Raw genomic sequence first — 55431 nt, 5'->3', positions numbered from 1 at the left:
TCCAGCATTTTTGAGCCGCCGGTTTTGGAACCTCCCGCCGACCGGTGATAGATTGGCAGCGTCTCGGCGAGGGCCTTCTGGGGCCGTTATCGACGCGATTGCGATTCACATGGTTTTCAGCCTGCGATGACTCGACGAGGACACGTTCATTTCCTTGCACCAGAGTCGGTCGCGGGCCTTTGTTCTTTCAGGGGCGCGGCCGCACCAATTACAGGAGCACCACATGGCCAAGTACCCCACCCTGACCGCTACCGCCCGTGAAGAGTTCGGCAAGGGCTTCGCCCGCCGCCTGCGTCGTGACGGCCGCATCCCCGGCGTCATCTACTCCGGCGCCACCGAGAACGTCCACTTCTCCGTGGACCGTCTCGAGTTCACCGCTGTCGTGCGTAACGACGGCGCGAACGCCATCGTCGAGTTCGACATCGACGGCGAGAAGCACCTCACGATGGTCAAGCACGTCGACCAGAACGTCCTCACCTTCGACATCGACCACGTCGACATGCTCGCCATCAAGCGCGGCGAGCGCGTCGAGGTCGAGGTCCCGGTCGAGGTCGAGGGCGAGCCGGAGCCGGGCCTGATGTACGTCCAGGATGCCGACGTCATCCTCGTCGAGGCTGACGTCCTGGAGATCCCGGACTCCTTCACCGTCTCTGTCGAGGACCTGGGTCTGGAAGACAAGATCTACGCCGAGAACGTCACCCTCCCGGAGGGTGTCACCCTGGTCGCCGATCCGGAGACCCTCATCGTCTCCATCACCGTCCCGGAGGAGGAGCCGGAGGAGACCGACGCCACCGAGGAAGGCGCCGGCAAGGAAGAGATCGCCGGCGAGGAGGGCTCCGAGTCCGCACCGGAGACCACCGGCGAGGGCGAGGAGTAGACCACTCCCCGCTTCCTGGTCCGACCCCCGTCCGAGCTGCCCCGCGCAGCCCGGACGGGGGTCGTCCCGTTGATGTGCGACAATCATGCCCGTGACTGACTCTCCGCTCCTCATCGTCGGCCTGGGCAATCCGGGCGCCCAGTATGCCGCCACCCGCCACAACGTGGGGGTCATGGTGCTCGAGGAACTGGCGTCGCGGACCTCGCCGATGCCGGCCAGCTTCTCCGTGCACAAGCGCTCCAACACGGAGATCGCCGAGACCCGCCTGGGTGGCCGCCGGGTGGTGCTGGCCCGGACCAGGTCGTACATGAATCTCTCGGGCGGCCCGGTCAAGGCGCTGGCGACGTTCTTCAAGGTGACGCCGGCTGAGGTGGTGGTCATCCATGACGAGCTGGAGCTTGACTTCGGTCAGGTGCGGCTGCGGCTCGGGGGCGGGGATCACGGGCACAACGGCCTGCGGTCGGTGACGCAGTCATTGGGGACGAAGGAGTACCAGCGCCTGGCGGTGGGGATCGGGCGGCCGCCGGGGCGGATGGATCCGGCGGCGTTCGTGCTCAAGCCGTTCTCCAAGCAGGAGGCGGCGGAGCTGCCGTTCCTGTGTTCGGACGCGGCGGATGAGCTGGAGCGCAGTCTGTAGGAACGGCGAACCGCCGGTGCCCACGCGGGGTACCGGCGGCGTCGATAAGCGGGAGTCTAGACGGTGATCTGCTCCTCGTCCTTGCCGTCGCGCAGGCGGGCGATCTTGTGGAGGTTGTACTCCCACTCCTTCAGCTCGGCGGGGAGCTCGCCCTTGGCCGGGTCCTGCAGGTACTCGCGGCGCTCGGCGTCGTAGTCCCACAGCCAGTCGACGTAGGGGAACCAGCTGGCGCGGCCGGCCTGGCGGAAGGTCTCGTTGCGGATGAGGCGGGACAGGCCGTCGACGTGCCACAGCTCGCCCCAGAAACGGCCGGTGGTCTGGATGCGGGCGCAACGCGGTGCGCGCTCGCCGGAGACCTCGCGGAGCACGTCACCCCAGACCAGCTCGCCGTCAGAGGCGGCCTGGGAGGCGTAGAGGGCGAGGCACTCGGCGTCCTCCATGGCCATGACCGCGCCGGAGGCCAGGTACTGCAGCGGCGGGTGGGCGGCATCGCCCATGACGATGACACGGTCGGAGACGACCCAGTCCATGAGCGGCTCGCGGTCGGCCATCTGCCACCAGGTGTCCAGCCACATGTGGTGCAGGCGGCCCTGGAGGAACTCGTGGGTGTGGCCGTAGGCCTGGCGGAACTCGTCGTTGTTTCCCCAGTCCTCCGGGACCTCGGTGCCGTTGGTCAGCGCCTCGAGGTAGCGCGGCGACTGGAACACAGCGACCTGGTTGAGCAGCTGTCCGTGACGCAGCGGGTACTGGATGAAGTGGCAGCGCGGGCCGATGTAGCCCACGACGTCCTTGAGGTCCTTCATCTCCGGATCACTCGGCAGGTCGGAGGTGCCGCGGTAGGCGACGTAGGCCGACGGGACCGGCTCGTCCTGGACCAGTTCCTTGCGGAAGACGGAGTGGATGCCGTCGAAGGCGAGCATGAGGTCGGCCTCGACCTGTTCGGCGCGGCCGTCGGCACGGTGCTCGAGGCGGACGGTGACGCCGTCGTCCTTCGTGTCCGCCCCCAGGACCTGGACGCCGTTGACCAGCTCGGCACCGGCCTCCTTGGCTGCCTCGACGAGGATGGACAGCAGGTCGGAGCGGTGGATGACCAGGTAGCGGCCGCCGTAGTGCTGCTGGAACTCCTCGCCGAAGTCCATGGTGAGGATCGGCTCGGTGGTGATCGCGTCGCGGAACTGCATGCGCTCGGGCAGGTAGCCGGCCTCGAAGACCTTGTCCTTGAGGCCCCACTTCTCCAGCATCTTCACGCCGTGCGGGCCGATCTGCAGGCCGGCTCCGACCTCCTTGAACTCGGGGGCACGCTCGTAGAGGGTGACGTCGGCGCCACGCAGGGACAGTGCCAGGGCGCCGGAGGCACCGCCGATACCTCCGCCGGCGATGACGATCTTCTGGCCCGTGAGCTCATCGGTGATGGTGAGAGACATGATGATTGGTTCCTTTCAGGTGCGGGTGATGTCAGCGCGGGTCGGAGGTGGAGGAGATGACGGTCGTCGTCGGGTTGGGCATGCGCTTGTGGATGAAGAACAGCACGACCAGCGACAGGGAGGACAGCAGGGCGGAGACCGCGAACAGCAGGTAGTTGGAGCCGACACCGAGGTTCCAGTTGAGCAGCAGGCCGGCCAGCTGCGGGGCGACGACGGCACCGATGCGGCCGACGCCGAGGGCCCAGCCGAGGGCGGTGCCGCGCAGGTTGTGCGGGTAGAAGCCGGCGACGGCGGCGATGATGAGGATCTGGGTGCCGTGGGTGCCCACGCCGGCGAGGACGAGGATGACGTAGACGGCGAGGATCGGCGGCTCCGTGAGCAGGAGCAGCAGGGCGCAGCCGGCGACACCGGCGGCGACGGCGCCGGACTTCAGCGGCCCGAAGCGGTCGCCGGCCCAGGCGGTGACCACGGAGCCGAGGATGGCGCCGAGGTTGAGGGCGAGGGTGAAGTTGAGGGCGGCGCCGAAGTCGTAGCCCGCGGTCTGCATGAGGCGAGGCAGCCAGGTGCCCAGGCCGTACCAGGCCAGCAGGGTGACGAAGGTGGCGATGGCGAACCAGATGGAGATGGCCATGTACTTGCCGGTGAGCAGGTCCTTGAACCCGGCCTCCTCGTCGGTGCCCTCGCGGCGGGCGTGGTCGGCGCGGATGGCGTCGTCGGAGGGGATGACCTTCATGGCGATGGGCAGGCCCACGACGAGCGGGACCAGCGCGAGCAGGAACATGAAGCGCCAGCCCCAGTCCTCGTGGGAGGGGACGATGAACTGGGCGAGGACGGCGGCGATGGAGCCGCCGAGCGGGACGCCGGACATCATGACGGTCGCCCAGGCGGACATGGTCTTGCGCGGCACCAGGTCGGAGGTCATCGCGTTGACGGACGGGACGAGGCCGCCGAGGCCGATGCCGGCGAGCAGGCGGAACGCGCCGAACATCCACGGGTTGAGGGCGAAGGCACAGAGGAGGGTGAACACGGACAGCACGATGACGGAGCCGATGACGGCGAACTTGCGGCCGCGGCGGTCGGACAGCCGGCCGACCCAGACCGCGCCGATGACCATGCCGAGGAACGCGGTGGAGCCGATGGTGCCGGCCTGGGCTGAGTTCAGGCCCCACTCCTCCATCAGCTCCGACTGAACGGTGCCGTAGACGATGAGGTCGTAGCCGTCGAAGACGACGAAGAACCAGCCGATGAGAACGGCTGCCAGCCGGCGGCCACTGATGCCGAGGATGGTCAGCCCGTTGCTGCCACCCATACCGGGGGCAGCGGAGTCCGCGGCCGCTCCGGCGGCGGTGGACCCCGTGTGGGGTGTATCGGAGATGGGAGCCATACGCACATCATCGGGGTGATGGGGGTTACAATCAAAGAGATTCCATATAGCGGAAGGTATGACGATGACGAGCCTCGGTCCCACCCACGGCCCACCCCCGCGCGAGTTCCTGCAGTCGGTCGACCTGTCCCTGACCCTCATCCTCATGCTCCGGGATCTGGGATCGCTCACCATAACGGGGGCGGCGGAGGAACTGGAGGTGAGTGCCTCGACGGTGCACCGCTCCATGGCCATGCTGGTCTACCGCGGCTTCGCCACCCGCAGCGAATCGCGTACCTACCTCCCCGGCCCGGCCCTGAGCTCGTCGAGCCTGCAGCCCGGGGTGGGCAGCGAACTCATCGCCGCCTGCGCCTCCCACATGGCGGCCATCGGCGCCGAGACCGGGGAGACGACGAATCTGCTGGTCCTGGTGGGCAACAAATGCCACTTCCTCCACACGGTCGAGGGAACGCTCCCGGTCCGGGTGGGCTCCCGTCGCGGCCAGGTGATGCCGGCCGACCAGAACTCCGGCGGCCTGGCCATGCTGGCGGAACGCTCCGCTGCGGAGCTGCGCGCCCTCTACCCCTCCCTCCCCGACGCGGAGTTCGACGCCCTCCGGCGGAAACTCCACCGCACACGCACCCGGGGCTTCGCCATCAACAACGGCCTCTACGAACATGACGTCTCAGCCGTGGGCGCGTGCCTGCTCAACGACCTCGGCGACATCCTCGGAGGGGTCACCGTCTCCGTCCCCACCGGCCGCTTCCGGGGCGTGCACCGCCGTTGCGCGGAATCGCTGACCAAGCACACCCGGGACCTCAACCGGAAGCTGGAGGGAGCGCGGTTCACGGCACCGTCCCTCAAGGGGTGAGAGCGGGTGAGATGCCCGGGAACGCGCGGGCACCCGGTGCGCACGGGGAGGCTACGAGGACTCTATGGGGGGACGTCGCGGGGGAGGTTACGCCACCCCCGCCCATTGATTCCGGAGAACGGAAAACCTTTGAGTCACATGCGCGGCTGCCATATGTTCGAGGTCACAACCACCCATGCGCGCACCCAGCGCGCCTCCCATCAGGAGGTTCACCCACATGAGCAACGACTCCGACTACTCCAAGAAGCACGTGGAATTTGTGGTCCCCGAGCCGACGCCTGAGGAGCAGGCCGAGCTCAACGACATGTACGCCAAGATGGACGATCTCCACATGAAGCCCCTGTGGAACCAGATCGGCGGCCTCATGCCCAACGAGCCGGACCCGCAGGCGATCGCCCACCGCTGGGACTGGTCCGAGCTGATCAAGCTGGCCCGCCGCTCCGGCGAACTCGTCCCCGTCGGCCGGGGCGGCGAGCGTCGCGCCATCGGCCTGGCCAACCCGGGTCTCGGCGGCCCGACCTACATCGCCCCCACCCTGTGGGCCGCGATCCAGTACCTGGCCCCGGGCGAGAACGCCCCGGAGCACCGCCACTCCCAGAACGCCTTCCGTTTCGTCATCGAGGGCGAGGGTGTGTGGACCGTGGTCAACGGTGACGCCGTCCCGATGCGCCGCGGCGACTTCCTGCTCACCCCGGGCTGGAACTTCCACGGCCACCACAACATCGCCACCGAGCCGATGGCCTGGCTCGACGGCCTGGACATCCCGTTCGCGTACCAGATGGACACCGGCTTCTTCGAGTACGGCTCCGAGAAGCTCACCGACGAGTCCACCCCGGACTACTCCCGTTCCGAGCGGCTCTGGGCCCACCCCGGCCTGCGCCCCCTGGCGTTCCCGGGCAAGACGAGCTCGTCGACGATCGGCCGCTACGCCTGGGAGCACACCGACGCCGCCCTCAACGACCAGCTCGCCCTCGAGGACGCCGGTTTCCCCGGTGTCGTCGGGCCGGGTCACGCCGCCATCCGCTACACCAACCCGACCACCGGTGGCGACGTCATGTCGACCATCCGGGCCGAGTTCCACCGCCTGCGCCCCGGCGCCGCCACCACCCCGATCAAGGAGGTGGGCAACCGGGTGTTCCAGGTCTTCGAGGGTTCCGCCACCATCAAGGTGGGTGAGGAGACCTTCGAGATGAACCACGGCGACGTCGTCAATGTCCCGTCCTGGAAGCTCTGGTCCATCGAGGCCGGCACCGACGGTGTCGATCTCTTCGGTTTCTCCGATCACCCGATCTTTGAGAAGCTGGATCTTGCTCGTACCTACACTCCGGAAGGAATCTAGAAAACCATGCGTCTTGCTACCATCCGCTCCGCTCAGGGCACCTTCGCCGCCCGCGTCGAGTCCGACACCACCGCCGTGAAGATCGACGGTTACGCCAACGTCGGCGACCTGCTGCAGGAGGACAACTGGCGCGAGGTTGCCGAGCAGGCTTCCGGCGACGAGGTCTCCTTCGAGCAGTCCGACCTCGAGGCCGTCGTCCCGGCCCCGAAGAAGATCGTCTGTGTCGGCCTCAACTACGCAAACCACATCAAGGAGATGGGCCGCGACCTGCCGGAGGTCCCCACCCTCTTCGTCAAGTACCCGGATGCCCTCACCGGCCCGTTCGATGACGTTCTCGTCCCCGACTACGCCAACTCCGAGCTGGACTGGGAGGGTGAGCTGGCCGTGGTCATCGGCAAGCGTGCCCGCCGCGTCAAGGAGGCCGACGCCGCCGACTACATCGCCGGCTACGCCGTGATGAACGACTACACCATGCGCGACTACCAGTACCGCACCCTCCAGTGGCACCAGGGCAAGTCCTTCGAGAAGTCCGCCGGCTTCGGCCCGTGGATGACCACCCCGGACGCCTTCGAGTTCGGCGGCGAGCTGGCCACCTACCTCGGCGACGAGAAGATGCAGACCACCCCGACCAACGACCTGGTCTTCAACCCGGCCAAGCTCATCGAGTACATCTCGCACATCTACCCGCTGGACGCCGGCGACGTCATCGTCACCGGCACCCCGGGTGGCGTCGGCCACGCCCGCAACCCGAAGCGCTACATCGGCGACGGCGACGTGGTCAAGGTCGAGATCGACGGCCTGGGCTACGTGGCCAACAAGACGGTGTTCGAGTAATGAGCGCCTCGTTCCACGACCTCCCCGTCGAGGAGCGTCTGAGCCTGACCCGTCGTGGCACCGCCCACTACTCCGGTCAGCTCGCGCTCATCGACAACGAGGACTTCGGCCGCGACACCCTCCTCGAGGGGTGGACCGTCGCGCACCTGGCCGCCCATGTGGCGTACAACGCCGCCGCGCTGTGCAACCTCATGCACTGGGCGGAGACCGGTGAGGAGACCCCGATGTACTCCTCCCCGGAGACCCGCGGTGAGGAGATCGCCTACGGCGCGACCCTCATTCCGGACGCGATCCGTAACCTCCACGACCACACCCTCGTGCGTCTCGACGTCGCCTGGCGCGACGCCACCGACGAGGCGTGGCAGGCCGAGGTCAAGACCGCCCAGGGCCGCACGGTCCCGGCGTCGGAGACCCTGTGGATGCGCACCCGCGAGGTGTGGATCCACGCCGTGGACCTGGGTGTCCGCGCCGGTTTCGAGGACATCCCCACCGTGATCCTGTCCACCCTCGTGCCGGAGATCGCCGGCAAGTGGCGCGCTGCCGGCGCCGGCGAGGGCCTGGTCATGGTCAACACCGACAACGGTGAACGCATCGAGGTCTCCCCCGGTTCAGAGACCGTCGAGGTGCAGGGTTCTCTGCCCGGCCTGGCCCGCTGGGCCGCCGGCCGTGGTTCCCAGGGCGTCACCCTGGCCGGCGGTGGCGAGGTTCCCGCCCCGCCGCGCTGGCTCTAGTCCGACGCGTATCGACGCCGCGCCCTCCCCACCGTGGGAGGGCGCGGCGTCTCGGCGAGTGCTGCGGCTGCTACTTCAGCTCGGTGGACTCCAGGCGGCGCGGGTAGATCTGCGGGCGGGCGCCGGCGACCTCCTCGACGATGCGGATGACCTGGTTGGAGTAACCGAACTCGTTGTCGTACCAGACGTAGACCACGAGGTGGTTGCCGGAGGCGATGGTGGCCAGGCCGTCGACGATGCCGGCGTGGGTGGTGCCGACGAAGTCGGTGGAGACGACCTCCGGGGAGTGGATGTAGCTGATCTGCTGGCGCAGGTTGGAGTGGAGGGAGACCTTGCGCAGGAAGTTGTTCACCTCGTCGCGGTCGACCTCGGTGTCCAGGGTGAGGTTGAGCACGGCCATGGAGACGTCCGGGGTGGGGACGCGGATGGCGTTGCCGGTGAGCTTGCCCTCGAACTCGGGCAGGGCCTTAGAGACTGCCTTGGCGGCACCGGTCTCGGTGAGGACCATGTTGAGGCCGGCGGCGCGGCCGCGTCGGGAGCCCTTGTGGAAGTTGTCGATGAGGTTCTGGTCGTTGGTGAACGAGTGGACAGTCTCCACGTGGCCGTGCTGGACACCGTAACGGTCATTGAGGACCTTGAGCACCGGGGTGATGCCGTTGGTGGTGCAGGAGGCGGCGGTGATGATCTTCTCGTCGTCGGTGATCTTGTCGTGGTTGATGCCGTAGACCACGTTGAGCAGGTCACCCTTGCCCGGCGCGGTGAGCACGACACGGGCGACACCCTTCGACTCGAGGTGCTGGGACAGGCCCTCGCGGTCACGCCAGCGGCCGGTGTTGTCCACGACGACGGCGTCGTTGATGCCGTAGGCGGTGTAGTCGACCTCGGCCGGGGAGTTGGAGTAGATCACCTGGATCTTGGTGCCGTTGGCCCAGATCACGTCGTTGTCCTTGTCCACGGTGATGGTGCCGTCGAAGGCGCCGTGGACGGAGTCGCGGCGCAGGAGGGAGGCCCGCTTGACCAGGTCGTCCTCGCCGTTCTTGCGGACCACGACGGCCCGCAGGCGGACACCGCCGTAGGTGGCCTCACGCTTGATGAGGATCCGCGCCAGCAGGCGGCCGATGCGGCCGAAGCCGTAGAGGACGACGTCGGTGGGGTAGGTCTCCGAGTGGGTGCCCACGACCTCGGCGAGCTCCTCCTCGAGGTAGGCGCGCAGGTCGGTGCCGCCGGACTTCTCGAAACCGGTGGCCAGTCGGCCCACGTCGATGGAGGCGGTGCCGAGGTTCATCTCCCCCAGCTCTTTGAGCACGGGCAGGGTCTGGGCCAGCGGCATCTCCCGGTCCGCCACGCGGCGGGCGTAGCGGTGGGCCTTGATGATGTCGATGTCGGTCGCACCGACGAGCAGTCGGCCGAAGATGGAGACGACGACGTCGTTGTTGCGGTGGAGCCTGCCGATCAGCGGCAGCATCTCCTGCGCCAGGGCGATCTTCTCGTTCCAGTCATTCTGGTTGTTCTGCTCAGTCTGCGCGTTCGCGGTCACTGGGATCCTTCCTCACTTACGGGTGGGTGTACCTCCCAGCCATCTTAGCCAACGCTTAGTGCTGGTGAGGGGCCAATGTTCGCAGAATGGACGCCGCCGATCCGCCCCGCAGCTTCTCGACGCCCGTCCCCACCAGACAGTAGGCATGACCTGCTGGATCGCCCTGCCGCAGCGGCGCCAACAACGGCGCAAGATAGGGGTACGTCGGGGGTATGTCCGGGTGGTCGCGGGTGAACTCGGTGGCCAGGCCGCGGGCCACCCGACCGGAGAAGGCACGGCTGGCCACCGACTCCCCACCGGCCCGAAGCAGCTCCCGGTTGAACCCGGAGGTCCCGGCCTCATCGGCGAGCAGGAAGGCCGAGCCGCAGGAGACCGCCACCACGCCGGGCAGCGCGAGAGTGGCCTCGACGTCCGCGGCGTCCCGGATCCCGCCGGCGGCGACGAGCGGGAGGGCGACCCCGACCTCACCGATCGCGCGGACCAGCTCCGGCAGCAGCCGCTCGTCGGGTTCCTCCTCCACCGACCACGTCGAACGGTGTCCACCGGCGTCCGGCCCCTGCACCACGAGCGCGTCGGCCCCGAGAGCAGCGGCGGTCACGGCGTCCTCCGGGGTGGTGACGGTGATCCAGGCGTCGATTCCCCGCTCATGCAGCGCGTCGATCTCCTCGCGGGTGAACGGGCCGAAGGTGGCGGAGACGACCAGCGGCGGATGCTCCGTCTCGAGGACCGCCGCGAACTTCGCGTCGAAGTCGTAGCTCAGGTCCACGTCGGGGACGGGCTCGCCGGGGGCGAGCTCGGCGGTGACCCGGGCGACGTCGTCAAGCGAGGCGAAGGGACGCTGCCGGGTGAACAGATTGACGGCGTACGGGCCGTCCACCTCCGACAACCACCCGCGGAGGGTGGACGCGGGCGCGGGGCCGGGGGCGAGAAACCCGAGCGAACCGGCGCGGGCGGCCGCGTTGACCAGCTCGGGTGTGGACGGGCCTCCCGCCATGGGAGCGACGATGACAGGTGGGATCCTCATGAGGAACAGGGTATGTGAGACACTGCCAGGCGTGTTCGAGTTCCTGAAGAGATTCCGCCGACACCCCGACGCCGACCATCGCATGCTCGCCGCCGACTGGATCGTGGTCGGCCTGGGCAACCCTGGCGCGACGTACGCCGCCACCCGCCACAACGTCGGGTACATGGCCGTCGACGACCTCCTCGCCGACCTCGGTGAGGTCCTCGAGGCGGTCCCCGGCGTCCCTGCCCACGCCACCCAGCTGCGGATCGCCGACCAGGATGTCCTGGTCCTCCGGTCGGCGACCTTCATGAACCTCTCCGGTGAGGCCGTCGCCCCGCTCGCCGAGCGTCTCGGAGTTCCGGCGGAACGGATCATCGTCATCCACGACGAACTCGACCTGCCCGCCGGCACCGTCCGCGTCAAACAGGGCGGCAACGAGAACGGCCACAACGGCCTCAAGTCCACCAGCGCGAAGCTGGGCACCCGCGACTACCTGCGCGTGCGGATCGGGATCTCCCGCCCGCCGAAGGGCATGCCCGTCCCCGACTACGTCCTCGGCCCCGTCGACGACGGCGCCGAACTCGACCGGGCAATCGCCACCGCGGCCGACGCAGTCGAGCTCATCGTCGAGCAGGGCCTGGCGAAGGCCCAGAACGTCATCCACGCCCGCTGAACCTTCAGTTCATGAGAGCTTCCTCATGGCGACTTCATTCCCGATTCATACGCCCTGACCAGCGCGTTTCGCCTTTCTGTTCGGGAAAGAAAGCTCTTGCCGAGGTCGATGTCCGGTGTTGTACTCCAGGTGTGCCCGCACAAGGCACGGCACCACCACCTCACATCCGCCAGGCACCACCTCAACCACGCAAAGGAGCACCACATGAGCATCGCAGCCATCATCGCCTCCATCATGGCGATGGTCACCTCCCTGGTCGGCGGCGTCGTCCCCGCCGGCTCGTCCATCCCCAACTTCCCCATCATCTCCGACTGGGACGACTGGGACGACTGGGACGACGACTGGGACGACTGGGACGACGACTGGGATGACTGGGACGACGACTGGGACGACTAGTCCCCGAGTCTGATCCCCGAGTCTGACCAGCACCAGAGCAACCGAGAGGGCCCCGGGTCGCAGATGTTCCTCACATCTGCGGCCCGGGGCCCTCAGCCGTTGCTAGCGTTGCATCCTCCGCCACTGGGTCCGCCACTGCCTCCGCCGCCAGGTTCGCGCATCTTGCTCACCAGCGTCCTGGCGACCTGCAGAAATGCACGCACGTCAAAGAAAGATGCGCAAGCCTGGCAGCGGCCCGACAGGACCGCAGACCGGTTACTTCGCCAGCTGGGCGATGAGCCCCTCGAGATCACCGAGCATCGTCTCGAGTTCACCAGCGCGGCGCTCCTGCGGGGCGAAGCCGTTGTCATCGACGTCGTTGAAGATGGACAGGGAGACCTGGTTGCGGACGTCGTACTGCTGGAAGTTGCCCACGATCTGGCGCCACTGCTCGACGGCGCGGACACCCTCGGCGGCGCCGTAGGAGACGAAGGCGACGGGCTTGCCGTGCCACTCCATGCCGAGGGCGTCGTAGGCGTTCTTCATGGCACCGGGCACACCGTGGTTGTATTCGGGGGTGATGAAGACGAAGCCGTCGCAGGCGTCGACGGCCCGGGACCAGCGGGTGATGTTCTCGTCGTCGTACTGCTTGTTGGCGGCGCCGGGGACGGTGGCGGAGGTGAGCAGCGGGACGTTGAACTCCTTGAGGTCGAGGACCTCGTAGGTGGCGCCTTCGCGTTGCCGGGCGGCTCCGGCGACCCACGTGCCGACGCCTTCGCCGAAGCGTCCGTCGCGGATGGATCCGATGATGATGCCGATCTTCATGCTTGTCTCCTGAGCTCAGATATTGTTGACGTGAACCCAAACTAGTGTACGCCTCCTCCCCCGGTTTCGCACGCAGTAGCCTGACGGGCATGACCACGTCACAGACCATCGTCATCACCGGCGCCTCCGACGGCATCGGCGCCGCGGCCGCCCGCCGCATCCGGGCCACCCTGCCCGACACCGACCTCGTCCTCGTCGGCCGTAACCCGGCCAAGACGCAAGCGGTCGCCACCGAGGTCGATGCGCCCTTCCATGTCGCCGACTTCTCCCGTCTCGATGAGGTCCGGAACCTCGCCGCCGAGCTGCTCACCCTCCCGCGTATCGACGTCCTCGCGAACAACGCCGGCGGCATCTTCGACGGGCCCTCCCGCACCGTCGACGGCTTCGAGCTGACCTGGCAGGTCAACTACCTCGCCCCGTATCTGCTCACGAACCTGCTGCGCCAGACCCTCCTGGATTCCCGCGCCTCGGTGGTCGGAACGTCGTCGATCGCGTCGGTCCTGTTCTCCAGGTTCGACCCGACCGATCCGGAGACGTTCGACGCCTTCTCCCCCAACCGTGCGTACGGCAACGCCAAACTCGCCACGAACTGGTTCGCCAAGGCCCTCCACGACCGGTTCCACGATCGGGGCCTGAGCACCGTCGCCTTCCACCCCGGTGTCATCGCCACGAACTTCGGAGCCGAATCCTCCGGGATCCTCCACCACGCCTACAACCTCGCCGGTGACCGGATGTTCACCCCGGCAGAACAGGGCGGGATGAACCTGGCCTACTTCCTCACCGGTGTCCCCGGGATCCACTGGGAGTCGGGTGAGTACTACAACGACAAACGCCGCCCGGGTATCCAGCGCCGGGCGGCTCGCGACCGCGACCTCATCGACTCGGTGTTCACCGAGACGGCCGAGGTACTCGGAGTTCAGTGGTGACAACCACACCGACTACGCTGGTCAACCATGAGCACCACCGCCAGCACCACCGCCGAGGCCTCACGCCGCCGCACGTTCGCCGTCATCGCCCACCCGGATGCGGGTAAGTCCACGCTGACGGAGGCGTTGGCGCTGCACGCGCACATCATCAACGAGGCCGGTGCCGTCCACGGCAAGGGTGGCCGGAAGTCGACGGTGTCGGACTGGATGGACATGGAGAAGGACCGCGGCATCTCCATCGCGTCGTCGGCGCTGCAGTTCGAGTATGCACCGGAGGGGCATGAGGGCGAGCCGTACATGATCAACCTGGTGGACACGCCGGGTCACTCGGACTTCTCGGAGGACACCTACCGCGTGCTCACCGCCGTTGATGCGGCTGTCATGCTCATTGACGCTGCGAAGGGCCTCGAGCCGCAGACGCTCAAGCTGTTCCGGGTGTGTAAGGCGCGGGGCCTGCCGATCGTCACGGTGATCAACAAGTGGGACCGGGTGGGCCGGGAGCCGCTGGAGCTGGTGGATGAGATCGTCGACGAGATCGGCCTGCAGCCGACGCCGTTGTTCTGGCCGGTCGGTATCGCGGGTGATTTCCGGGGGCTGGCCAGGGTCGGTGAGGAGGGTGAGGTCGAGGAGTACATCCACTTCACCCGTACCGCCGGTGGTTCGACGATCGCGCCGGAGGAGATCTACTCCCCTGACCAGGCGCTGGCCAAGGAGGAGGACAACTGGGAGACGGCCGTGGAGGAGGCGGAGCTGCTCGCCGCGGACGGTGCCCTGCACGACCAGGAGCTGTTCGAGCAGTGCGTGACCTCCCCGCTGATCTTCGCCTCGGCGATGCTCAACTTCGGTGTCCACCAGATCCTGGACACCCTGTGTGCGATCGCGCCCTCCCCGCGTGAGCGGGAGAGCGACCCGAAGGTCGTGGCGGCCTCGACCACCGCGATCGACGAGGTCCGGGAGATCGACGATCCCTTCTCCGGGGTGGTGTTCAAGGTGCAGGCGGGCATGGACCGCAACCACCGGGACACCCTGGCGTTCATGCGGGTGGTCTCCGGCGAGTTCGACCGTGGCATGCAGGTCACGCATGCGCAGTCGGGGCGGTCCTTCTCCACGAAGTACGCGCTGACGGTGTTCGGCCGGACGCGGGAGACGGTGGAGTCGGCGTTCCCGGGTGACATCGTCGGTCTGGTCAACGCCGGTTCCCTGGCCCCGGGCGACACGATCTACGCGGGCCGGAAGGTGCAGTTCCCGCCGATGCCGCAGTTCGCGCCGGAGCATTTTCGCACGTTGCGGGCGAAGTCGCTGGGCAAGTACAAGCAGTTCCGCAAGGCGCTGGAGCAGCTCGATTCCGAGGGCGTGGTGCAGATCCTGCGCAATGATGCCCGCGGCGAGGCCAACCCGGTGATGGCGGCGGTCGGCCCCATGCAGTTCGAGGTCATGCAGGCCCGCATGGAGAACGAGTACAACGTGGAGACCATCACCGAGCCGGTCCCCTACTCCGTGGCCCGCAAGACCGATGCCGCCTCCGCGCAGGCCCTCGGACACCAGCGTGGCGTGGAGGTGTTCACCCGCACCGACGGTGAGCTCATCGCTCTGTTCGGCGACAAGTGGAAGCTGGCGTTCGTGGAGAAGGAGCACCCGGAGCTGACGATGGAACCGCTGGTGGCGGACTAGAATGTTCGGGTTCGGCCGCAAGGAGCTGGTGGACGTCCCCGAGGACGTCACGGCCGTCACCGTCGGTTCGCTGGCGGTGCACACGGCGGAGCAGCTGGTCATCGTCACCGTGGATGCGGCGTCCGCCCCGCTGCTTATCGACGCCGCCGTCTCCCGCCGCCCGCACTCCCTCACCGCCGGTGACTCGATCATCTTCCTCATCCCGGTCAAGGACGCCCGGCTGGTGCCCGCCTACGATCCGAAGCTCGGGTGGATCATCCCGCTGACACCGGCGGTGGCCGGGAACCTGGCGGCCCAGCTCGCCGCGGGCCCGGGCGGGTACGAGATCGAGGGGATCAACCTCGCGTTCGTCATGGAGTGAGGGTTCACCCTGCAGCCCGGGGTCGGTCTTAGTATCGTCAACGGAATGAAGATTGCGATTCTCGGCGGCGACGGTTTCTGTGGCTGGCCCGCTTCCCTGCACCTGTCGGATCTCGGGCACGATGTGGTCATCGTGGACAATCTCTCCCGACGGGCCATCGACACGGAACTCGGTGCCGAATCCCTCACCCCGATCCGCAGCATCACCGAACGCATTGATGCGTGGGCCGAGGTCTCGGGCCGGACCATCGGTTTCCACCACATCGACATCGCGCAGGACTATGACGCCCTGCTGGATCTGCTCACCTACGGGGAGATCGACGCGGTCGTCCATTTCGCGGAGCAGCGGGCCGCCCCGTACTCGATGAAGAACTCGCGCAACAAGCGTTACACGGTGGACAACAACATCAACGCCACCCACAACCTGCTGGCCGCGATCGTGGAGAGTGGCCGGGACATCCACGTCGCGCATCTGGGCACCATGGGTGCGTACGGCTACGGCACCGCGGGCATGAAGATCCCGGAGGGTTACCTCGACATCGAGGTGCCCACCGATTCCGGTGAGCGCGTCGGCCAGGAGATCCTCTACCCCTCCAACCCGGGGTCGATCTACCACATGACCAAGGTGCTGGATCAGCATCTGTTCGCCTACTACGCCAAGAACGACTCCCTGCGGATCACCGATCTGCACCAGGGCATCATCTGGGGCACGAACACGGAGCAGACGGCCCGCGATGAGCGGCTGATCAACCGTTTCGACTACGACGGCGACTACGGCACCGTGCTCAACCGGTTCCTCATGCAGTCGGCGGTGGGTTACCCGCTCACCGTTCACGGCACCGGTGGGCAGACCCGCGCGTTCATCCACATCACCGACATGGTCCGTTGCATCCAGCTCGCCCTGGAGAACCCGCCGGCCGCGGGTGACCGGGTGAAGATCTTCAACCAGATGACCGAGACCCACCGGGTCCGTGACCTGGCCCGTCTCATCGCCGAGGTCTCCGGCGCCACCGTCGAGATGGTGCCCAACCCGCGTAAGGAGTCCGCGGAGAACGAGCTCCACGTGGTCAACGACGCCTTCCTTGATCTGGGTCTGGAGCCGACCACCCTGTCTGAGGGGCTGCTGCACGAGGTCGAGGACATCGCGCGCCGCTACGCCGACCGGGCGGACCTGTCGAAGATCCCCGCCACCTCGCTGTGGACGAAGGAGCAGGCCGCGGGCGCACCCCTGACCGTCGGCTGATGCGGATCACCCTGTTCACCGAGGTCTTCCTCCCGAAGATCGACGGGGTGGTCACCCGCGTGACCCGAACCCTCGACCAGCTCGCCGAGCTGGGCCACGAGGTGCAGGTCATCGCCCCGCGCTACGGTGCGGATGACCCCGACAGCTACGCCGGGTCCGACGTCATCCGGGTCCCCTCGCTGGCGTTTCCCGCCTACCCGGAGGTGCGCTACGGTTTCGGCCACCGCGGCGTCGATAAGCAGGTGCGTGCCTTCGCCCCCGACGTCATCCACGCCGTCAACCCGGTGTGGCTCGCCGGGTACGGCGTCCTCGCTTCTCGACGCCTCCGCGTCCCCCTCGTCGCCAGCTTCCACACGAACGTGCCGGAGTACACCACCGAACTCGGCATCGGGTGGCTGCGGGCGCCGGCGCAACGGGCGATCTCCTTCCTCCACTCCCGCGCCGCGGTCAACCTGTGCACCTCCGGCCCGATGGTGGACAAGGCCCGTGGGCTGGGCATGCCGAACGTGCGGCTGTGGCCGAAGGCGGTGGACACCGTCAGCTACCATCCCTCGCGACGCACCACCCGGATGCGGGAACTACTGAGCGACGGCGATCCGGCCGCCCCGCTCGTGGTCTACATCGGGCGGATCAGCCCGGAGAAGAACCTCGCCCTGCTCGGTGAGGTGATGCCGGTGCTGCGTGAGCGGGTGCCCGGCGCGCGTCTGGCTCTCGTCGGTTCCGGTCCGGGCGTCGATGACCTGCGGTCACGCCTCGACCCGGCATGGTCGACCTTCACCGGTTACCTCTCGGGCGCTGACCTGGCGGCCGCCTTCGCCAGTGGGGACGTGTTCGTCTTCCCCTCCCACACCGAGACCCTCGGCCTGGTGGCGCTGGAGTCGATGGCCTCCGGGGTGCCGGTGGTGGGTGCCCGGGCGGGTGGTATCCCCTTCGTCATCGACGATCACGAGACCGGGATCCTCGTCGACGCGGACGCTTCCCCCGGTGACTGGGCCGGGCGGTTGGCCGAGGTGCTCACCGACCCGTCCCTGCGAGAGCGGTTGTCGACGGCGGGACGGGCGGAGGCCGAACGTCACTCCTGGCGGGAATCCACCCTCGGCCTGGTCCGGGCGTATGAGGACGCGATCATGATGCACCCGTAGGGAAATTTTGCACGGGGTGTGCACACTTGCCTAGACTGTGCAGCGTTTGCTGTCCACCCCTTCCCACCTAAGGATCCCGCCCACCCATGGCCTCATTCCTCTACCGTCTCGGCAGCCTCGCCTACCGCAAGAAATGGCCCTTCCTCGCGGTCTGGCTCGTGCTGCTCATCGGCGTCGGCGCGCTCGCGGGCGCCTTCGCCAAGGCCCCGTCCACCACGTTCACCATCCCCGGCCTCGACTCCGTCACCACCATGGAGAAGATGCAGGAGCGCTTCCCCGACGCCGAGGACGCCACCAACGCCCCCACCGGCAACATCGTCGTCCAGGCCCCCGACGGCCGGACGCTGACCGACCCGGAGGTGCAGGCCGAGGTCAACGAGATGCTCGATGAGGTCCGCAGCGCCGGTGTCCTGGAGAACCCGGAGACCGTCGTCGACCCGGTCCTCGCCGCCCAGGGCATGCAGGCCCAGATGGTGCCCGAGCTCGAGGCCCAGGGCACCCCGCCGGAGAAGATCGCCGCCGACATCGCCGCGGTCAGCCCGCTCAGCGAGGACGAGACCACCGGCGTCATCGGCGTCACCTTCGACGCCGAATCCGTCATGGACATCTCCAGCGAGGACATGGCCGCCGTCACCGGCGTCCTCGACCGCTACAACGACGGTGACCTCACCGTCGTCTACAACGGCAACGCCTTCGGCGCCGCCGCCACCGAGATCAGCTTCACCTCCGAGGCCATCGGCCTGGCCGTCGCCGCGATCGTCCTGCTCATCACCTTCGGCTCCTTCGTCGCCGCCGGCATGCCGCTGATCTCCGCGATCATCGGCGTGGGCATCGGCATCCTCGGTGTCCAGCTGGCCACCGCGTTCTCCGACGACATCAACGAGATGACCCCGGTCCTGGCCTCGATGATCGGTCTGGCGGTGGGCATCGACTACGCGCTGTTCATCGTCTCCCGCTTCCGCAACGAGCTGGTCCAGGCCGCGGGCGGCAATGATCTCGAACCGAAGGATCTCGCCGAGCGCCTCCGCGGCATGTCCGTGGCCACCCGCGCCCACGCCATGGGCATGGCCGTGGGCACCGCCGGCTCCGCCGTCATCTTCGCCGGCCTCACCGTGCTCATCGCACTCGCCGCGCTGTCCATCATCAACATCCCCTTCCTCACCGCCATGGCGCTGGCGGCCGCCGCCACCGTCGCCATCGCCGTCCTCGTGGCCCTGTCCTTCCTGCCCGCACTGGTGGGCCTGCTGGGCACCAGGGTCTTCGCCGCCCGCGTCCCGGGTGTCACGGCCCCGGACCCGGAGGACGAGACCCCGACCATGGGCCTGCGCTGGGTCCGCCGGATCCGTCAGCGCCCCGTCGCCCACCTCGTCGTCGGCGTCGTGCTGCTGGCCCTGCTGGCCATCCCGGCCGTCAACATGCGCCTGGCCATGCCCACCGACGGCACCGCCACCCCGGGAACCCCACCGCGCATCGCGCACGAGATCACCGAGGACGCCTTCGGCCCGGGCCGTAACGCCCCGATGATCGCGCTTGTCGACACCGCCGAACTCCCCGCCGAACAACGCCCCGCCGCCGTGGGCACCGCCGTCGAGCAGTTCCTGGCCACCGACGGCATCACCAACGCCCAGATCGTGGCCACCACCGAGGACCTCGACACCGCCCAGGTGCTCCTCACCCCGGACTTCGGTGCCACCAACCCGCGCACCTCCGAGACCCTGGAGACCCTGCGTGCGGATGAGGCCGACTACGCCGAGCAGACCGGGGCCACCTACGGCATCACCGGCGTCACCCCGATCTTCGACGACATCTCCGACCGGCTCCAGGATGTCCTCCTGCCCTACATCGCGATCGTCCTGGTCCTCGCGTTCCTCGTCCTGCTGCTGGTGTTCCGCTCCATCTGGGTCCCGCTCATCGCCGCCCTCGGCTTCGGCCTGTCCGTCGCCGCGACCTTCGGTGTCACCGTCGCCCTGTTCCAGGAGGGCTGGTTCGGCATCATCGGTGACCCGCAGCCGCTGCTGAGCTTCCTGCCCATCATGCTCATCGGCCTCGTCTTCGGCCTGGCCATGGACTACCAGGTCTTCCTGGTCACCCGCATGCGTGAGGGCTGGTCGCGCGGCAAGACCGCCGGCAACGCCGCCGCCAACGGCTTCAAGCACGGCGCCCGCGTGGTCACCGCCGCAGCACTGATCATGATCTCCGTGTTCGCCGCGTTCATGCTCCAGGACATGGTCTTCATCAAGACCATGGGCTTCGCCCTGGCCGCCGCCGTGTTCTTCGACGCCTTCATCGTCCGCATGATGATCATCCCCGCGACGATGTTCCTCCTCGACGAGCGCGCCTGGTGGCTGCCCGGCTGGCTCGACCGGATCCTGCCGAAGGTCGACGTCGAGGGTGAGGGCATCCGGGAGTACACCGCCGACGACTCCGAGGTCCGGGCCGCCGCAGCCGCCCAGTCCGGCTCCACCGCCGTCTCCGCCCGCTAGGCAGCAGGCACATGTCCGGACTGAGAGAGACCAAGAAAGCCGCGACCCGGACGACCATGTCCCGGGCCGCGGCGCGGCTGGCCCTGGCCGGCGGCGCCGAGAGCCTCACGGTCGCCGCGGTCTCCGACGCCGCCGGCGTGTCCCCGCGCACGTTCCACAACTACTTCACCTCGATGGAACAGGCGCTGCTCGAGTTCATCGTCGACCGGTCGACCACCCTGGCCCGCCTACTCAACGACGTCCCAGCCGAGGTCGGGCTCTTCGACGCGGTGGAACAGGTCGCCATCGACCAGCTCCGCACCTCCGGAGATGACGGGGACGTCGATTCCCTGGCGGCCCTGTTCCGCCTGGGGGACGTGCTCCAGACCATCACCGGATCGGCGGGCCGCCCGGAGTACCCGGAGCACATGGACCCCATCGTCGAGACGGTGCTCCCCCGCTTCGCCGGGGCCGACCGCTTCACCTCACAGGTGGCGATCAACACCGCCGTCACCGTCGCCCGCACCGCCCTGGAGACGTACTACGCGCTACCCGAGCCACGTGACCCCGAGGACGGGGTGACGCTGCTGCACCGGGCGTTCAGCGTGGTGCGCCTGGAGTAGGAGCCTGGGCCGCATCCGCGCATCTGCTGACGTCCGACGTCTACGACCTGGGGTTTCGCCAGGGACGCAGAGAAGGATGCGCGGATCCGGTCAGGGTCAGTCCGCCGGAGCCTCGACCGGGGATTCGGTAACGACGATGCCGTCCGAATCGGCGTAGAGGATGTGGCCGGGCACGAAGTCGACGCCACCGAAGGAGACGGTGACGTCCTTCTCCCCCGCCCCGTCCTTGGCGGACTTCCGCGGGTTGGTGCCCAGGGCCTTGGTGCCGAAGTTCATCGTCGCCACGACCGCCGAGTCACGGATCGCACCCCGGATGACCACCCCGGACCAGCCGTTCTCGACACCGGCCGCGGCGATGAGATCACCCATGAGGGCGGTGTGGACGGACTCGTCACCGTCGACGACGAGCACGCCTCCGTTGCCCGGGGAGTTGAGCGTCTTCTTCACCAGGCCGTTGTCCTGGAAACACCGGATCGTGGTGATGGGCCCGCAGAACTCGGTGACCCCGCCGAAATCACCGAACTGGGTGTCGCAGGAACGGACATCCTCGCCGATGATGTCGACGAGGTCGGCGGTGGGGATGAAGGTGATGGTCATGGGGTCAGCCTTTCGGTGTGGGGAGGTGCGGTGCGGGGATGGGAGGGGCGTCGATAAGCGAGAAGCGGCGTGCGCCGTGATTGCTCACGATGCACGCCGCTTACCGGTGGTGACGGTCTGTTCCTAGTGGAACTGGCCTTCCTCGGTGGAGCCCTTGAGGGCGGTGGTGGAGGAGGTCGGGTCAACGGTGGTGGCGATGGTGTCGAAGTAGCCGGCACCGACCTCACGCTGGTGCTTGACGGCGGTGAAGCCGCGCTCCTCGGCAGCCTTGAACTCGCGGTTCTGCAGGTCGACGAAGGCGGTCATACCCTCGCGGGCGTAGCCGTAGGCCAGGTCGAACATGCCGTAGTTGAGGGCGTGGAAGCCGGCCAGGGTGATGAACTGGAAGGTGAAGCCCATCGCTCCGAGCTCCTTCTGGAACTTGGCGATCTCGTCGGCGTCCAGGTGAGCAGACCAGTTGAAGGACGGGGAGCAGTTGTAGGACAGCAGCTGGTCCGGGAACTCCTCGTGCACGCCGTCGGCGAACTTCTTGGCCAGCTCGAGGTCCGGGGTACCGGTCTCCATCCAGATCATGTCGGCGTACGGAGCGTAGGACTTCGCACGGGCGATGCAGGGCTCGAGGCCGTTCTTGACGTGGTAGTAACCCTCGGCGGTGCGCTCACCGGTGACGAACGGCTTGTCGCGATCATCCACATCGGAGGTGATGAGGGTCGCGGCCTCGGCGTCGGTGCGGGCGATGACGACGGTCGGGGTGTTGGACACGTCGGCTGCCAGGCGGGCGGAGGTCAGGGTACGGATGTGCTGCTGGGTCGGGATGAGGACCTTGCCGCCGAGGTGGCCGCACTTCTTCTCCGAAGCGAGCTGATCCTCCCAGTGGGTGCCGGCGGCGCCGGCGGCGATCATGGCCTTCTGCAGCTCGTAGACGTTGAGGGCGCCACCGAAGCCGGCCTCGCCGTCAGCGACGATCGGGACGAGCCAGTTGTCGACGGAGTCATCGCCCTCGACGCGGGCGATCTCGTCGGCGCGCAGCAGGGCGTTGTTGATGCGGCGGACGACGTTCGGCACGGAGTTGGCCGGGTACAGGGACTGGTCCGGGTAGGTGTGGCCGGAGAGGTTGGCGTCACCGGCGACCTGCCAGCCGGAGAGGTAGACAGCCTGCAGACCGGCGCGGACCTGCTGGACCGCCATGTTGCCGGTGAGGGCGCCGAGGGAGTTGATGTAGGAACCGTCGCGCTTGGAGACCTTGTCCCAGAGGATCTCGGCACCACGGCGGGCGAGGGTGTGCTCCTCGATGACGGTGCCCTGGAGCTCTGCCACCTGCTCGGCGGTGTAGTCGCGGGTGATGCCTTCCCAGCGGGGGTTCTCGTCCCAATCCTTCTGGATCTCAGCTGCGGTGCGTGCCTGGCCGGTAGTGGTCATGTCGAGGACTCACTTTCCTGTCTTCGGTCGCCGGACGCGGTTGCCTCCGGCGGGGGTTTGGAGGAGGTTCCACCTGCGAACGTCGTGATCGTGATCCGGTGTCGTTTTCGGTGGCGTGGTTCACAGCGTGCTGCATAAAGTGCGCCCCGTCAATGGGTTCCACAGTCCAAATTGTGTGCGGGGGTAACGGGTGATTTTGCTAACTTTGTAAATGCCACAAGCGAAGAAGTCGGAATGTCCGTTTGCCCGCAAGCACTCCAACCTGCATGAACCACGCAAAATCAAAACCGCAGGTACAGCCCGTCTCAGGCGCCTCTTAGCTCGAAGTCCCCACTGAGACCCCAGTCACCGCAGGGGTAGAGGATGGCTAAATCCGCGAAACCGTTTACGTCGTGACTGGAATCACTTAGTCTGAACCCGTCGCACGAACGCGACCGAACCAGCTTTTCTCTCTCCCAAGGAGCTTCAGATGACTCAGACTGAGCCGAAGGACACCACCGCGCGCACCGAGGTCGCCGGCCTCCAGGTGGCCACCGTCCTCCACGACTTCCTCGCCGACGACGTGCTGCCGACCGTGGGCGTCGACGCCGACGAGTTCTGGAACGGCTTCGCCGAGATCGTCCGGGACTTCACCCCGCGCAACAAGGAGCTGCTGGCCCGGCGCGACGAACTGCAGGCCACACTCGACGAGCACTTCAAGGCCAACCCCGGCCAGCCGGACCCGGCCGAGCACGAGACCTTCCTCCGCGAGATCGGCTACCTCGTCGACGCACCGGAGGACGGCGAGATCCGCACCCGTGGCATCGACGACGAGATCGCCACCATGGCCGGCCCGCAGCTGGTCGTCCCGATCCTCAACGCCCGCTTCGCCCTCAATGCCGCGAACGCCCGCTGGGGTTCCCTCTACGATGCCCTCTACGGCACCAACGCCATCTCCGAGGAGGACGGGGCCGAGAAGGGCAGGGGCTACAACCCGGTCCGTGGCCAGAAGGTCATCGCCTGGGGCCGTAACTTCCTCGACCAGGCCGTCCCGCTCGAGGGCGCCTCCCACGCCGACGTCGACCGCTACTCCGTCATCGACGGCTACCTCGCCGCCCACGTCGGCGGGCAGGAGCACCGCCTTCAGGACAAGGCCGCCTACCGCGGTTTCTCCGGCAACATCGAGGACCCCGCCTCCATCCTGCTGCGCAACAACGGTCTGCACATCGAGATCCAGATCGACCCCTCCACCCCGGTGGGCAAGGACGACAAGGCCGGCGTCAAGGACATCGTCCTCGAGGCCGCCGTCTCCACGATCATGGACTTCGAGGACTCCATCGCCGCCGTCGACGGCGAGGACAAGACCCTCGGCTACCGCAACTGGTTCGGCCTCAACACCGGCGACCTGCAGGAAGAAGTCCAGAAGGGTGACAAGACCATCACCCGCCGCCTCAACGAGGACCGCAAGTTCATCGGCCGCAACGGCACCGACATCCGCCTTCACGGCCGCTCCCTGCTCTTCGTCCGCAACGTCGGACACCTCATGCAGAACCCGGCGATCCTCGTCGACGGCGAGGAGATCTTCGAGGGCATCATGGACGCGGTCATCACCACCGTCTCCGCCATCCCGGGCCTGGACGTGCGCAACCCGCTGCGCAACTCGCGCACCGGCTCGATCTACATCGTCAAGCCGAAGCAGCACGGCCCCGACGAGGTCGCCTTCACCAACGACCTCTTCGCCCGCGTCGAGGACCTCCTCGGCCTGCCGCGTTACACCCTCAAGGTCGGCGTCATGGACGAGGAGCGTCGCACCTCCGTCAACCTCGACGCCTGCATCATGAACGTCGCCGACCGACTGGCGTTCATCAACACCGGCTTCCTCGACCGCACCGGCGACGAGATCCACACCTCCATGCAGGCCGGCGCGATGGTCCGCAAGGCCGACATGCAGAAGGCACCGTGGAAGCAGTCCTACGAGGACGCCAACGTCGACACCGGCCTCGCCCGTGGACTGTCCGGCAAGTCCCAGATCGGCAAGGGCATGTGGGCCATGACCGAGCTCATGGCAGAGATGCTCGAGACCAAGATCGGCCAGCCCCGTGAGGGCGCGAACACCGCCTGGGTCCCCTCCCCGACCGGTGCCGTCCTCCACGCCACGCACTACCACCAGGTCGACGTCTTCGCCGTCCAGGAGGAGCTCAAGGCCGCCGGCCGACGCGAGACCTTCGCCGGCCTGCTCACCGTCCCGGTCTCCCCGTCCACCGACTGGTCGGCCGAGGAGCTCAAGGAGGAGCTGGACAACAACTGCCAGTCCATCCTCGGTTACGTCGTCCGCTGGGTCGAGCAGGGTGTCGGCTGCTCCAAGGTCCCGGACATCCACGACATCGACCTCATGGAGGACCGCGCGACCCTGCGCATCTCCTCCCAGCTGCTATGCAACTGGCTGGTCCACGGTGTGGTCACCGAGGAGCAGATCGTCGAGTCCCTGGAGCGCATGGCCGTCGTCGTCGACCGCCAGAATGAGGGCGACCCGAACTACCTGCCGATGGCGAAGGACTACGACTACTCCATCGCCTTCCAGGCGGCCAAGGATCTCATCCTCAAGGGCACCGAGTCCCCGTCCGGTTACACCGAGCCGATCCTGCACGCCAAGCGCCGCGAGTTCAAGCAGCGTGAGGGCATCAAGCAGGCGTGAAGTAAGGACATCCTGCGTTCACGATCAGGTCCCGCTCAGGACCCCAACATGAGACGCTAAACTGCAGGTCAGGCCCGGTCACCCGGATGGGTGGGCGGGCCTTTTCCGTGCTTGCAAAACCCCGGCCCGTCGGTAATCTGTACAACCGTCCGAGCCGAGCACCACGCCGAGGTGCCCGCCCGTCCCGTCCACCGTCAGGTGGCCCACCCGGAGGCCCTCACCCCATGTCCCCCCGATTCACCCGCCGCACCCTGCGCACCGCCACGGCGGCCACCCTCGCCGCATCCCTGCTCGGCATCACCCCGGCGCTGGCCCAGGACACCGACACCGACACAACCGCGGGCGGGTCGAGCTCCTCGTCCGGCAAGTCCGGGGCCACCGGTTCCCCCGGGCTGGACTCCTTCCTCCGTTCACTGGTGGTCAACTCCTCCCAGTCGTCCGTGGCCACCAGCGGAAGCTCACTGGAGGCACTCCTGTCCTCCCTGCGGCTGGCCGGCTCCTCCGAGTTCCGCCTGTCCTCCGACCTGGTCTCCGTCAACCCCGGCTACCCCAAGCCCATCGACGAGTCCATCACCACCGCCGAGGTGATCTCCCGCGTCCCGGAGAGCGACCGGGTCGAACGCTGGACCATCGCGTCGCCCGCCATGGCCCGCAACGTCGAGGTCCAGGTCATGCTCCCGACCGACGCCTCCACCCCCGCCCCGATGCTCTACCTGCTCGACGGTGTCGAGGCGGGCCGGGTCTCCGAGTGGCTCGGCCCCGGCGAGGCGGAGACCTTCTTCGCCGACGAGAACGTCACCCTCGTCATGCCCACCGAGGCCATGGCGTCGATGTACTCCGACTGGATCGCCGACGACCCGGTCCTCGGCCGCCACATGTGGGAGACCTTCATCACCGAGGAACTGGCCCCGCTGCTGGAGGCCGAGGAGGACCTCAACTTCAACGGCAGGCGCGGCATCGGCGGACTCTCGATGGGTGCCACCGGCGCGGTGCACCTGGCCAACACCAACCCCGACATGTTCGACGGCGTCTTCGGCATCTCCGGCTGCTACTCCACCATGAGCAACGTCGGACGGCAGACCGCCCACATCACCGTCGCCTCCCGCGGCGGCACCCTGGAGAACATGTGGGGCCCGTTCGGTTCCGAGCAGTGGCTGCGCCATGACGTCACCCACAACCCGGAGGGCCTGCGGAACATGGCCGTCTACCTCTCCGCCGCCAACGGCGAGTACAACTTCGACCCGGACTTCGACTACACCGACGTCCCGCCATCGACCATCACCACGGGCATCCTCCTGGAGCAGGGCGCGTACCTGTGCACCCAGGAGCTCGACGAAGCGATGACCGGCGCCGGGATGAACCACCAGGTGATCGAGTACACCGGTCCCGGTGTGCACAAGTGGTCCACGTTCCAGCCGCAGATCCAGGCGGCGTGGGACACCATCCGCCCGAGCCTGTACTAACTAGTCGGACGACCCCGACGAGCCCGAAGACCCGGACGAGTCCGAGGAGCCGTCCGGCACCGAAGACTGCGAGGAGAGCGACGGGTCGTCGAGACGCGAGGACAGGGCCGGCGCGGTCGAACCGCCGTAAATTTCGGAGGACGGCCCGAACAGGTCGGTGTAGCGGCTGGAGTCGGAGGAACCGACCCACGGGGCCTCCTCACCGTCGAGGCCCGGGGTGACGGAGCCGCCGTCGATGCCGAAACCGCGGGCCTGGATGGGCCAGAACTCCCGCAGAGCGTTATTCCAGGCGTCCCAGGAGTGGGTGCCGGTGGTGGCGAAGTCGTAGTAGACGGTGTCGATGCCCCGGGCGTCGGTCGCCTGCTTGAGGCGGTGAGCGCACAGGTTGGAGGCGGCCTCGATGTAGAAGCCGGGTCCGCGTCGGTCATCCCAGGCGCCGTCGTCGGCGGGCGCGTTGGGGCCGAGGAAGTCGAGGTCCCCGGGCAGGCCGGAGGCGGCGTAGACGTAGAGGTTCGGCTGTTCTGCCAGGCGGCCGGCGTTGATGACGGCGTCCTGGTAGCGGGAGTAGTCGCTGTTGGGTGCGCCCCACATCATCTCCGGGGTGCCGTTGCCGTTGTAGATGGTGGAGGCGACACCCCGGCGGCCGAGCCAGGAGTTGGTGTCGCCGCAGCCGGAGAGGGAGGCCACGGAGTCGTAGAAGCCGGGCTGGTGGGTGGCGTAGAGCAGGGCAGTGGTGCCGGACATGGACATGCCGATGAGGCTGCGGGTGCCGTCGGCGCCCAGTTCCGCCTCCAGCGGCCCGGGCAGCTCGTGGGTAAGGAAGGTCTCCCACATCTGCTTGCCGCCCTGGTCGGGGTTCTCCTCGAGCCAGTCGGAGTAGTAGCTGTAGGCGCCGAGCATGGGGAGGATGACGTGGATGTTCTTTTCGGAGTAGAAGTCGACCATGTCGCTGCGGGTGATCCAGTTGTCCCGGCCCTGGCCGCCGTCGCCGCCGCCGAGGGCGTAGACGATAGGGCGGGGTTCGCTGAGGTCCTGCGGCACGATCCACACGAGGGGGATGGTCCGGCCCATGGACGGGGAGTACGCGTTGATCTGGCGGATGCGGTCGCCGTCGACCTTGGCGTACTCGGCCAGGCGGGCGAGGACCTCCGGGTCCATGTCGATGTCCGCGGTGGGCAGATGGTCCCGGCCCTCGGGGAACATCGGGTTGACCGTCTGCGGGCGGTAGTCGTTGATCAGGCCCTCGGTGACGGTGCCGTCCGACGAGCCCTGGGTGAGCATCGAGGGCCCTGACCCGGAGGTCTCGGGCCGGTTGGGGGTGTCGGCGGGGTTCTGGACCACATCCGGGTCCATCCCGTAATCGACGGCGGCGGCGTGCGGCGCGATGATGGCCGGAGTCAGGATCCCGGCGAGGACGGCTGCGGCGAGGGGCCTGGAGGTGAAGCGGGGCACGGCGGGGGCCTTTCAATCACGGGACGCTTATCCGACCATCATTGTTCACACAAGCCCCGTAACTCAACCCGCCGATTAAGGTGGTGCCCATGGATCTTACCGCTCCCACCTCCCTGTCCGATGTCATTGCCGACGGTGCGCTGGTCCAGGCGGGTGTCGATGAGGCGTGGCGGCGGGAGTTCGGCCAGGTGACGGGGGTGGAGTTCAGCGGCGACGAGGTCCGGGTGCACCGCCGGGATCAGGCTGCGGTGGATCTGCCGGGGAGGCAGGTCGCCGTCATCCGAGGTGGAGAATGGACCTGGGAGCCCGCGTGGCCCGGGGTGCCGGACATCGCAGAGCTGCACGGCTCGCACCCGGCCGATGACCAGCTCGTCGCCGCCGCCCGCACGCTGCACGGCAATGTGCCGGTGCTGCTCGCCCCGTCCGGGGAGCTCACCCGGGTCATCGCGGTGGGGTTCCGCCCCTCCCCCGGGCCGGTGCGGGACTCCCTCATCGCCGGGCTCGTCGGGATGCCGGAGGGCGTGGACGTGGAGCGCTCCCTCCTGGGCTTCGCCGCGACCCGCGGCCTGGGCATCCGCCGGGAGGGGGATGCGGTGAGCTTCTCCGACGGCACCGCCCTCACGCTTGTCGACGGCCGCGTCACCCACGTCGGCGGCGGCCTCACCCTCGCGCAGGTCCGGGCTGACGCCCGCTACCTCTCCTTCGAGCACCAGTTGCTGCTGGTGGGCAGGTTCCCGGACGCGATCGTCCAGGTGAACATCGGGCGCGGGACCGCGCTGATCGCCGACCGGGTGCAGGCGACCGCGGTCATCATCGCCACCATCACCGGGGACAGCTGGACCTGGGCGTGGGCGGACCCCCACCTGCCGCCGACGGCGGCGGCGAATCTGCGCCGCTTCGGCCTCGACCAGGGCATCCCGGAACTGTTCCGGCCGTCGGTGCCCGTCGACCGTGCCCGCCACCTGGCCCTGGAGGAGGTGGCCAAACCGGTCCTGGGGATCTGGACCCATGCCGTGACCCGCCTCAACGACACCACCTCCGCCGTGGTGCTTCTCGACGCCCCCGAGCTCCACCTGCCCGCCCCCACCGAGGAGACGGTGGCGGCGACGCTGCAGGCCCCGCTGGATCCGGCCCTCGACCGGGACCGGGCGTTGGCCGCCTACCGGTCGCGTCGGGGTATCACCACCGGGTGAGGACCTCCCGGTAGACGGCCGGGTCCTGGGCCGGGATGAACTGCGCGTCCTGGGTCTTGTCCACCAGCACGGCGCGCACCCCCTCGACGAAGTCAGGCTGGCGGCGCACCAGCTCGCCGAGGACGGTCTCGTTGCGCAGGGAGGCGGCCAGGTCCGGGGCAGTGCGGTTGGCGTCGTAGAGTTCCGCGGCGGCGACCACCGCCGACGGTGAGGCCTTCGCCATGAGTTCCCGGACCTCCGCGACGAAGGAGGTGTCCTCGTGGGTGTCCAGGGCGGCGTCGATACGCTCCCAGGAGCCGGCGCCGAAGGTGGCCTCGATGGCCGGGGTCCATTCGGCGATGCGGGAGGATTCGTCCGGGGTGATGGCGTGGGTGGCCACGGCGGCGTCGACACCCTCGGCGATGAGCGACTCGGTGAAGGCGGCCGCGTCGGCGACGAGGTGGGTGGCCAGGCCGGTGTGGAGCAGGTCCGCCGTCCGGAGGCGGTAGCCGGTCAGGCCGATGAACGCGCCGATCGCGGGGCTGGAGCCCGGCCAGTGCTGGGAGGCGTGGGCGATGCCGACGTCGGTGACGTAGCCGATGGCCATCTCCGGCATCGACGCCCACGCCTTCCCGGTGATGATGCGGTGCGAGCCGTGCGCGGAGACCCCGAGGCCGCCGCCCATGACGATGCCGTCGATGAGCGCGATGTACGGCTTGGGGTAGGTGCCGATGAGGTTGTTCATCGCGTACTCGTCGGCGAAGAAACGGTCGACGTCGTCCTCGCGGCCGTCGAGAATGCCCTCGCGGGCGAAGCGGACGTCGCCACCGGAACAGAACGCCTTCTCCGAGGTCGACGTGATGAGCACCTGGGTGATGCCATCATCGTCGCGCCACCGCTCGAGCGCGTCGGTGATGATCCCCACCATCTCCGGATTGAGACTGTTGAGCGCCTTCGGCCGGTTGAGTTCGAGGACGCCGGTAGTGTTGCGGACGGACACGAGGACGGGAGCATCGGTGCTTGTGTTCATGGCCACAGTGTACGGAAGGTAAGGGAACCCCAGATGGATTACGGACTGATCGCCCTGGACATGGACGGAACGCTTCTCGACGGCGCCGGCCAGATCCCCGAGGGCTTCTGGGACGTCCTCGTCGAACTGCAGCGCCGCGGCGTGGCCGTCGCCCCCGCCTCGGGACGGCAGCTGGCCACCCTCCGGGCGATGTTCGACGGTGAGCACGACCCCGGCACCTACATCGCGGAGAACGGCACGTGCGTCTTCCACGACGGCGAGGTCGTCTCCACCACGGAACTCGACCCGGCCGCCGTCCACGCCATCATCGACGCGGCGGCCGACTTCGACCTGGTCATCTGCACCCCCACCGTCGCCTACGTCCTGCCCGGACTGTCGACGGCGACGGGCAGGGAGATCGACAAGTACTACGTGTCCAAGGAGGAGGTCACCGACCTCCATGCGGTGGTGGACCACGGCGTGATCAAGGTCGCCGTGTTCACCGACGAGGACGCCGAGACCGTCGCCTACCCCGTCGTCCGCGCCGCTGCCCCCGACGCCAACGTCGTCGTCTCCGGCGCCCACTGGATCGACGTCATGGACCCCACCGCCGGCAAGGGCCGCGCCCTCCTCGCGCTTGCCGACGCCCTCGGCGTCCCCCAAGCACGCACCCTCGCCTTCGGCGACTACCTCAACGACTACGAACTCCTCGAGGCCGCCGGCACCGCCTGGGCCATGGACAACGCCCACCCCGACATCAGGGCCATCGCCGACCACATCGCCCCACCCAACACCGAGGCCGGCGTGGTGACGGTGCTGCGGGAGCTGCTCGATTCCTAGCTGGACAGGCCGACGAGAATCAGGACGAGGATCACCGGGGTGAGCAAGGCGAGCAGGACCACCCACGCCAACGGTCGGGCGAAGTTGAACGTCAGGTTCGCCCCGCCCATCAGGTCGACGAACACCCGCTCATCCGCCGGGTTGACGTAGAACATCCCCCACCTCAGGCGCTCGGCGTCACTGGCCGGTGGATTCTCCACCTCAGCGTCGCGGACGGAACGGGACAGGGTGACCATGAGCCAGACGGTGAGCAGGCCGATCGCGGCGAGCACCCACCAGATCGACAGATTCCAGTCACCGAACGCACCAAACGACTGATGGACGGCGAGGGCGACAATGATGGCGAGGGCGACGAGATACGTCGCCATCGGCTTCTGCAGTCGGCTGAGGATGCCGACCGTCCGGGCCCGGTCCTCCGGAGCACGCGCGGGAAAGGTGTCCTCGGCCGCCGACCGGGCCTGGGACGTGACGAGCGCGGCGGACGCCAGGCCGGTGAGCATGGTGACGCCCGGGCCGAGCAGATGCATGCCGAGGAACCCCGGCACCGTTTTCGCAGTGAAGGAATCGGGTTCACCCGCAGCGTCGAAGTGGACCGGCATCGGGTCCGGCACCGCGTCGTAGTAGGTCATCGCGAACGCCAGCGACACGGCAGTCACCGCGAACCCGACGAGGTACCGGGCCCACGGGATCGGGGCCGGGTTCGGGCGGAGCGCTGCGCGTCGTCCCCGATGTCAGTGGCGTCCATCCGGGCGCTCCTTCCGGGACTTCGTCTTGCCGCCCTTGTCCCCGTTGTCCCCGGTGCGGCTCTTGGCCAGGTTCGCCGCCACGTCCGGGACGTAACGGAACTCCGCACGCGGCGGGCGCTCGTAGTTGTTGTCCGAGCCCGGTCGCTCGGGGATCTCCGGCAGCGGACGCTCGATCTTCTCGTACGGGATCGTCGAGAGCAGATGCGAGATCACGTTGATGCGGGAACGCTTCTTGTCCTCGCTCTCCACCGTGTACCAGGGTGCCGAGGGGATGTCGGTGTGGATGAACATCTCATCCTTCGCCCGGGAATAGTCCTCCCAGCGGGTGATCGACTGCAGATCCATCGGCGACAGCTTCCAGCGGCGCAGCGGATCCTCCAGGCGGGACTGGAAACGTGCGAGCTGCTCCTCATCCGAGACCGAGAACCAGTACTTGCGCAGCAGGATGCCGTCCTCGACGAGCAGACGCTCGAAGATCGGGGCCTGGTGCAGGAACCGGCGGTACTCCTGCGAGGTGCAGAAGCCCATGACCCGCTCCACTCCGGCGCGGTTGTACCAGGAGCGGTCGAAGATGACGATCTCACCGGCGGTGGGCAGCTTCTCCACGTACCGCTGGAAGTACCACTGACCCTGCTCCCGGGAGCTCGGTGCCGGCAGCGCCTCGATGCGGGCCGACCGCGGGTTGAGGTACTGGGTGATCCGCTTGATGGCGGAACCCTTACCGGCGGCGTCACGGCCCTCCATGATGATGACCACCCGCGCGCCCGTCTCCACCACCCACTGCTGCATGTCCACCAGCTCAGCCTGCAGGCGCTTGAGTTCCTTCTCATACGCCTTCGAGTTCAGCTTCTCCGGCTTCTCGGCCTTCTCAGCTTTGCTGGCGGCAGCAGCGGTGTCCTTTTTACCCATGGTCTAAAGCCTACCGTCAGCCGACCTGGAACTCGGCCATCCGGTCCCAGTCGCTCTTCCCCTCGATGAAGGTGTTGATGATCTGCGGGGTCTCCGACAGCACCGTCGGGAACAGCTCCGTGGCGGCCGTGAAATGATCGGAGTTCACGTGCGCCTCCGCGGCGTCATCCTGGAACGCCTCAATGAGGATGTACTCCGACGGATCATCGGTGTTGCGGGACCACTCGAAGAAGATGCAGCCCGCCTCCTGGCGCGTCTTCTCGGTGAACTCCGCGACGATCTCGCGGAAGTTCTCGACGTGCTCGGGCAGCGGGCGGAATTTGACGTTGATGAGGATCATGCCCACCAGGGTACGCGACCTGGAGGTTTCTATTTGCGCTGGTCAACGCTGTGCCATTCGTGCCACCCGCGCCGCTCGTGCTGCGAGAGTCGGAGCGCGTGCGGGATTCCTGTGGGATTCTGGCCCCATGATTTTTCCGGATGATGCCGACACCTACCTCGTCGCTCGGTCACGCCGGGAGCTCCTCGACGCCCTCCTCGCCCACCTCCCGGAGGAGCCGGAGCTGTGGCAGCTCCAAATGATCGCCACGGCGTGCCTGGGACACCGGGAGCCACTGGCTGTGGTGGTGGGGTCGATGGACTGAGCGAGGGTCCCGGCGGTGGGGTAGCGGTGGCCGACATCGATGCGGGTGGCTTCGCGGGCGAGGCGGTGCAGCAGGGCTGCTTTCTGTGCTTCGGTCCATCCGCCGGTTTCAGCGGCGACGACGTTGCGGAGGAGGTCATCAGGTGTGGTCATGCCGCCATGCTGGTGGAGGCGGGTGACTGGTTAGAACGCGGTGGCGTAGATCGTGAAGATTGTGCTGAGGGCGGTCAGGAACATCGCGTCGGCTTGTTCCTGGGTCAGGGTGGGATCGGCGATGGTTTCCCCGAAGAAGTCGATGGCCTGGTCGATGGTGTCGACGTTGAAGACGTGGCGGCAGAATCCGATTCCGATGTCGTGGCCGAGTCGGTTGTCGGGGTGGTCGTCGAGGGTGTCCTCCATGAGCGCTGCGGCGAGGTTGATATTGGGTGGGTGCCCGTGGAGGTCTGCGATGAGGGGGCCGGCGACGGCCAGGGCGGCGAGGCCGACGTCGATGTTGGTGTTGCAGACGAGGCTGATCAGGTGTGCCGCGTGTTGTTCGGGGTCGGGGGTGAGGTCGGGGTTGGGCCAGACGAGTTCGACCGCGATTCGTCCTGCGAGGTGTCGAATCGCGGCCTGCCGCCGGTCGTGTTCCAGCACAGTTTTACGCGAGCACGACTCGCGTACGGCGCTTGTCCTTGTCGTCAGACTCCCTGGTCGGGAACTCCACGCTGAAGTAGGACGTCGGCGGGTAGTAGGTCTCCGTGTCGTCGACGACGATCTTGAGTGTGCCGTCTGTGTAGAGGGTCGCCATCTTGACAGCAACGGTCTGGCCGCCTTCGCGGGAGAAGTTGATGTGGATTGAGTCGTTCTTGACCTGGCGGTGGGTCCGGAAATTGACAGTTCGGAAGGAGTTGCTCATGGGGTGCTTTTCGTTTGGTGGGTGGTGGGAGACAAGCCTACGCGTGACCTGCTGTGACTTCGAAGGGGGTGTTCATGCGTTTCTCCGGTGTCGCGGTCGGGTCTGGTGCAGGGACTGGTGACAGTTCTGGTTAGGCCGCGAGGGCCAGGTCGTTGTTCATGATGGTCTCGAACTCGATGGGCGTCAAACGGCCCAGGCGGACCTGTCGACGTCGCCGGTGATAGGTCCGCTCGATCCAGGTCACGATCGCGATGCGCAGCTGTTCGCGGGTGGCCCAGGAGCGCCGGTTCAGGACGTTCTTCTGCAGCAGGCTGAAGAACGATTCCATCGCCGCGTTGTCGCCGCAAGAAGCAACCCTGCCCATCGAGCCGACGAGATTATGGGTAGCGAGTTCGCGGCGCAGCTTCCTGCTTCGAAACTGCGACCCTCTGTCCGAATGAACGATGCAGCCGTTCACGTTTCCGCGCATCCGGGCGGCGTTGCGGACAGCGCGAACCGCGAGAGATGCCTTCATGCGCGAGTCGATCGAGTAGCCCACGATCCGGCCGCTGAACGCATCCTTGACCGCGCAAAGAGAGGGTGTCAGATGGTTTGTGTGTGAGGGATTCCCCTCACACCAAGGAGATGAACCAGAATGACTACCGTGGCACGACGAAACCCAGAAGACTCCGCAAAGATCAAAGCGATCGAGGAAAAGCTGCTGGCCAATCCTGAGATGGCGAAACTGATCGACGAGCTCGGCACCTCCACAACGGATGCCAACGATCTCGTCCGGGGCCTGCTCCAGGCCTCGATCAACCGCGGCCTCAACGCCGAGATGGATGCCCACCTCGGCTACCAGCACGGTGACCGGGACAGCAAGGAAGCCGCTGGTCAGAACAATTCCCGTAACGGTTCCTACCCCAAGCGGGTCGATTCGAACTACGGACCGGTCGATGTCGCTGTTCCCAGGGACCGTGACGGATCCTTCCTGCCGACAATGGTGCCCAAAGGATCCCGCCGGCTGACCGACGTCGACGACATGATCATCAGTCTCTATGCCGGTGGCATGACCGTCCGAGACATCCAGCACCACATGGTCACCGCCATGGGCGTGGACATCTCCCATGAAACAATCTCCGCGATCACCGATGCGGTCCTCGAGGAGGTGCTGATCTGGCAGAACCGCCAACTCGAGGAGTTCTACCCCGTGATCTTCCTCGATGCGTTACGCATCAAAGTCCGTGACGGGGGCCGGGTGGTCAACAAATCCGCGTACCTGGCTATCGGGGTGGACATGGACTTCGATCAAACACATCCTCGGTATCTGGCTGGCGAAAGAGGAAGGAGCCTCGTTCTGGGCCCAGGTGTGCGCCAACCTCGCTACCCGCGGCGTACACGATGTGTTTATCGTGTGCTGCGACGGGCTCAAGGGCCTGCCGGAGGCTGTGGAAGCCACCTGGCCGGATTCGATGGTCCAGACCTGTGTCGTCCATCTGATCAGGGCAGCGAACCGGTGGGTGGCCTACGGAGATCGCAAAGCGGTGTCCGCCCAGCTGAAGAAGATCTACACCGCCCCCACCGAGCAGACCGCTCTGGCGGCGTTGGCGGAGTTCGAGGCCTCCGAGCTGGGGGAAAAGTACCCGCAGTCAGTCAAGGTGTGGCGCGATGCGTGGGACCGGTTCATCCCGTTCCTGGAGTTTCCTCCCATGGCCCGGAAGGTGATCTACACCACGAACTCGATTGAGTCGATGAACAACGAGCTGCGCAAAGCCACCCGGAATCGGGTGCAGTTTACCAACGATGAGTCCGCGATCAAAACCTTGTGGTTGATGATCTGCAACATCGAGGACAAACGGGCCGCCAAGCGCGCTAAGCAGGGCAAACGGGTCGCGGCTACCAGTGGCCGGCTGATCGAGGGCAGGCGGGTGACGAACTGGAAGCAGGCCATCAACCAGATGTCTGTGGCCTACCCGGACCGCTTCGAGCCCTACCTCTAATAATCACGCCCCACACACAAACAACTTGACACGCTCCGCAAAGATAAAGTCGGCCTTCGCTCGTTTTGTGTTCCGTGATGTCGGTTAGCCAGAGCTGGTTCGGTCGGGAAGCGACGAACTGGTGGCGCTCCCGGCCGCGCTCGTCGATGACGACACAGAGATCATCATGAACAGCAGGGCCAGGCTTCTTGCCGTTCTTGCTCCGCTTCTTCCCGAACACACTCCACCAGCCGTTCAACGATGCGATCCGCCACGCCGTCCGATCCGCCATCGGCTCGCCCTCGTCGCGGGCTTCGTCGGCGAGGAGCCGATACCCGAACTCCGGGTCGTCACGGTGAGCATTGAACAGCGCGTTCGCGCGATACGCCTCCTCCAACTCCCGCCTTGTGACGGGGTTGTTCAGCCAGCGGTAGTACGGCTGACGAGCGAGCTTCAATACCCGACACGACACCACGACAGGAATCCCGTCCGCGGCGAGCTCGGAAACGAGCGGGTACATCATTTTCCCGGCAGATGAGCCTGAGACAGATACGCGGTCGCGCGGCGCAGGACCTCGACCTCCTGCTCGAGGAGGCGATTGCGCTTACGGAGATCACGCAACTCCACGGACTCCTGCTTCGTCTCACCCGGCTGTTCGCCGGCCTCGATGCGGGCCTGCCGCATCCACTTATCGAGAGTTCCGACATGGACGCCGAAGTCCTTCGCGATCTGCGCGAGCGTCACTTCCGGATCACGATTCTCCGCCACGCGGATCACGTCGTCGCGGAACTCCTTGGGGAACGGCTTGGGCATGATGACATCCTTCCAGGCCAGCCCTCTCGGCTAGCCACGCTCGATGTCACCAGTTCCTGCACCAGACCCGTCACTCAGGCTAACGTCGTGGGGTGGAAAAGTAGGCGGCTAGTTGGAATGGTGAACTAGGCAACTTCGTTCGTTCCTTCTTGAAGGATTTCGGCGGGGAGGTAGTCCGGGTAGAGGTCCTTTAGGTAGTTGAGGCCTTCGTCGCTGTCTGGATTGATCTTGAGGGACCTGTTCATGAAGTCGAGCCGCCGACGATTTTCGTCGATTATCGTCGCCCACGAGCGGACAAACATCCGTACGTGTGGTTCCCCGGGTTCGTTGTACTCGTTGAACATCCCGGTGTTCTTGTCTGTGATTTCACGCAGAACGCCGCGCCCGAAGTTACTTACTACCAACACGATGTCCCATTCGCTTTGTCCAGCCCGGAAGGCCGGGTCCTCAGCTATGGCAGTTCCGTAATTGCTAACCTGTGAAAGTTCTTCCTTGGTGGCACTAACGGATGGTCGTTTGAGTTCGACAATCAGGTGCCTAGTCCGGTCATGCTCTCGGTTTTGAACCGCGAAGTGGAGATCAGTTCGACCGGCCTTTCCTTCTAGTGTCTTCACCGGTTCCGCCGAGTCCGCGGGGAGTCCGGAGAGCTTAAGATGCTCGCGCAGCAGGTTCGTCAGGGCTCTTTCGGACGTCATTGTTGAGTAGCCTTCCCCAAATATCCACAGTTCGTTTTCCAGTATCATGTGGAGATGCTGACGTTCTTTCACAGGTTTGGAATCGGCTCCACTGAGGACCAACTTCTCCAATCCTGCTAGGACTTTGTATCTACGAGACACAGTGTTGGCAGACTGGATGATGTTGGGCAGCGTCGTTTCTCTTAGCAGAATGTCTAGCGCTTGGCGGTCGCGTTCAGAGAGGCTGACTACTTCAGAGAGAATCCTATTTAGGCTATCTGGGTCGCTCTGCATCGAGGTCTTTAGCAGGTCGAGGGTAAGTTTGGCTCTTTCCTTGCCTCGGGGGATTTGGTCGGAAATGGCCCCTGCAATGGTGTCGAATACGGCCCTCTCAGTTTGTTCTGCCCTGTTCTTTGGAGTCCCCTCATACGGGTAAACACCCTTTTCCTTCCAATCCGAGACGCGTCTTTCGCGTTCCTCTGAGGCCTTGGTGCGAAGGTAAGAATGAAGGGTTGTTAGGACTGCTTCCTTACAGTGGAGCAACGGAGCTTCCGAGCCTTCCACCGCGTCGAGGACAAGGTCTTTTGCATTGTCCGCGTTCAGCACTTGTGAAGAAGCGTAGGCGGTATAAGCGTATGAACTGTAGCCTTCACTGTCGTTGAGTTGTTCAATGAAGTGCTCGGATGTAGGGCCGAACAGGATACGGCGGTGCTTACCGGCCTTCCATCGGATGACCCGAAGTTGGGCGGTCTGATCGTCGTTTCCGAACTCCACCACTAGTGTTTTATCGTCGTGGATGTTGCTCTTCGGGTCGAGCCGTTCGCCGTCGTAGTTTATGACCAGGTCAGGTTCCGCAATGAGCAGAGGTGCAAAGGACTCCAGGAGTTCTGACTTAGCCTCGCCGGAATCCAGCTGAGGCAACGTCCTTTGGCTCTTGTTCTCTGCGGTGAAACTGGTCCCAGTTTCACAGTGTTCGCCTTCAAGTGCTTCGGATGAGATCGTTACCTGGGCTAGGCTGGCTGAATTGGCCTTAACGGTGGTGCGTTCAAACCCGCCGGCTACGGCCCTGGCGATGCTGTCCCAGTGAATCTCGGTGCCGAGGGCGAAACCACGGATGCGCCCCTGGCCTTTACTGCCGTGTAGGGCTCTCATGTGATTCTTGGTTTTAGTGTTTTTTCGTTTCCAAGAATCGCCGATGTTGCCGAAGTCGCCGCGTGCCTCGTGGCTGTTGAAGCCGTGACCGTTGTCTTTAACGGTGATCGCATCAATGCCGTTGATGTCGTTTCGGTCGACGATGACATCGACTTTGGTGGCTTCTGCGTCGAGGGCGTTCCACACAAGCTCGACTAGAGCTTTTTCCGGAGAGCCTTGTCCGGAAAGGCGCTGGATATGGTCTCCACCTGCTTGAATGGTCAAAGTAGTCACTTTCTCATGGTAGAGCGTGGGAGTTCGCTACGGGGCTGGGCACGGTTTTTATTGCTCTTCGGGGGTGTTGCGGAGTGGTAGATGCAGGATCTGGACGGCCTTGCCTTGGAGGTGGAGCTCCAGGGCGGTGAGGGCTGCGTGAGCGATGGCGTGGGTGTGGTCTAGTTCGTCCTGGATTCTGAGCATCTTGCTTGCCGCGACATGGGGTCTGGTGCAGGGACTGGTGACAGTTCTGGTTAGGCCGCGAGGGCCAGGTCGTTGTTCATGATGGTCTCGAACTCGATGGGCGTCAAACGGCCCAGGCGGACCTGTCGACGTCGCCGGTGATAGGTCCGCTCGATCCAGGTCACGATCGCGATGCGCAGCTGTTCGCGGGTGGCCCAGGAGCGCCGGTTCAGGACGTTCTTCTGCAGCAGGCTGAAGAACGATTCCATCGCCGCGTTGTCGCCGCAAGAAGCAACCCTGCCCATCGAGCCGACGAGATTATGGGTAGCGAGTTCGCGGCGCAGCTTCCTGCTTCGAAACTGCGACCCTCTGTCCGAATGAACGATGCAGCCGTTCACGTTTCCGCGCATCCGGGCGGCGTTGCGGACAGCGCGAACCGCGAGAGATGCCTTCATGCGCGAGTCGATCGAGTAGCCCACGATCCGGCCGCTGAACGCATCCTTGACCGCGCAAAGATAAAGTCGGCCTTCGCTCGTTTTGTGTTCCGTGATGTCGGTTAGCCAGAGCTGGTTCGGTCGGGAAGCGACGAACTGGTGGCGCTCCCGGCCGCGCTCGTCGATGACGACACAGAGATCATCATGAACAGCAGGGCCAGGCTTCTTGCCGTTCTTGCTCCGCTTCTTCCCGAACACACTCCACCAGCCGTTCAACGATGCGATCCGCCACGCCGTCCGATCCGCCATCGGCTCGCCCTCGTCGCGGGCTTCGTCGGCGAGGAGCCGATACCCGAACTCCGGGTCGTCACGGTGAGCATTGAACAGCGCGTTCGCGCGATACGCCTCCTCCAACTCCCGCCTTGTGACGGGGTTGTTCAGCCAGCGGTAGTACGGCTGACGAGCGAGCTTCAATACCCGACACGACACCACGACAGGAATCCCGTCCGCGGCGAGCTCGGAAACGAGCGGGTACATCATTTTCCCGGCAGATGAGCCTGAGACAGATACGCGGTCGCGCGGCGCAGGACCTCGACCTCCTGCTCGAGGAGGCGATTGCGCTTACGGAGATCACGCAACTCCACGGACTCCTGCTTCGTCTCACCCGGCTGTTCGCCGGCCTCGATGCGGGCCTGCCGCATCCACTTATCGAGAGTTCCGACATGGACGCCGAAGTCCTTCGCGATCTGCGCGAGCGTCACTTCCGGATCACGATTCTCCGCCACGCGGATCACGTCGTCGCGGAACTCCTTGGGGAACGGCTTGGGCATGATGACATCCTTCCAGGCCAGCCCTCTCGGCTAGCCACGCTCGATGTCACCAGTTCCTGCACCAGACCCATGGAGGGTGATGGCGGTGAGTAGACCGAGGATGAGTGGGCCGATGGTCAGGGTGGTCATGGGGTGGTTCTTTCCAGGTAGGCGTGGGCGGAAGTGAGGGCGTTGGTGATGTCGGCGCGGGCGAAGGCTTGGATGAGGTGGTGGCTGAAGCTGCCGGGTTGGCGGGCGCCGGGTGCGGTGGGGTCGAAGTACCAGAGGACTTGCATGTAGGCGTCGTGGTCGCGGAGAGCGTGGCTGGATGAGCATGGTCCCGGCCCGTGGCCACCCCAGGAATGACGAAAGCGCCCCGCACCATCACGGTGCGGGGCGAGGGGTTAGGGCGGCGGGTTACGGATATGCGGGCGGTCACGCCGCCACTCCTGAAAGTTCTTGAACGGCGGCGGGAGCGTGTCAAGTTGTTTGTGTGTGGGGCGTGATTATTAGAGGTAGGGCTCGAAGCGGTCCGAGCGTGTCAAGTTGTTTGTGTGTGGGGCGTGATTATTAGAGGTAGGGCTCGAAGCGGTCCGGGTAGGCCACAGACATCTGGTTGATGGCCTGCTTCCAGTTCGTCACCCGCCTGCCCTCGATCAGCCGGCCACTGGTAGCCGCGACCCGTTTGCCCTGCTTAGCGCGCTTGGCGGCCCGTTTGTCCTCGATGTTGCAGATCATCAACCACAAGGTTTTGATCGCGGACTCATCGTTGGTAAACTGCACCCGATTCCGGGTGGCTTTGCGCAGCTCGTTGTTCATCGACTCAATCGAGTTCGTGGTGTAGATCACCTTCCGGGCCATGGGAGGAAACTCCAGGAACGGGATGAACCGGTCCCACGCATCGCGCCACACCTTGACTGACTGCGGGTACTTTTCCCCCAGCTCGGAGGCCTCGAACTCCGCCAACGCCGCCAGAGCGGTCTGCTCGGTGGGGGCGGTGTAGATCTTCTTCAGCTGGGCGGACACCGCTTTGCGATCTCCGTAGGCCACCCACCGGTTCGCTGCCCTGATCAGATGGACGACACAGGTCTGGACCATCGAATCCGGCCAGGTGGCTTCCACAGCCTCCGGCAGGCCCTTGAGCCCGTCGCAGCACACGATAAACACATCGTGTACGCCGCGGGTAGCGAGGTTGGCGCACACCTGGGCCCAGAACGAGGCTCCTTCCTCTTTCGCCAGCCAGATACCGAGGATGTGTTTGATCCCGTCCATGTCCACCCCGATAGCCAGGTACGCGGATTTGTTGACCACCCGGCCCCCGTCACGGACTTTGATGCGTAACGCATCGAGGAAGATCACGGGGTAGAACTCCTCGAGTTGGCGGTTCTGCCAGATCAGCACCTCCTCGAGGACCGCATCGGTGATCGCGGAGATTGTTTCATGGGAGATGTCCACGCCCATGGCGGTGACCATGTGGTGCTGGATGTCTCGGACGGTCATGCCACCGGCATAGAGACTGATGATCATGTCGTCGACGTCGGTCAGCCGGCGGGATCCTTTGGGCACCATTGTCGGCAGGAAGGATCCGTCACGGTCCCTGGGAACAGCGACATCGACCGGTCCGTAGTTCGAATCGACCCGCTTGGGGTAGGAACCGTTACGGGAATTGTTCTGACCAGCGGCTTCCTTGCTGTCCCGGTCACCGTGCTGGTAGCCGAGGTGGGCATCCATCTCGGCGTTGAGGCCGCGGTTGATCGAGGCCTGGAGCAGGCCCCGGACGAGATCGTTGGCATCCGTTGTGGAGGTGCCGAGCTCGTCGATCAGTTTCGCCATCTCAGGATTGGCCAGCAGCTTTTCCTCGATCGCTTTGATCTTTGCGGAGTCTTCTGGGTTTCGTCGTGCCACGGTAGTCATTCTGGTTCATCTCCTTGGTGTGAGGGGAATCCCTCACACACAAACCATCTGACACCCTCAGCGGTCCGGGTAGGCCACAGACATCTGGTTGATGGCCTGCTTCCAGTTCGTCACCCGCCTGCCCTCGATCAGCCGGCCACTGGTAGCCGCGACCCGTTTACCCTGCTTAGCGCGCTTGGCGGCCCGTTTGTCCTCGATGTTGCAGATCATCAACCACAAGGTTTTGATCGCGGACTCATCGTTGGTAAACTGCACCCGATTCCGGGTGGCTTTGCGCAGCTCGTTGTTCATCGACTCAATCGAGTTCGTGGTGTAGATCACCTTCCGGGCCATGGGAGGAAACTCCAGGAACGGGATGAACCGGTCCCACGCATCGCGCCACACCTTGACTGACTGCGGGTACTTTTCCCCCAGCTCGGAGGCCTCGAACTCCGCCAACGCCGCCAGAGCGGTCTGCTCGGTGGGGGCGGTGTAGATCTTCTTCAGCTGGGCGGACACCGCTTTGCGATCTCCGTAGGCCACCCACCGGTTCGCTGCCCTGATCAGATGGACGACACAGGTCTGGACCATCGAATCCGGCCAGGTGGCTTCCACAGCCTCCGGCAGGCCCTTGAGCCCGTCGCAGCACACGATAAACACATCGTGTACGCCGCGGGTAGCGAGGTTGGCGCACACCTGGGCCCAGAACGAGGCTCCTTCCTCTTTCGCCAGCCAGATACCGAGGATGTGTTTGATCCCGTCCATGTCCACCCCGATAGCCAGGTACGCGGATTTGTTGACCACCCGGCCCCCGTCACGGACTTTGATGCGTAACGCATCGAGGAAGATCACGGGGTAGAACTCCTCGAGTTGGCGGTTCTGCCAGATCAGCACCTCCTCGAGGACCGCATCGGTGATCGCGGAGATTGTTTCATGGGAGATGTCCACGCCCATGGCGGTGACCATGTGGTGCTGGATGTCTCGGACGGTCATGCCACCGGCATAGAGACTGATGATCATGTCGTCGACGTCGGTCAGCCGGCGGGATCCTTTGGGCACCATTGTCGGCAGGAAGGATCCGTCACGGTCCCTGGGAACAGCGACATCGACCGGTCCGTAGTTCGAATCGACCCGCTTGGGGTAGGAACCGTTACGGGAATTGTTCTGACCAGCGGCTTCCTTGCTGTCCCGGTCACCGTGCTGGTAGCCGAGGTGGGCATCCATCTCGGCGTTGAGGCCGCGGTTGATCGAGGCCTGGAGCAGGCCCCGGACGAGATCGTTGGCATCCGTTGTGGAGGTGCCGAGCTCGTCGATCAGTTTCGCCATCTCAGGATTGGCCAGCAGCTTTTCCTCGATCGCTTTGATCTTTGCGGAGTCTTCTGGGTTTCGTCGTGCCACGGTAGTCATTCTGGTTCATCTCCTTGGTGTGAGGGGAATCCCTCACACACAAACCATCTGACACCCTTGGCGGCGGCAACGTCAGCCCCTCCCGCGCCGCCCACGACTCAATCCCCCGCATGATCTGCGTCACCCACCCGAGGTACTCGCCGCGCTCCTCATCCCGGGCTTCGAGCTCCGCGATCCGCACCCGATCCTCCGCGATAGCCCGATCCCGCTCCTCCAGCTGCGCCTCGAAAAAGTCCTGCATCGCGCCGGTCAGGTTCTCCCACCCGTCCGGCAGGGACGCCTCCTTGTCTGACTTCACTTTCACCTTGGTGCCGAGGTAGAGCAGGTACGCGCTGAGGACTCCACCGGCGAAGCCGAGGAGGTCAGCCACGTCGAAGCTCATTGACGACCTCCTGCCTGGTGGGGAACGTTGCCCTCAGGGCCAGAAACCGGAAACCAGCTCAGGATCCACCGGACTTCGATGATCCCGGACTGTTCGACCTGTCCCCACCCGCGTATGCATGGGGCGTGTCCCCACGTCGTTTAGCCTTCGAGCTTCTCCCCCAGCTCCAGCCATTCCATCTCCAGGCCCTCGTGCTCGGCCTGGGCCTCCTGCAGTGCGGCGTTCGCGTCGCCGATCTTGCCGTAGTCCGGGTCATCGGCGGCGGAGAGCACGGCCATCTCCTGCTCGAAAGTGGCGATCCGGTCGGCGACCTTGCCCATCTTCCGCTCGAGCGCGTTGAGCTGCTTCTTCAGCTCGCGTTCCTCCTGCGAGCTCAGGCCGCTCGTCGGCTGTTGGGCGCTCTCACTGACGCCGGCGGAGTTCTTCTCCCCGAGATCGATTGGTCCGGAGCCGCCGGCTTCCGCCAGCTGCCGACGTCGTTCGAGGTACTGTTCGATACCACCGGGCAGGTTGGTGAGCTTGCCGTCTCCGAACAGGGCCCAGGTGGAGTCGGAGATGCGCTCGATGAGATAGCGGTCGTGGGAGATGACCACGAGGGTGCCGGGCCAGGAGTCGAGAAGGGATTCCAGTTCTTGGAGGGTGTCGATGTCCAGGTCGTTGGTCGGCTCGTCGAGAAGCAGCACGTTGGGCTCGGCCATGAGCACCCGGGTGAGCTGAAGGCGACGCCGTTCGCCGCCGGAGAGATCCCCGACGGGGGTGCGCTGGCGTTTGGCGGAGAATCCGAGTCGTTCGGCGAGCTGGGAGGCGGAGATCTCCTTCTTGCCCAGCTGGACGTAGCTGGCGACGTCCTCGACGGCGTCGAGAAGCCGCATGGACGGGTCGAGGTCGTCGAGTTCCTGGCGCAGCCAGCCGAGACGGACGGTGCGGCCCTCGATGCGCTTTCCCTCGGTGAGGGGGTGTTCGCCGGCGAGGGTGCGCAACAGGGTGGTCTTGCCGGAACCGTTGACGCCGACGAGGCCGATGCGTTCACCGGGGGCGAGGCGCCAGGTGAGATCGTCGACGAGCATGCGCCCGTCCGGGGTCTCGACGCGGGCGTCCTCGAGTTCGATGACCACCTTGCCCTGGCGTTGGCGGGAGAAGGCGGTCAGCTCGACGGAGTCGCGGGGGGCGGGGACGTCGGCGATGAGTGCCTCGGCGGCCTCGATGCGGTAGCGGGGCTTGGAGGTCCGGGCCGGGGCGCCGCGACGCAGCCAGGCCAGTTCCTTCCGGGCGAGGTTCTGGCGGCGCTGCTCCACGGCGTCGGCCTGGCGGGCGCGTTCGGCGCGGGCGAAGGTCCAGTCGTTGTAGCCGCCCTCGTAGATGTCGACGGTGCCGTCGTGGACCTCCCAGGTGGTGGTGGCGACGGTGTCGAGGAACCAGCGGTCATGGGTGACCACGACGATGGCGATGCGGCGGGCGATGAGGTGTTCGGCCAGCCACTGCACACCTTCGACGTCGAGGTGGTTGGTGGGCTCGTCGAGGATGACCAGGTCGAGGTCGCGGACGAGGGCGGCGGCGAGGTTGACGCGGCGTCGTTCGCCGCCGGACAGGCCGCCGACCGGGGTGTCGAGGCCGAGCTCGGCGACGCCGAGGCCGCCGAGGACCTCGCGTACGCGGGCGTTGGAGGCCCATTCGAAGGTCTGCAGGCCGAGGGGGCTGAGGACGACCTCGCCGACGGTGTCGGTGTCGGTGAGGTCGGCGCGCTGGGTGACCACGGCCATGCGGAGGTTGGAGTTGTGGGAGACGCGTCCGGAGTCCGGGGGTTCGATGCCGGTGAGGACCTCGAGGAGGGTGGTCTTGCCGCCGCCATTGAGGCCGACGACGCCGATGCGGTCGCCGGTCTGGACGCCGAGGCTGACGCCGTCGAGCAGGGTCTTGAGTCCCCAGGTCTTGGAGACGTTTTCAAGGTTGATGAGGTTCGCCATGGTGCTGGCCATTCTATGCGGTCGGACCACGGATGACCCCATCACCCTGTCCCCTAATTGCTAATGGTTTCCATTATCGTTAGGGTATCCGGCATGACAACTCTCTCCCGCCCGATCCGGGCCATCACCCCTGTCCTCCTCTCCGCCGTCGTGCTCGCCGCCTGCACCAACGCCGACACAGGCACCGACACAGACACCGGCGCCACGGAGTCCTCCGCCGCGTCCCCCGCCAGCAGCAGCACCCACGACCACGGCGATGACCATGACCAGGGCGCCGGGGAACAGGCCCAGCTCACGGAAGTGGCCTCCATCGTGCCGCGGGTGATCCTCGCCCACGACGGCGGCATCACGGTCATCGACTCGGAGACCGGGGAGACCGTCTCAGAGACCGACCTCGACGGCTTCCTGCGGCTGAACAACTCCGGCGACGGCCGGCACGTCATGGTCACCGCCGGCGACCGCTTCCTCGCCTTCGACGCCGCCGTGCAGTCCCGCGCCCACGGCGATCACGCCCACAACTACGCGGGTGACCCTCTCTCACGGACATCGCCGACGACGAGCCCGAGGCCGGACACGTCGTGGTCAATGAGGGGCTGACGGCGTTGTTCTCCGACGGTGACGGCACCGCCCGGATCGTGCCACCGACCAGGTCGCCGCCGGATACCGGCCGGCCGAGGGCGTGGTCGTCGACTCCGGCGCCCCGCACCACGGCGTGGCGGTGCCGTTTGCGGACGGCTCGGTCCTCATCACCGTCGGCGACGAGGACAACCGCCAGCGCATCGAGTACCGGGACGCCAAGGAGAAGGTCCAGGCCCACACCGACGACTGCCCCGGCATCCACGGCGAGGCGATGGCCGCTGAGGGTGCGGTCGTCTTCGGCTGCCAGAACGGGCCGGTCGTCTTCGACGGAACCGACTTCCGGAAGGTCGATCCGGGCACGGAGTACCAGCGTTCCGGCAACCTCGCTGGCCATGCCGACTCCCCGATCATTCTCGGCGACCACAAGGTGGACGAGGATGCCGAGCTGGAGCGGCCGACGGAGATCGCGCTCATCGACACCCGGAACGCCACCATGCGCACCGTCGACCTGGGTTCGTCCTACTGGTTCCGTTCCCTGGGCCGCGGCCCGGCCGGTGAGGCGGTCGTCCTCACCTATGACGGGCACCTCAAGGTCATCGACCCGGAGTCCGGGGAGATCATCCGTGCCATTCCCGCCATTGCGGCGTGGGAGGAGAAGGACGAGTGGCAGGAACCGGGCCCGGTCCTTCGGGTCGTCGGGGACCACGCCTACGTCACGGACGCGGAGAACAACGAGCTCGTCGTCGTGGATCTGACCTCAGGGGAAGAGGCCGCCCGCCACGAGCTCCCGATCACCCCGGTGGAGATGGCCGTAGCGGACGGAAAGCCGGCGGCACACTAGTCGTCAGACACTAGCCGTCGATGAGGTACGCCCCGTGGGCGGGCCCGGTGGCCGTGGCCCCGGAGTAGACACCCTCGGAGAGCAGGTCGTCGAGGACGTCTCGGGCGTGGAGTTCGGACCGGCACAGGAACGCACAGGTCGGGCCGGATCCGGAGACGATGCCCGCCAGCGCACCGGCCCGCTTTCCCAGGTCGAGGGTGCGGGCGATGTCGCTGCGCAGGGAGACCGCGGGTGCCTGGAGGTCGTTGGCCAGATGGCCGGCGACCTCCTCGGCGTTGCCGGTCATGAGCGCGTGGGCCAGGTCGGTGGTGTCGAGGGAGGGGCCGATCTCCCGGCCCTGGTCCCGCAGCTGGTCGAGGTGGCCGAAGACCTCGGGCGTGGCCAGGCCCTGCTTCGAGAACACCAGCGCCCAGTGGTACCGCCCCCGGGAGAGCATGGGGGTGAGCTGCTCGCCGCGACCGGTGCCGAGCATCGTCCCGCCGCGCAGCGTGAAGGGCACGTCGGAGCCGAGTTCGGCGGCGAGCGCGTCGAGGGTGGTCTGGTCGAGCGCGGGCATCGTCTCGGTGACGAGGATGTGGGCGGCGAGCAGGGCCGCGGCGGCGTCGGCGGAGCCACCGGCCATGCCGCCGGCGGTGGGGATCCCCTTCTCGATGCGGATCCGCACGCGCGGCAGGCTGCCGAGACCGTGGCGGGCGCGGTAGAAGTCCACGAGCGTATCGACGCCGCGCCACGCCAGGTTCGTCGCATCCTGCGGCACCGACGCCGCATCCAGACCCGTGGCGGTGAGCCCGCTGACGATGCTGCCGGTGGCCACGGTCTCCTCGTCGTCGATCTCGAGGGTGACCACGTCCGACAGGCTCAGGGACTGGAAGACGGTGACCAGCTCGTGGTAGCCGTCCTCGCGGGCATCGCCGACGCCGAGGTGGAGGTTGACCTTGCCGTGGGCGCGGACGCTGATCGTTCTCATGAGGTCACCCCGGCCAGCCGGACGAAGTCGGCGACGGTGAGTTTCTCGCCGCGCAGCTGCGGGTCAATGCCCGCGGCGAGCAGGGCCTCCTCGGCGGCGGCGCCGGAGCCGTAGTGGCCGGCGAGGGCGGCGCGGAGGGTTTTGCGGCGCTGGGCGAAGGCGGCGTCGACAAGCGGCCAGACGGCAGCGCGGGAGGATTCGGTGACGGGCCACGGCGGGTTGTCGTAGCGGTCGATGCGGACCAGACCCGACTCGATCTTCGGGGCCGGCCAGAACACGTTCTTCCCGATCGCCCCGGCGCGTTTCACGTCGCCGTAGAAGGCGGCCTTGACGCTGGGGACGCCGTAGATCTTCGAGCCGGGGGTGGCGGCGAGCCGGTCGGCGACCTCCGCCTGGACCATGACCAGGACCCGGCGGATCGACGGGAACGTGGCCAGCAGGTGCAGCAGGACCGGCACGGAGACGTTGTAGGGCAGATTGGCCACCAGCGCGCTCGGGTTGCGCAGGTCGGCGGCGGTGATCTTGAGGGCGTCCTTCTGAACCACCGTGAGACGGTCGGCGAAGGGTTCGGCCCGCCAGCTGACGGTGGCGGGCAGCTCGGCGGCCAGGCGCGGATCGATCTCCACGGCGGTGACCTTGTCCACCGTGTCCAGCAGTGCAAGCGTCAACGACCCCAGCCCGGGGCCGACCTCGACGACGTGATCGTCCGGGGCGAGATCAGCGGCCGCGACGATCCGCCGGACCGTGTTCGGGTCGTGGACGAAGTTCTGGCCGAGCTTCTTCGTCGGGGTGACGTCGAGTTTCTCGGCCAGGGAACGGATCTCCACCGGGCCGAGGAGCTCGGCCGAGGCGGACGGGTCGTCGGAGGTCATGCGTTCCAATCTAGACCACGGACGACCCGGGACCGGCTAGTGCGTACCTTCGCCGAACTCCTCGACGATCTTGGCATTGAAGGCTGGCAGATCGTCCGGGGTGCGGGAGGACACCAGGCCCTGGTCCACGTGGACCTCCTCGTCGACCCAGGTCGCACCGGCGTTGCGCAGGTCGGTCTTGAGCGACGGGAAGGACGTGAGGGTGCGGCCCTGCAGGACGTCGGCGTCGGTGAGGATCCAGGCACCGTGGCAGATGACGCCGACGGGCTTGCCGGCCTCGACCAGCTTCTTCACGAAGGCGACGGCGTCGGAGTCCATGCGGATCTTGTCCGCGTTGCCGGTACCGCCCGGCAGGATGAGGGCGTCGAAGTCGGCGGCGTCAGCCTCGGCGGTGGTCGTGTCCACGGTGACGGCGGTGCCGTTCTTGCCCTCAATGGATCCGGTCTCGGTGGACAGGACCGTCACGGTGGCGCCGGCGGCCTTGACGGCGTCGACGGGGCTGGTGAGCTCGGAATCCTCGAAGCCGTCGGTGGCGAGGACGGCGACGGTGCGGTTGTTCAGATCGGTCATGGTGGGCTTACCTCCATATGCGCGTTGGTGAATAACCTTGCGCCCTCCGAGCGTAACGATCTTCCCGCGTCGGTGCAGGAGCCCAGCGCTGGAGGGTTAGCGCAGACCCATCCGGGCGGTGCAGGCCGGCCACGCGCCCCAGCCCTGTCCGGCCTGGACGCGGGTGGCGATGTCGATCTGCTGCTCGCGGGTGGCCTGGTCGGCGGTCGCGGCGTACTGACCGCCGCCGTAGGCCTGCCAGGTGGAGGCGGAGAACTGCAGGCCGCCGTGGTAGCCGTTGCCGGTGTTGATGGACCAGTTGCCACCGGACTCACACTGGGCGAGGGTGTCCCACACGCCGCCGCCGGCGACAGCCGGGGCGGAGGGGGCGGTCTTGGTGCCGCGGGCGATGGTCGGGCCGACGGCCGGGGTGATCTCCCGCTCGCCGACGATCTCGCGCTTGTCCTCGGCACCGTTGACGGTGGTGATGCGGTGGGTGATCTCGCGGACGCCCGGGGTGCCCGGCTCGAGGACCTTCTCGGTGCCCTCCTCCGCCTCCGGGTCGTCGACGTAGGTCGGCTCGCCGGTGAACTCGGTGGTCGCGGTCTCCTCGGCGACGTCGACGCGCTTGATCTCCACGCGGGTGTTCTGGGTCAGGGCGGTGTCCAGGCCCGGGGTGACGGTGTCGTGCTCGCCGAGGGTGATGTCGCGGGCGTCGAGAAGCTCGCGGACGGTGGCGGCGGCGACCTCGGTGTAGACGACGCTGCCGCCGTCGTTGAGGGAGACGATCTTCGGGGTGGTGACGTCGACGCGCATGCCGTCGGTGACCTTGGCGTCGCCGTCGACGTCGGTGCGGGCGGCCGGGGTGAGGCCGTGCAGCTCACCGATGAGGTCCTCGACGGTCAGCGCAGTGGAGGTCAGCTCGGTGGGCTGGCCGTCGATGACCACGGCGACCGGCTTCGCGGTGCGGACGGTGATGGTCTCACCGGACCGCAGCGACTCGCTCGGGGCCGGGTAGACGAGGTCCTGGTCGTCGACCTCGACGCCTGCGGCATCGAGCGCGCCGGCGACGTCGCGGGACATGGTGCTCAGCTCGGTGAGCTCGCCGTTGACGTCGAGCGCGACATCCTTCTGCACGGTGGTCGCGCCGGCGGCGGCGATGCCACCGGCCATCAGTCCGCCGAGGGTCACGCCGGTGGCGAGACGACGGGTGGCGGAGGGGCCGGAGTGGGTGCGGGACAGGTGGGTGCGTGCCATGGTGAGTGTGGTTCTCAATCTCAGTCGACGGTGACGGCTTGCTTACTGCAGATCACAGTACGGTAACAGTTGCGTGACGTCCAGAACAAACGTGACATGTCATGGACGCCGGATTCACTGGCGTTTCTCCCCTCACACCAGTACGCAGCAACCCCACCCGCCCTGCCGGAACCGCGGCAGTGAGGTGGGCAACAGGGCGAGTCAGGAGAGATACACCCGGTCGAAGGTCACCGTCAGTTCCGCCGCCAGTTCGGCCGGGTCCATCCCCCGGGCACGGGCCACACACAGCGCGGTGTGTCCGATGAGGGCCGGTTCATTCCGCGCACCCCGGAACGGCTCCGGCGTCATGTACGGCGCATCCGTCTCGATGAGCAGCTGCCCCGGCGGCGTGATCCGCGCCGCCTCCCGCAGCTCGTCGTTGCGCTTGAAGGTCACGTTGCCGGCGAAGCTGAGCACATACCCGCGCTCGATCGCCTCCTCCGCCACCGCCAGGGGCGAGGAGAAGCAGTGGAGGATCGTGTGCACCGGCTGCGGGGCGTCGGCGAGCACCCGCAGCAGATCCTCGTCCGCCTCCCGGTTGTGCAGCATGAGCGCCTTGCCGGAGGACACCGCCAGATCGATGTGCCAGCGCAGCGCCTCCTCCTGCACCTGAAGCGGCGCGGTCCGTTCCGGCTCATGCGTGATCCAGTAGGTGTCCAGGCCGGTCTCCCCCACCGCGACACAGTTCGGGTCGGCGACCATCTCCGTCAGCCTGGCCCGGGCCTCCTCGTCGAGTTCGTGCGCCCGGGTCGGGTGAATGGCGCACGCCGCGAACACCCGCTCGTTGTGCTGCGCCGCCGACAATGCGAGCTCCGCTTCCGCGAGACCGTCGCCGACGGTACAGATCTTCTCGACGCCCGCCCCTACCGCACGCCCCACGATCGCCGCCACCTCATCCGGGGTCCGCGCCCCGGCCGAGGCCAGGTGGGTGTGCGCGTCGACGATGCCCGGGATCGGTTCAGCGGGCACGGGCGTGGGGCGGGGCTTCTTCTTCGACATGGCTGACAGTCTAGGGACCACTACCGTGGGTGGCGTGATCGATCCCACCGCCTGGCAGTTCCTCGACCTCACCTGCCCGCTGCACCCCGACCAGGACCGCTTCCCCGGCGACCCGGCCATGGAGGTCACCCCGGTGAGCACGGCGGACGACGACGGCTTCGAGGTCACCTCCTACCGGCTGGTGGGCCCCACCGGCACTCATGTCGACGCCCCCGCCCACGTCGTCCCCGGCGGCCGCACCCTCGATGCGATCCCTGTGACCGAGTCCCTCCTCCCCCTGGTGGTCCTGGATTCGGTGGACGTCGCCGCCTGGGAGGCCCGGCACGGCCGGGTCCCGGCGGGGTGTTTCGCCGTCCTGCGTGGCGGCGGCTGGACGGTGGCCGCCCTGGAGATCCTCCACGCCCGTGGGGTCACGGCCATCGGTCACGACACCCTCAACACCGACCCCGACGAATCTGTCGACGCCGGTGAGTTCCCCGCCCAACGGTGGTGGCTGGAACACGACCACTGGCAGATCGAGAACCTCTGCCGTCTCGGGGACCTGCCCGCGCGTGGGGCGTGGGTGATGTGCACCTGGCCGGTGCCGCTGGGCGCGGCGGCGTTCCCGGCGCGGGTGATCGCGCTAACCCCGCGAGGCCAGTGCGAAGGGTAGGACCGGCTGGCCGGTCCGCTCCGCCAACTGCTGCCCGGCGACGGTGACGGACCAGCCGGTGTCCACCACATCGGTGACCAGGAGGACCGGGCCGTCGACGGGCGTGAGGGCTTCCATCTCCCAGCGGTCAAGCAGGCCCATCACCCGGTAGGCGGAGTTCTGGGCGGTGACCTCGCCGGCCCCGGCGCGTACCGGCAGGGTCCCGGCGAAGGTCATCCGACCGACGCCGGCCATGGCTTCCGCCAGGGCGCTCACCTGCGCAGTGGCCGCCGGATCATGGGAGCCCAGGGCCACCACCGTGGTGGGGCGTTGCGCCCAGTCCCAGTCGGAGAGCACCGCCACGATCCTGGGCAGCCAGGTGTCCTGCTGCCACGGGTGGCTCGGCCGCCAGTCCCGGTTGTCCAGGAGCTCGCGGAGGGCGGGTCCCCGGGCGATGTCGTTGAGCCGCCCCAGTGCGCGGCCGGGTTCAACACCGTGAATCCTCCCCTTGACGCTGATCCCGGTCGGCCACTGCCTGCGCTGGGTCAGACGCACACCGGGAGCGGTGAGGCGGGAGTCGACCCGGGCGGCGACCGCCGCGTCGATGTCTGTGCCCCACCGCCTGCCCGTGCAGTTGTCGCAGCGCCCGCACGGCTCGGTGGCGGTGGCGTCGTCGAGCTGGCTCCGGAGGAACAGCAGGCGGCATCCGTCGGTGCGCTCGTAGTCCAGCATGGCCTCCTGTTCAGCCGTGCGGGCATGGGCGAGCCCGGCGTAGCGTTCCGCGTCATAGGACCAGGGCTGGCCGGTGGCCACCCATCCGCCCCGGACCCGCCGGACGGCGCCGTCGACGTCGAGGACCTTGAGCACCTGGTCGAGGCGGGAGCGGCTGAGGTCGACCTGGGTCTCCAGCTTCATCGTCGACTGCGGCTCATCCGTCAACGCGGCGAGGAGCTGGCGGACCGTCGACTCCTCCGGGAAGGAGACGGAGGCGAAGTAGCGCCAGATGTCCCGGTCCTCCGCACCCGGCAGAAGGATGACGTCTGCCCGGTCGGTGCCGCGGCCGGCGCGACCGATCTGCTGGTAGTAGGACACCGGGGAGCTCGGCGCGCCGACGTGGACGACGAAACCGAGGTCGGGTTTGTCGAAGCCCATGCCCAGCGCGGAGGTGGCCACCAGGGCCTTGAGTTCGTTGCCGATCAGTGCCTGCTCGAGCCGTTCCCGCTCCCCCGCCTCGGTCCGTCCGGTGTAGGCGGCCACGTTCCATCCGGCGGCCTCCATAGCCTCCGCGAGGTCCTCTGCCGCGGAGACGGTGAGGCAGTAGATGATGCCGGAGCCCTCCAGCTGGCTGAGATGGCCGGCCAGCCACGCGGGGCGCTGGGTGGTGTCCGTCAACCGGACCACCGACAGGTGCAGCGACTCCCGGTCCAGCCCGCCGCGGAGCAGGCCGGTGTCCTCCCCCAGCTGTGCCTGCACGTCGGCGACCACCCGGTCGTTGGCGGTGGCGGTGGTGGCCAGCACCGGCACCCCGGTGGGCAGTTCCGCGAGCAGGGTGCGGATGCGCCGGTAGTCCGGCCGGAAATCGTGGCCCCAGTCGGAGATGCAGTGTGCCTCATCGACGACGACCATCCCCACCGCCCGGGCGATGTGCGGGAGGACTTCATCGCGGAAGCCCGGGTTGTTCAGCCGTTCCGGGGAGATGAGCAGGACATCCACGTCACCGCCGATGACGCTGGCCTGGATCTCCTCCCACTCGGTCATGTTCGCGCTGTTGAGGGTGACCGCCCTGATCCCCGCCCCCTGTGCGGCGGCGACCTGGTTACGCATGAGTGCCAGCAACGGGGAGATGATCAACGACGGCCCCCGGCCGGCCTGGCGCAGGAGTTTGGCGGCGATGAAGTACACCGCGGACTTGCCCCAGCCGGTGCGCTGGACCACGAGCATGCGCTTCCGGTGATTGACCAGCGCATCGATCGCCGTCCACTGGTCATCGCGTAAGCGTGCCCCCTCCCCCGCTATTCCGGTGAGGAGGTCA

General features: G+C 66.8%; 53 protein-coding genes and 2 pseudogenes (2 of these 55 running past the window's edge). 25 read left to right on the top strand and 30 right to left on the bottom strand.

From position 1 onward, the window contains the following. From QP029_RS08260 to pth (QP029_RS08250), 3 genes are all read left to right on the top strand, one after another. A protein-coding gene (locus QP029_RS08260) for a hypothetical protein (protein ID WP_284873867.1) crosses the window boundary here: on the top strand, window positions 1-48 show its end. 333 nt of this gene lie to the left of the window's left edge; 48 of the gene's 381 nt are visible here — the last part of the coding sequence; its start codon lies beyond the left edge, outside the window; its stop codon occupies window positions 46-48. Between the two features lie 175 nt (window positions 49-223). Continuing rightward, the gene (locus QP029_RS08255) at window positions 224-877 is read left to right on the top strand and encodes a 50S ribosomal protein L25/general stress protein Ctc (protein ID WP_284873866.1); all 654 of its coding nucleotides are present in this window, start codon (window positions 224-226) and stop codon (window positions 875-877) included. Window positions 878-962: 85 nt separating this feature from the next. Next, window positions 963-1514: an aminoacyl-tRNA hydrolase gene (gene pth, locus QP029_RS08250; protein WP_284873865.1), complete on the top strand. Its 552-nt coding sequence runs from the start codon at window positions 963-965 to the stop codon at window positions 1512-1514. A gap of 56 nt (window positions 1515-1570) precedes the next feature. Here pth (QP029_RS08250) and QP029_RS08245 read toward each other — a convergent pair whose 3' ends face one another. Further along, window positions 1571-2938: an FAD-dependent monooxygenase gene (locus QP029_RS08245; RefSeq protein ID WP_284873864.1), complete on the bottom strand. Its 1368-nt coding sequence runs from the start codon at window positions 2936-2938 to the stop codon at window positions 1571-1573. 31 nt (window positions 2939-2969) lie between these two features. Further along, window positions 2970-4247, bottom strand: coding sequence for an MFS transporter (locus tag QP029_RS08240; RefSeq protein WP_284876195.1), 1278 nt, complete (start codon window positions 4245-4247; stop codon window positions 2970-2972). 139 nt (window positions 4248-4386) lie between these two features. Between QP029_RS08240 and QP029_RS08235 the strand changes: the two genes are divergently transcribed. From QP029_RS08235 to QP029_RS08220, 4 genes are all read left to right on the top strand, one after another. Further along, a complete protein-coding gene (locus QP029_RS08235) occupies window positions 4387-5172 on the top strand; it encodes an IclR family transcriptional regulator (protein WP_284873863.1) in 786 nt (261 codons plus the stop codon). 217 nt (window positions 5173-5389) lie between these two features. Then, window positions 5390-6511, top strand: a complete 1122-nt coding sequence (locus QP029_RS08230; RefSeq protein ID WP_284873862.1) for a cupin domain-containing protein — start codon at window positions 5390-5392, stop codon at window positions 6509-6511. A 6-nt stretch (window positions 6512-6517) separates the two neighbouring features. Further along, window positions 6518-7345 (top strand): fumarylacetoacetate hydrolase family protein, encoded by an 828-nt coding sequence (locus tag QP029_RS08225; RefSeq protein ID WP_284873861.1) that lies wholly within the window; start codon window positions 6518-6520, stop codon window positions 7343-7345. Then, window positions 7345-8076, top strand: a complete 732-nt coding sequence (locus tag QP029_RS08220; protein ID WP_284873860.1) for a maleylpyruvate isomerase family mycothiol-dependent enzyme — start codon at window positions 7345-7347, stop codon at window positions 8074-8076. Before QP029_RS08225 ends, QP029_RS08220 begins: the two co-directional genes overlap by 1 nt. A 70-nt stretch (window positions 8077-8146) precedes the next feature. Here the strand turns inward: QP029_RS08220 and QP029_RS08215 are convergent, their stop codons facing one another. After that, window positions 8147-9541: a glyceraldehyde-3-phosphate dehydrogenase gene (locus QP029_RS08215; RefSeq protein WP_284876194.1), complete on the bottom strand. Its 1395-nt coding sequence runs from the start codon at window positions 9539-9541 to the stop codon at window positions 8147-8149. A gap of 127 nt (window positions 9542-9668) precedes the next feature. After that, the gene (locus tag QP029_RS08210) at window positions 9669-10637 is read right to left on the bottom strand and encodes a nitronate monooxygenase (RefSeq protein ID WP_284873859.1); all 969 of its coding nucleotides are present in this window, start codon (window positions 10635-10637) and stop codon (window positions 9669-9671) included. An 82-nt stretch (window positions 10638-10719) separates the two neighbouring features. Between QP029_RS08210 and pth (QP029_RS08205) the strand changes: the two genes are divergently transcribed. Then, window positions 10720-11292: an aminoacyl-tRNA hydrolase gene (gene pth, locus QP029_RS08205; RefSeq protein WP_284876193.1), complete on the top strand. Its 573-nt coding sequence runs from the start codon at window positions 10720-10722 to the stop codon at window positions 11290-11292. A gap of 204 nt (window positions 11293-11496) precedes the next feature. Then, window positions 11497-11688: a hypothetical protein gene (locus tag QP029_RS08200; RefSeq protein WP_284873858.1), complete on the top strand. Its 192-nt coding sequence runs from the start codon at window positions 11497-11499 to the stop codon at window positions 11686-11688. Window positions 11689-11943: 255 nt separating this feature from the next. Here QP029_RS08200 and QP029_RS08195 read toward each other — a convergent pair whose 3' ends face one another. Continuing rightward, window positions 11944-12492, bottom strand: a complete 549-nt coding sequence (locus QP029_RS08195) for an NADPH-dependent FMN reductase (protein ID WP_284873857.1) — start codon at window positions 12490-12492, stop codon at window positions 11944-11946. An 89-nt stretch (window positions 12493-12581) separates the two neighbouring features. Between QP029_RS08195 and QP029_RS08190 the strand changes: the two genes are divergently transcribed. The 7 genes from QP029_RS08190 (at window position 12582) to QP029_RS08160 (ending at window position 20919) form a co-directional block, all read left to right on the top strand. After that, window positions 12582-13418: an SDR family NAD(P)-dependent oxidoreductase gene (locus tag QP029_RS08190; RefSeq protein ID WP_284873856.1), complete on the top strand. Its 837-nt coding sequence runs from the start codon at window positions 12582-12584 to the stop codon at window positions 13416-13418. A 27-nt stretch (window positions 13419-13445) separates the two neighbouring features. Continuing rightward, window positions 13446-15089, top strand: a complete 1644-nt coding sequence (locus QP029_RS08185) for a peptide chain release factor 3 (RefSeq protein WP_284873855.1) — start codon at window positions 13446-13448, stop codon at window positions 15087-15089. A 1-nt stretch (window position 15090) separates the two neighbouring features. After that, window positions 15091-15450, top strand: a complete 360-nt coding sequence (locus QP029_RS08180; protein WP_284873854.1) for a hypothetical protein — start codon at window positions 15091-15093, stop codon at window positions 15448-15450. A 45-nt stretch (window positions 15451-15495) separates the two neighbouring features. Then, the gene (locus tag QP029_RS08175; protein ID WP_284873853.1) at window positions 15496-16692 is read left to right on the top strand and encodes an NAD-dependent epimerase/dehydratase family protein; all 1197 of its coding nucleotides are present in this window, start codon (window positions 15496-15498) and stop codon (window positions 16690-16692) included. Continuing rightward, window positions 16692-17834: a glycosyltransferase family 4 protein gene (locus QP029_RS08170; protein ID WP_284873852.1), complete on the top strand. Its 1143-nt coding sequence runs from the start codon at window positions 16692-16694 to the stop codon at window positions 17832-17834. The genes QP029_RS08175 and QP029_RS08170 overlap by 1 nt, the downstream gene beginning before the upstream one ends. 86 nt (window positions 17835-17920) lie before the next feature. Next, window positions 17921-20317 (top strand): MMPL family transporter, encoded by a 2397-nt coding sequence (locus QP029_RS08165; protein WP_284873851.1) that lies wholly within the window; start codon window positions 17921-17923, stop codon window positions 20315-20317. An 11-nt stretch (window positions 20318-20328) separates the two neighbouring features. After that, window positions 20329-20919, top strand: coding sequence for a TetR/AcrR family transcriptional regulator (locus QP029_RS08160; RefSeq protein ID WP_284873850.1), 591 nt, complete (start codon window positions 20329-20331; stop codon window positions 20917-20919). 96 nt (window positions 20920-21015) lie between these two features. Here the strand turns inward: QP029_RS08160 and rraA are convergent, their stop codons facing one another. Then, on the bottom strand, window positions 21016-21516 hold the full coding sequence (gene rraA / locus QP029_RS08155; protein WP_284873849.1) for a ribonuclease E activity regulator RraA: 501 nt from the start codon (window positions 21514-21516) through the stop codon (window positions 21016-21018). A gap of 123 nt (window positions 21517-21639) precedes the next feature. Next, window positions 21640-22935 carry an isocitrate lyase gene (gene aceA / locus QP029_RS08150; RefSeq protein ID WP_284873848.1) on the bottom strand — a complete coding sequence of 432 codons (1296 nt, stop codon included), beginning with the start codon at window positions 22933-22935 and terminating at the stop codon, window positions 21640-21642. Between the two features lie 469 nt (window positions 22936-23404). Between aceA and glcB the strand changes: the two genes are divergently transcribed. After that, window positions 23405-25609: a malate synthase G gene (glcB, locus tag QP029_RS08145; RefSeq protein ID WP_284873847.1), complete on the top strand. Its 2205-nt coding sequence runs from the start codon at window positions 23405-23407 to the stop codon at window positions 25607-25609. A gap of 224 nt (window positions 25610-25833) precedes the next feature. Then, window positions 25834-27072: an alpha/beta hydrolase gene (locus QP029_RS08140; protein ID WP_284873846.1), complete on the top strand. Its 1239-nt coding sequence runs from the start codon at window positions 25834-25836 to the stop codon at window positions 27070-27072. On the opposite strand, the gene QP029_RS08135 is transcribed toward QP029_RS08140, so the two are convergent. Continuing rightward, window positions 27073-28524 (bottom strand): alpha/beta hydrolase, encoded by a 1452-nt coding sequence (locus QP029_RS08135; RefSeq protein WP_284873845.1) that lies wholly within the window; start codon window positions 28522-28524, stop codon window positions 27073-27075. Window positions 28525-28613: 89 nt separating this feature from the next. Between QP029_RS08135 and QP029_RS08130 the strand changes: the two genes are divergently transcribed. Further along, on the top strand, window positions 28614-29717 hold the full coding sequence (locus QP029_RS08130; RefSeq protein ID WP_284873844.1) for a DUF6882 domain-containing protein: 1104 nt from the start codon (window positions 28614-28616) through the stop codon (window positions 29715-29717). Here QP029_RS08130 and QP029_RS08125 read toward each other — a convergent pair. Continuing rightward, complete coding sequence (locus tag QP029_RS08125) at window positions 29704-30726, bottom strand: 3-hydroxyisobutyryl-CoA hydrolase (RefSeq protein WP_284873843.1); 1023 nt, start codon at window positions 30724-30726, stop codon at window positions 29704-29706. The genes QP029_RS08130 and QP029_RS08125 overlap by 14 nt on opposite strands. Window positions 30727-30759: 33 nt before the next feature. Between QP029_RS08125 and QP029_RS08120 the strand changes: the two genes are divergently transcribed. Next, on the top strand, window positions 30760-31545 hold the full coding sequence (locus tag QP029_RS08120) for an HAD family hydrolase (RefSeq protein ID WP_284873842.1): 786 nt from the start codon (window positions 30760-30762) through the stop codon (window positions 31543-31545). Here QP029_RS08120 and QP029_RS08115 read toward each other — a convergent pair. From QP029_RS08115 to QP029_RS08105, 3 genes are all read right to left on the bottom strand, one after another. Beyond that, the gene (locus tag QP029_RS08115) at window positions 31542-32192 is read right to left on the bottom strand and encodes a DUF1648 domain-containing protein (protein ID WP_284873841.1); all 651 of its coding nucleotides are present in this window, start codon (window positions 32190-32192) and stop codon (window positions 31542-31544) included. The genes QP029_RS08120 and QP029_RS08115 overlap by 4 nt on opposite strands. Before the next feature lie 84 nt (window positions 32193-32276). Next, window positions 32277-33200, bottom strand: a complete 924-nt coding sequence (gene ppk2, locus QP029_RS08110) for a polyphosphate kinase 2 (protein ID WP_284873840.1) — start codon at window positions 33198-33200, stop codon at window positions 32277-32279. A gap of 16 nt (window positions 33201-33216) precedes the next feature. Then, window positions 33217-33540: a putative quinol monooxygenase gene (locus QP029_RS08105; protein ID WP_284873839.1), complete on the bottom strand. Its 324-nt coding sequence runs from the start codon at window positions 33538-33540 to the stop codon at window positions 33217-33219. Window positions 33541-33667: 127 nt separating this feature from the next. On the opposite strand from QP029_RS08105, the gene QP029_RS08100 reads away from it, so the two are divergent. Next, the gene (locus QP029_RS08100; RefSeq protein ID WP_284873838.1) at window positions 33668-33844 is read left to right on the top strand and encodes a hypothetical protein; all 177 of its coding nucleotides are present in this window, start codon (window positions 33668-33670) and stop codon (window positions 33842-33844) included. 182 nt (window positions 33845-34026) lie between these two features. Here the strand turns inward: QP029_RS08100 and QP029_RS08095 are convergent, their stop codons facing one another. The 3 genes and pseudogenes from QP029_RS08095 to QP029_RS08085 form a co-directional block, all read right to left on the bottom strand. Next, window positions 34027-34479 carry a hypothetical protein gene (locus tag QP029_RS08095; RefSeq protein WP_284873837.1) on the bottom strand — a complete coding sequence of 151 codons (453 nt, stop codon included), beginning with the start codon at window positions 34477-34479 and terminating at the stop codon, window positions 34027-34029. Between the two features lie 4 nt (window positions 34480-34483). After that, complete coding sequence (locus QP029_RS08090) at window positions 34484-34633, bottom strand: hypothetical protein (RefSeq protein ID WP_284873836.1); 150 nt, start codon at window positions 34631-34633, stop codon at window positions 34484-34486. Between the two features lie 238 nt (window positions 34634-34871). After that, window positions 34872-35339 (bottom strand): annotated as a pseudogene (locus QP029_RS08085) (transposase); the annotation flags it as partial. Window positions 35340-35375: 36 nt separating this feature from the next. On the opposite strand from QP029_RS08085, the pseudogene QP029_RS08080 reads away from it, so the two are divergent. Beyond that, a pseudogene (locus QP029_RS08080) lies at window positions 35376-36720 on the top strand (IS256 family transposase). Here QP029_RS08080 and QP029_RS08075 read toward each other — a convergent pair. From QP029_RS08075 to QP029_RS08035, 9 genes are all read right to left on the bottom strand, one after another. Next, entirely contained in the window at window positions 36671-37222 is a 552-nt protein-coding gene (locus QP029_RS08075) for a hypothetical protein (RefSeq protein WP_284873835.1), read from the bottom strand. The pseudogene QP029_RS08080 and the gene QP029_RS08075 sit on opposite strands and share 50 nt — an antisense overlap. Continuing rightward, window positions 37219-37512, bottom strand: a complete 294-nt coding sequence (locus QP029_RS08070; RefSeq protein WP_284873834.1) for a transposase — start codon at window positions 37510-37512, stop codon at window positions 37219-37221. The genes QP029_RS08075 and QP029_RS08070 overlap by 4 nt, the downstream gene beginning before the upstream one ends. Window positions 37513-37637: 125 nt before the next feature. Next, the gene (locus tag QP029_RS08065) at window positions 37638-39611 is read right to left on the bottom strand and encodes an ATP-binding protein (protein WP_284873833.1); all 1974 of its coding nucleotides are present in this window, start codon (window positions 39609-39611) and stop codon (window positions 37638-37640) included. A gap of 236 nt (window positions 39612-39847) precedes the next feature. After that, a protein-coding gene (locus QP029_RS08060) for an IS3 family transposase (protein WP_284873832.1) occupies window positions 39848-41040 on the bottom strand; the annotation gives its coding sequence in 2 pieces (ribosomal slippage) (window positions 39848-40753 and window positions 40756-41040; 1191 coding nt in all). 125 nt (window positions 41041-41165) lie between these two features. Continuing rightward, the gene (locus tag QP029_RS08055; protein WP_284873831.1) at window positions 41166-41315 is read right to left on the bottom strand and encodes a hypothetical protein; all 150 of its coding nucleotides are present in this window, start codon (window positions 41313-41315) and stop codon (window positions 41166-41168) included. Between the two features lie 274 nt (window positions 41316-41589). Continuing rightward, window positions 41590-42933 (bottom strand): IS256 family transposase, encoded by a 1344-nt coding sequence (locus QP029_RS08050; protein WP_284873830.1) that lies wholly within the window; start codon window positions 42931-42933, stop codon window positions 41590-41592. 57 nt (window positions 42934-42990) lie between these two features. Further along, window positions 42991-44319 carry an IS256 family transposase gene (locus QP029_RS08045; protein WP_284873829.1) on the bottom strand — a complete coding sequence of 443 codons (1329 nt, stop codon included), beginning with the start codon at window positions 44317-44319 and terminating at the stop codon, window positions 42991-42993. Continuing rightward, the gene (locus QP029_RS08040) at window positions 44240-44701 is read right to left on the bottom strand and encodes a hypothetical protein (RefSeq protein ID WP_284873828.1); all 462 of its coding nucleotides are present in this window, start codon (window positions 44699-44701) and stop codon (window positions 44240-44242) included. The genes QP029_RS08045 and QP029_RS08040 overlap by 80 nt, the downstream gene beginning before the upstream one ends. Window positions 44702-44841: 140 nt before the next feature. Next, a complete protein-coding gene (locus QP029_RS08035) occupies window positions 44842-46665 on the bottom strand; it encodes an ABC-F family ATP-binding cassette domain-containing protein (RefSeq protein WP_284873827.1) in 1824 nt (607 codons plus the stop codon). A gap of 93 nt (window positions 46666-46758) precedes the next feature. Between QP029_RS08035 and QP029_RS08030 the strand changes: the two genes are divergently transcribed. Then, window positions 46759-47262: a hypothetical protein gene (locus tag QP029_RS08030; protein WP_284873826.1), complete on the top strand. Its 504-nt coding sequence runs from the start codon at window positions 46759-46761 to the stop codon at window positions 47260-47262. An 82-nt stretch (window positions 47263-47344) separates the two neighbouring features. Next, window positions 47345-48085 (top strand): hypothetical protein, encoded by a 741-nt coding sequence (locus tag QP029_RS08025; protein WP_284873825.1) that lies wholly within the window; start codon window positions 47345-47347, stop codon window positions 48083-48085. A gap of 10 nt (window positions 48086-48095) precedes the next feature. Here QP029_RS08025 and QP029_RS08020 read toward each other — a convergent pair whose 3' ends face one another. From QP029_RS08020 to QP029_RS08000, 5 genes are all read right to left on the bottom strand, one after another. Beyond that, window positions 48096-49052: a 4-(cytidine 5'-diphospho)-2-C-methyl-D-erythritol kinase gene (locus QP029_RS08020; RefSeq protein ID WP_284873824.1), complete on the bottom strand. Its 957-nt coding sequence runs from the start codon at window positions 49050-49052 to the stop codon at window positions 48096-48098. Continuing rightward, window positions 49049-49924: a 16S rRNA (adenine(1518)-N(6)/adenine(1519)-N(6))-dimethyltransferase RsmA gene (gene rsmA / locus QP029_RS08015; RefSeq protein ID WP_284873823.1), complete on the bottom strand. Its 876-nt coding sequence runs from the start codon at window positions 49922-49924 to the stop codon at window positions 49049-49051. Before rsmA ends, QP029_RS08020 begins: the two co-directional genes overlap by 4 nt. Before the next feature lie 36 nt (window positions 49925-49960). Then, window positions 49961-50494 (bottom strand): type 1 glutamine amidotransferase domain-containing protein, encoded by a 534-nt coding sequence (locus QP029_RS08010; RefSeq protein WP_284873822.1) that lies wholly within the window; start codon window positions 50492-50494, stop codon window positions 49961-49963. Window positions 50495-50590: 96 nt separating this feature from the next. Continuing rightward, complete coding sequence (locus QP029_RS08005) at window positions 50591-51730, bottom strand: resuscitation-promoting factor (protein WP_284873821.1); 1140 nt, start codon at window positions 51728-51730, stop codon at window positions 50591-50593. A 201-nt stretch (window positions 51731-51931) separates the two neighbouring features. Then, window positions 51932-52768, bottom strand: a complete 837-nt coding sequence (locus QP029_RS08000; RefSeq protein ID WP_284873820.1) for a TatD family hydrolase — start codon at window positions 52766-52768, stop codon at window positions 51932-51934. 34 nt (window positions 52769-52802) lie between these two features. On the opposite strand from QP029_RS08000, the gene QP029_RS07995 reads away from it, so the two are divergent. Then, window positions 52803-53420, top strand: a complete 618-nt coding sequence (locus QP029_RS07995) for a cyclase family protein (protein ID WP_284873819.1) — start codon at window positions 52803-52805, stop codon at window positions 53418-53420. Here QP029_RS07995 and QP029_RS07990 read toward each other — a convergent pair. Beyond that, on the bottom strand, window positions 53391-55431 hold the 3' portion of the coding sequence (locus tag QP029_RS07990; RefSeq protein ID WP_284873818.1) for a RecQ family ATP-dependent DNA helicase. 26 nt of this gene lie beyond the right edge of the window; 2041 of the gene's 2067 nt are visible here — the last part of the coding sequence; the start codon falls outside the window, past its right edge — the gene reads right to left on this strand; its stop codon occupies window positions 53391-53393. The genes QP029_RS07995 and QP029_RS07990 overlap by 30 nt on opposite strands.

This window comes from Corynebacterium suedekumii, assembly GCF_030252185.1.
In the GTDB taxonomy this organism is placed as follows: domain Bacteria; phylum Actinomycetota; class Actinomycetes; order Mycobacteriales; family Mycobacteriaceae; genus Corynebacterium; species Corynebacterium suedekumii.
The sequence above is the reverse complement of the archived record's forward strand: the minus strand, read 5'-3'. Positions and strand labels throughout refer to the sequence as shown.

What these genes read in the sequence shown, in the direction of transcription:
- QP029_RS08255 (WP_284873866.1), top strand. Translation starts at nt 224, where the DNA reads ATGGCCAAGTACCCCACCCTGACCGCTACCGCCCGTGAAGAGTTCGGC.
- pth (WP_284873865.1), top strand. Translation starts at nt 963, where the DNA reads ATGCCCGTGACTGACTCTCCGCTCCTCATCGTCGGCCTGGGCAATCCG.
- QP029_RS08245 (WP_284873864.1), bottom strand. Translation starts at nt 2,938, where the DNA reads ATGTCTCTCACCATCACCGATGAGCTCACGGGCCAGAAGATCGTCATC.
- QP029_RS08240 (WP_284876195.1), bottom strand. Translation starts at nt 4,247, where the DNA reads ATGGGTGGCAGCAACGGGCTGACCATCCTCGGCATCAGTGGCCGCCGG.
- QP029_RS08235 (WP_284873863.1), top strand. Translation starts at nt 4,387, where the DNA reads ATGACGAGCCTCGGTCCCACCCACGGCCCACCCCCGCGCGAGTTCCTG.
- QP029_RS08230 (WP_284873862.1), top strand. Translation starts at nt 5,390, where the DNA reads ATGAGCAACGACTCCGACTACTCCAAGAAGCACGTGGAATTTGTGGTC.
- QP029_RS08225 (WP_284873861.1), top strand. Translation starts at nt 6,518, where the DNA reads ATGCGTCTTGCTACCATCCGCTCCGCTCAGGGCACCTTCGCCGCCCGC.
- QP029_RS08220 (WP_284873860.1), top strand. Translation starts at nt 7,345, where the DNA reads ATGAGCGCCTCGTTCCACGACCTCCCCGTCGAGGAGCGTCTGAGCCTG.
- QP029_RS08215 (WP_284876194.1), bottom strand. Translation starts at nt 9,541, where the DNA reads ATGCTGCCGCTGATCGGCAGGCTCCACCGCAACAACGACGTCGTCGTC.
- QP029_RS08210 (WP_284873859.1), bottom strand. Translation starts at nt 10,637, where the DNA reads ATGAGGATCCCACCTGTCATCGTCGCTCCCATGGCGGGAGGCCCGTCC.
- pth (WP_284876193.1), top strand. Translation starts at nt 10,720, where the DNA reads ATGCTCGCCGCCGACTGGATCGTGGTCGGCCTGGGCAACCCTGGCGCG.
- QP029_RS08200 (WP_284873858.1), top strand. Translation starts at nt 11,497, where the DNA reads ATGAGCATCGCAGCCATCATCGCCTCCATCATGGCGATGGTCACCTCC.
- QP029_RS08195 (WP_284873857.1), bottom strand. Translation starts at nt 12,492, where the DNA reads ATGAAGATCGGCATCATCATCGGATCCATCCGCGACGGACGCTTCGGC.
- QP029_RS08190 (WP_284873856.1), top strand. Translation starts at nt 12,582, where the DNA reads ATGACCACGTCACAGACCATCGTCATCACCGGCGCCTCCGACGGCATC.
- QP029_RS08185 (WP_284873855.1), top strand. Translation starts at nt 13,446, where the DNA reads ATGAGCACCACCGCCAGCACCACCGCCGAGGCCTCACGCCGCCGCACG.
- QP029_RS08180 (WP_284873854.1), top strand. Translation starts at nt 15,091, where the DNA reads ATGTTCGGGTTCGGCCGCAAGGAGCTGGTGGACGTCCCCGAGGACGTC.
- QP029_RS08175 (WP_284873853.1), top strand. Translation starts at nt 15,496, where the DNA reads ATGAAGATTGCGATTCTCGGCGGCGACGGTTTCTGTGGCTGGCCCGCT.
- QP029_RS08170 (WP_284873852.1), top strand. Translation starts at nt 16,692, where the DNA reads ATGCGGATCACCCTGTTCACCGAGGTCTTCCTCCCGAAGATCGACGGG.
- QP029_RS08165 (WP_284873851.1), top strand. Translation starts at nt 17,921, where the DNA reads ATGGCCTCATTCCTCTACCGTCTCGGCAGCCTCGCCTACCGCAAGAAA.
- QP029_RS08160 (WP_284873850.1), top strand. Translation starts at nt 20,329, where the DNA reads ATGTCCGGACTGAGAGAGACCAAGAAAGCCGCGACCCGGACGACCATG.
- rraA (WP_284873849.1), bottom strand. Translation starts at nt 21,516, where the DNA reads ATGACCATCACCTTCATCCCCACCGCCGACCTCGTCGACATCATCGGC.
- aceA (WP_284873848.1), bottom strand. Translation starts at nt 22,935, where the DNA reads ATGACCACTACCGGCCAGGCACGCACCGCAGCTGAGATCCAGAAGGAT.
- glcB (WP_284873847.1), top strand. Translation starts at nt 23,405, where the DNA reads ATGACTCAGACTGAGCCGAAGGACACCACCGCGCGCACCGAGGTCGCC.
- QP029_RS08140 (WP_284873846.1), top strand. Translation starts at nt 25,834, where the DNA reads ATGTCCCCCCGATTCACCCGCCGCACCCTGCGCACCGCCACGGCGGCC.
- QP029_RS08130 (WP_284873844.1), top strand. Translation starts at nt 28,614, where the DNA reads ATGGATCTTACCGCTCCCACCTCCCTGTCCGATGTCATTGCCGACGGT.
- QP029_RS08125 (WP_284873843.1), bottom strand. Translation starts at nt 30,726, where the DNA reads ATGAACACAAGCACCGATGCTCCCGTCCTCGTGTCCGTCCGCAACACT.
- QP029_RS08120 (WP_284873842.1), top strand. Translation starts at nt 30,760, where the DNA reads ATGGATTACGGACTGATCGCCCTGGACATGGACGGAACGCTTCTCGAC.
- ppk2 (WP_284873840.1), bottom strand. Translation starts at nt 33,200, where the DNA reads ATGGGTAAAAAGGACACCGCTGCTGCCGCCAGCAAAGCTGAGAAGGCC.
- QP029_RS08105 (WP_284873839.1), bottom strand. Translation starts at nt 33,540, where the DNA reads ATGATCCTCATCAACGTCAAATTCCGCCCGCTGCCCGAGCACGTCGAG.
- QP029_RS08100 (WP_284873838.1), top strand. Translation starts at nt 33,668, where the DNA reads ATGATTTTTCCGGATGATGCCGACACCTACCTCGTCGCTCGGTCACGC.
- QP029_RS08090 (WP_284873836.1), bottom strand. Translation starts at nt 34,633, where the DNA reads ATGGCGACCCTCTACACAGACGGCACACTCAAGATCGTCGTCGACGAC.
- QP029_RS08075 (WP_284873835.1), bottom strand. Translation starts at nt 37,222, where the DNA reads ATGATGTACCCGCTCGTTTCCGAGCTCGCCGCGGACGGGATTCCTGTC.
- QP029_RS08070 (WP_284873834.1), bottom strand. Translation starts at nt 37,512, where the DNA reads ATGCCCAAGCCGTTCCCCAAGGAGTTCCGCGACGACGTGATCCGCGTG.
- QP029_RS08055 (WP_284873831.1), bottom strand. Translation starts at nt 41,315, where the DNA reads ATGCAAGTCCTCTGGTACTTCGACCCCACCGCACCCGGCGCCCGCCAA.
- QP029_RS08050 (WP_284873830.1), bottom strand. Translation starts at nt 42,933, where the DNA reads ATGACTACCGTGGCACGACGAAACCCAGAAGACTCCGCAAAGATCAAA.
- QP029_RS08045 (WP_284873829.1), bottom strand. Translation starts at nt 44,319, where the DNA reads ATGACTACCGTGGCACGACGAAACCCAGAAGACTCCGCAAAGATCAAA.
- QP029_RS08040 (WP_284873828.1), bottom strand. Translation starts at nt 44,701, where the DNA reads ATGAGCTTCGACGTGGCTGACCTCCTCGGCTTCGCCGGTGGAGTCCTC.
- QP029_RS08035 (WP_284873827.1), bottom strand. Translation starts at nt 46,665, where the DNA reads ATGGCGAACCTCATCAACCTTGAAAACGTCTCCAAGACCTGGGGACTC.
- QP029_RS08030 (WP_284873826.1), top strand. Translation starts at nt 46,759, where the DNA reads ATGACAACTCTCTCCCGCCCGATCCGGGCCATCACCCCTGTCCTCCTC.
- QP029_RS08020 (WP_284873824.1), bottom strand. Translation starts at nt 49,052, where the DNA reads ATGAGAACGATCAGCGTCCGCGCCCACGGCAAGGTCAACCTCCACCTC.
- rsmA (WP_284873823.1), bottom strand. Translation starts at nt 49,924, where the DNA reads ATGACCTCCGACGACCCGTCCGCCTCGGCCGAGCTCCTCGGCCCGGTG.
- QP029_RS08010 (WP_284873822.1), bottom strand. Translation starts at nt 50,494, where the DNA reads ATGACCGATCTGAACAACCGCACCGTCGCCGTCCTCGCCACCGACGGC.
- QP029_RS08005 (WP_284873821.1), bottom strand. Translation starts at nt 51,730, where the DNA reads ATGGCACGCACCCACCTGTCCCGCACCCACTCCGGCCCCTCCGCCACC.
- QP029_RS08000 (WP_284873820.1), bottom strand. Translation starts at nt 52,768, where the DNA reads ATGTCGAAGAAGAAGCCCCGCCCCACGCCCGTGCCCGCTGAACCGATC.